The organism is Agromyces sp. NPDC055520, from assembly GCF_053619715.1.
Genome location: NZ_JBSHJY010000010.1, coordinates 1 through 55,463, shown reverse-complemented (window position 1 = coordinate 55,463; position 55,463 = coordinate 1). Strand labels below are relative to the sequence as shown.

At 70.9% G+C, this 55,463-nt stretch carries 55 protein-coding genes; 15 read left to right on the top strand and 40 right to left on the bottom strand.

Going from position 1 to position 55,463, the window contains the following annotated elements:
• Window positions 1-247 precede the first annotated feature (247 nt).
• Complete coding sequence (lexA, locus tag ACWGST_RS06835) at window positions 248-916, top strand: transcriptional repressor LexA (RefSeq protein ID WP_452045941.1); 669 nt, start codon at window positions 248-250, stop codon at window positions 914-916.
• A gap of 108 nt (window positions 917-1,024) precedes the next feature.
• Here lexA and ACWGST_RS06830 read toward each other — a convergent pair whose 3' ends face one another.
• The 4 genes from ACWGST_RS06830 to hflX all read right to left on the bottom strand — a co-directional run bounded on the left by ACWGST_RS06830 (window position 1,025) and on the right by hflX (window position 7,063).
• Window positions 1,025-1,792: an alpha/beta fold hydrolase gene (locus ACWGST_RS06830; RefSeq protein ID WP_452045906.1), complete on the bottom strand. Its 768-nt coding sequence runs from the start codon at window positions 1,790-1,792 to the stop codon at window positions 1,025-1,027.
• 127 nt (window positions 1,793-1,919) lie between these two features.
• Complete coding sequence (metE, locus tag ACWGST_RS06825; protein WP_452045905.1) at window positions 1,920-4,271, bottom strand: 5-methyltetrahydropteroyltriglutamate--homocysteine S-methyltransferase; 2,352 nt, start codon at window positions 4,269-4,271, stop codon at window positions 1,920-1,922.
• Window positions 4,268-5,263, bottom strand: a complete 996-nt coding sequence (locus ACWGST_RS06820; RefSeq protein WP_452045904.1) for a methylenetetrahydrofolate reductase — start codon at window positions 5,261-5,263, stop codon at window positions 4,268-4,270. Before ACWGST_RS06820 ends, metE begins: the two co-directional genes overlap by 4 nt.
• A 270-nt stretch (window positions 5,264-5,533) precedes the next feature.
• Complete coding sequence (gene hflX / locus ACWGST_RS06815) at window positions 5,534-7,063, bottom strand: GTPase HflX (protein WP_452045903.1); 1,530 nt, start codon at window positions 7,061-7,063, stop codon at window positions 5,534-5,536.
• Window positions 7,064-7,105: 42 nt separating this feature from the next.
• On the opposite strand from hflX, the gene ACWGST_RS06810 reads away from it, so the two are divergent.
• Complete coding sequence (locus ACWGST_RS06810) at window positions 7,106-7,720, top strand: class I SAM-dependent methyltransferase (protein WP_452045902.1); 615 nt, start codon at window positions 7,106-7,108, stop codon at window positions 7,718-7,720.
• Window positions 7,721-7,796: 76 nt separating this feature from the next.
• Here the strand turns inward: ACWGST_RS06810 and dapF are convergent, their stop codons facing one another.
• From dapF to ACWGST_RS06760, 10 genes are all read right to left on the bottom strand, one after another.
• Window positions 7,797-8,678 carry a diaminopimelate epimerase gene (gene dapF, locus ACWGST_RS06805; protein ID WP_452045901.1) on the bottom strand — a complete coding sequence of 294 codons (882 nt, stop codon included), beginning with the start codon at window positions 8,676-8,678 and terminating at the stop codon, window positions 7,797-7,799.
• 61 nt (window positions 8,679-8,739) lie between these two features.
• Entirely contained in the window at window positions 8,740-9,660 is a 921-nt protein-coding gene (miaA, locus tag ACWGST_RS06800) for a tRNA (adenosine(37)-N6)-dimethylallyltransferase MiaA (protein WP_452045900.1), read from the bottom strand.
• A gap of 1 nt (window position 9,661) precedes the next feature.
• A complete protein-coding gene (gene miaB / locus ACWGST_RS06795; RefSeq protein ID WP_452045940.1) occupies window positions 9,662-11,236 on the bottom strand; it encodes a tRNA (N6-isopentenyl adenosine(37)-C2)-methylthiotransferase MiaB in 1,575 nt (524 codons plus the stop codon).
• A 42-nt stretch (window positions 11,237-11,278) separates the two neighbouring features.
• Window positions 11,279-11,905, bottom strand: coding sequence for a regulatory protein RecX (locus tag ACWGST_RS06790; RefSeq protein WP_452045899.1), 627 nt, complete (start codon window positions 11,903-11,905; stop codon window positions 11,279-11,281).
• A 34-nt stretch (window positions 11,906-11,939) separates the two neighbouring features.
• Window positions 11,940-13,013, bottom strand: a complete 1,074-nt coding sequence (recA, locus tag ACWGST_RS06785; RefSeq protein ID WP_452045898.1) for a recombinase RecA — start codon at window positions 13,011-13,013, stop codon at window positions 11,940-11,942.
• A 333-nt stretch (window positions 13,014-13,346) separates the two neighbouring features.
• Window positions 13,347-13,592 (bottom strand): DUF3046 domain-containing protein, encoded by a 246-nt coding sequence (locus tag ACWGST_RS06780; RefSeq protein WP_452045897.1) that lies wholly within the window; start codon window positions 13,590-13,592, stop codon window positions 13,347-13,349.
• Between the two features lie 69 nt (window positions 13,593-13,661).
• The gene (locus tag ACWGST_RS06775; RefSeq protein ID WP_056013571.1) at window positions 13,662-13,970 is read right to left on the bottom strand and encodes a helix-turn-helix domain-containing protein; all 309 of its coding nucleotides are present in this window, start codon (window positions 13,968-13,970) and stop codon (window positions 13,662-13,664) included.
• A gap of 177 nt (window positions 13,971-14,147) precedes the next feature.
• A complete protein-coding gene (locus ACWGST_RS06770; protein WP_452045896.1) occupies window positions 14,148-15,731 on the bottom strand; it encodes a tripartite tricarboxylate transporter permease in 1,584 nt (527 codons plus the stop codon).
• On the bottom strand, window positions 15,724-16,281 hold the full coding sequence (locus ACWGST_RS06765; protein ID WP_452045895.1) for a tripartite tricarboxylate transporter TctB family protein: 558 nt from the start codon (window positions 16,279-16,281) through the stop codon (window positions 15,724-15,726). Before ACWGST_RS06765 ends, ACWGST_RS06770 begins: the two co-directional genes overlap by 8 nt.
• On the bottom strand, window positions 16,278-17,354 hold the full coding sequence (locus ACWGST_RS06760; RefSeq protein ID WP_452045894.1) for a Bug family tripartite tricarboxylate transporter substrate binding protein: 1,077 nt from the start codon (window positions 17,352-17,354) through the stop codon (window positions 16,278-16,280). The genes ACWGST_RS06765 and ACWGST_RS06760 overlap by 4 nt, the downstream gene beginning before the upstream one ends.
• Window positions 17,355-17,563: 209 nt before the next feature.
• On the opposite strand from ACWGST_RS06760, the gene ACWGST_RS06755 reads away from it, so the two are divergent.
• On the top strand, window positions 17,564-19,189 hold the full coding sequence (locus ACWGST_RS06755) for an ATP-binding protein (RefSeq protein WP_452045893.1): 1,626 nt from the start codon (window positions 17,564-17,566) through the stop codon (window positions 19,187-19,189).
• Window positions 19,186-19,869, top strand: coding sequence for a response regulator (locus tag ACWGST_RS06750; RefSeq protein WP_452045892.1), 684 nt, complete (start codon window positions 19,186-19,188; stop codon window positions 19,867-19,869). The genes ACWGST_RS06755 and ACWGST_RS06750 overlap by 4 nt, the downstream gene beginning before the upstream one ends.
• A gap of 8 nt (window positions 19,870-19,877) precedes the next feature.
• Here ACWGST_RS06750 and ACWGST_RS06745 read toward each other — a convergent pair whose 3' ends face one another.
• The 11 genes from ACWGST_RS06745 to ACWGST_RS06695 all read right to left on the bottom strand — a co-directional run bounded on the left by ACWGST_RS06745 (window position 19,878) and on the right by ACWGST_RS06695 (window position 32,651).
• Entirely contained in the window at window positions 19,878-20,396 is a 519-nt protein-coding gene (locus ACWGST_RS06745; RefSeq protein ID WP_452045891.1) for a CinA family protein, read from the bottom strand.
• A gap of 13 nt (window positions 20,397-20,409) precedes the next feature.
• Entirely contained in the window at window positions 20,410-21,012 is a 603-nt protein-coding gene (gene pgsA, locus ACWGST_RS06740) for a CDP-diacylglycerol--glycerol-3-phosphate 3-phosphatidyltransferase (protein WP_452045890.1), read from the bottom strand.
• A 66-nt stretch (window positions 21,013-21,078) separates the two neighbouring features.
• Entirely contained in the window at window positions 21,079-24,036 is a 2,958-nt protein-coding gene (locus tag ACWGST_RS06735) for a DNA translocase FtsK (RefSeq protein ID WP_452045889.1), read from the bottom strand.
• A 53-nt stretch (window positions 24,037-24,089) separates the two neighbouring features.
• The gene (locus ACWGST_RS06730; protein ID WP_452045888.1) at window positions 24,090-25,334 is read right to left on the bottom strand and encodes an ABC transporter permease; all 1,245 of its coding nucleotides are present in this window, start codon (window positions 25,332-25,334) and stop codon (window positions 24,090-24,092) included.
• The gene (locus ACWGST_RS06725; RefSeq protein WP_452045887.1) at window positions 25,331-26,062 is read right to left on the bottom strand and encodes an ABC transporter ATP-binding protein; all 732 of its coding nucleotides are present in this window, start codon (window positions 26,060-26,062) and stop codon (window positions 25,331-25,333) included. The genes ACWGST_RS06730 and ACWGST_RS06725 overlap by 4 nt, the downstream gene beginning before the upstream one ends.
• Window positions 26,059-27,174, bottom strand: coding sequence for an efflux RND transporter periplasmic adaptor subunit (locus ACWGST_RS06720; protein WP_452045886.1), 1,116 nt, complete (start codon window positions 27,172-27,174; stop codon window positions 26,059-26,061). Before ACWGST_RS06720 ends, ACWGST_RS06725 begins: the two co-directional genes overlap by 4 nt.
• Before the next feature lie 82 nt (window positions 27,175-27,256).
• Entirely contained in the window at window positions 27,257-28,933 is a 1,677-nt protein-coding gene (locus ACWGST_RS06715) for a ribonuclease J (protein WP_452045885.1), read from the bottom strand.
• Window positions 28,934-29,040: 107 nt separating this feature from the next.
• Window positions 29,041-30,015 (bottom strand): 4-hydroxy-tetrahydrodipicolinate synthase, encoded by a 975-nt coding sequence (gene dapA / locus ACWGST_RS06710; protein ID WP_452045884.1) that lies wholly within the window; start codon window positions 30,013-30,015, stop codon window positions 29,041-29,043.
• Between the two features lie 91 nt (window positions 30,016-30,106).
• The gene (locus ACWGST_RS06705) at window positions 30,107-30,973 is read right to left on the bottom strand and encodes a DUF559 domain-containing protein (protein ID WP_452045883.1); all 867 of its coding nucleotides are present in this window, start codon (window positions 30,971-30,973) and stop codon (window positions 30,107-30,109) included.
• Between the two features lie 326 nt (window positions 30,974-31,299).
• Window positions 31,300-31,845 carry a dihydrofolate reductase gene (locus ACWGST_RS06700; RefSeq protein WP_452045882.1) on the bottom strand — a complete coding sequence of 182 codons (546 nt, stop codon included), beginning with the start codon at window positions 31,843-31,845 and terminating at the stop codon, window positions 31,300-31,302.
• Window positions 31,842-32,651, bottom strand: coding sequence for a thymidylate synthase (locus tag ACWGST_RS06695; RefSeq protein WP_452045881.1), 810 nt, complete (start codon window positions 32,649-32,651; stop codon window positions 31,842-31,844). Before ACWGST_RS06695 ends, ACWGST_RS06700 begins: the two co-directional genes overlap by 4 nt.
• 118 nt (window positions 32,652-32,769) lie before the next feature.
• On the opposite strand from ACWGST_RS06695, the gene ACWGST_RS06690 reads away from it, so the two are divergent.
• From ACWGST_RS06690 to ACWGST_RS06675, 4 genes are all read left to right on the top strand, one after another.
• Complete coding sequence (locus ACWGST_RS06690) at window positions 32,770-33,210, top strand: TlpA family protein disulfide reductase (protein ID WP_452045880.1); 441 nt, start codon at window positions 32,770-32,772, stop codon at window positions 33,208-33,210.
• Entirely contained in the window at window positions 33,194-33,691 is a 498-nt protein-coding gene (locus ACWGST_RS06685; protein ID WP_452045879.1) for a DUF4395 domain-containing protein, read from the top strand. Before ACWGST_RS06690 ends, ACWGST_RS06685 begins: the two co-directional genes overlap by 17 nt.
• Window positions 33,692-33,779: 88 nt before the next feature.
• Complete coding sequence (locus tag ACWGST_RS06680; protein ID WP_452045878.1) at window positions 33,780-34,205, top strand: OsmC family peroxiredoxin; 426 nt, start codon at window positions 33,780-33,782, stop codon at window positions 34,203-34,205.
• 3 nt (window positions 34,206-34,208) lie between these two features.
• On the top strand, window positions 34,209-35,114 hold the full coding sequence (locus ACWGST_RS06675) for a TIGR01777 family oxidoreductase (protein WP_452045877.1): 906 nt from the start codon (window positions 34,209-34,211) through the stop codon (window positions 35,112-35,114).
• Between the two features lie 23 nt (window positions 35,115-35,137).
• Here the strand turns inward: ACWGST_RS06675 and ACWGST_RS06670 are convergent, their stop codons facing one another.
• On the bottom strand, window positions 35,138-35,578 hold the full coding sequence (locus ACWGST_RS06670; RefSeq protein ID WP_452045876.1) for a hypothetical protein: 441 nt from the start codon (window positions 35,576-35,578) through the stop codon (window positions 35,138-35,140).
• Window positions 35,579-35,597: 19 nt separating this feature from the next.
• Window positions 35,598-36,350, bottom strand: a complete 753-nt coding sequence (gene dapB, locus ACWGST_RS06665; protein ID WP_452045875.1) for a 4-hydroxy-tetrahydrodipicolinate reductase — start codon at window positions 36,348-36,350, stop codon at window positions 35,598-35,600.
• A gap of 118 nt (window positions 36,351-36,468) precedes the next feature.
• On the opposite strand from dapB, the gene ACWGST_RS06660 reads away from it, so the two are divergent.
• The gene (locus tag ACWGST_RS06660; protein WP_452045874.1) at window positions 36,469-36,951 is read left to right on the top strand and encodes a GNAT family N-acetyltransferase; all 483 of its coding nucleotides are present in this window, start codon (window positions 36,469-36,471) and stop codon (window positions 36,949-36,951) included.
• Window positions 36,952-37,024: 73 nt separating this feature from the next.
• On the opposite strand, the gene ACWGST_RS06655 is transcribed toward ACWGST_RS06660, so the two are convergent.
• From ACWGST_RS06655 to ACWGST_RS06620, 8 genes are all read right to left on the bottom strand, one after another.
• Window positions 37,025-37,627, bottom strand: coding sequence for a histidine phosphatase family protein (locus ACWGST_RS06655; protein WP_452045873.1), 603 nt, complete (start codon window positions 37,625-37,627; stop codon window positions 37,025-37,027).
• 51 nt (window positions 37,628-37,678) lie between these two features.
• Window positions 37,679-39,094, bottom strand: a complete 1,416-nt coding sequence (locus ACWGST_RS06650; RefSeq protein WP_452045872.1) for a M16 family metallopeptidase — start codon at window positions 39,092-39,094, stop codon at window positions 37,679-37,681.
• An 82-nt stretch (window positions 39,095-39,176) separates the two neighbouring features.
• Window positions 39,177-40,307, bottom strand: a complete 1,131-nt coding sequence (locus tag ACWGST_RS06645) for an aldo/keto reductase (RefSeq protein ID WP_452045871.1) — start codon at window positions 40,305-40,307, stop codon at window positions 39,177-39,179.
• Window positions 40,308-40,409: 102 nt separating this feature from the next.
• Window positions 40,410-41,225, bottom strand: coding sequence for an HpcH/HpaI aldolase/citrate lyase family protein (locus ACWGST_RS06640; RefSeq protein ID WP_452045870.1), 816 nt, complete (start codon window positions 41,223-41,225; stop codon window positions 40,410-40,412).
• The gene (locus ACWGST_RS06635; RefSeq protein ID WP_452045869.1) at window positions 41,222-41,809 is read right to left on the bottom strand and encodes a MaoC family dehydratase; all 588 of its coding nucleotides are present in this window, start codon (window positions 41,807-41,809) and stop codon (window positions 41,222-41,224) included. The genes ACWGST_RS06640 and ACWGST_RS06635 overlap by 4 nt, the downstream gene beginning before the upstream one ends.
• 14 nt (window positions 41,810-41,823) lie before the next feature.
• Window positions 41,824-42,987 carry an acyl-CoA dehydrogenase family protein gene (locus ACWGST_RS06630; RefSeq protein WP_452045868.1) on the bottom strand — a complete coding sequence of 388 codons (1,164 nt, stop codon included), beginning with the start codon at window positions 42,985-42,987 and terminating at the stop codon, window positions 41,824-41,826.
• 11 nt (window positions 42,988-42,998) lie between these two features.
• Window positions 42,999-45,029, bottom strand: a complete 2,031-nt coding sequence (locus tag ACWGST_RS06625) for an acetyl/propionyl/methylcrotonyl-CoA carboxylase subunit alpha (RefSeq protein ID WP_452045939.1) — start codon at window positions 45,027-45,029, stop codon at window positions 42,999-43,001.
• A 143-nt stretch (window positions 45,030-45,172) separates the two neighbouring features.
• Entirely contained in the window at window positions 45,173-45,811 is a 639-nt protein-coding gene (locus tag ACWGST_RS06620; RefSeq protein ID WP_452045867.1) for a TetR/AcrR family transcriptional regulator, read from the bottom strand.
• Between the two features lie 114 nt (window positions 45,812-45,925).
• On the opposite strand from ACWGST_RS06620, the gene ACWGST_RS06615 reads away from it, so the two are divergent.
• The gene (locus tag ACWGST_RS06615; RefSeq protein ID WP_452045866.1) at window positions 45,926-46,651 is read left to right on the top strand and encodes an MBL fold metallo-hydrolase; all 726 of its coding nucleotides are present in this window, start codon (window positions 45,926-45,928) and stop codon (window positions 46,649-46,651) included.
• Window positions 46,652-46,713: 62 nt separating this feature from the next.
• Here ACWGST_RS06615 and ACWGST_RS06610 read toward each other — a convergent pair whose 3' ends face one another.
• Complete coding sequence (locus ACWGST_RS06610) at window positions 46,714-48,321, bottom strand: carboxyl transferase domain-containing protein (protein WP_452045938.1); 1,608 nt, start codon at window positions 48,319-48,321, stop codon at window positions 46,714-46,716.
• 104 nt (window positions 48,322-48,425) lie between these two features.
• On the opposite strand from ACWGST_RS06610, the gene ACWGST_RS06605 reads away from it, so the two are divergent.
• Both ACWGST_RS06605 and ACWGST_RS06600 read left to right on the top strand, forming a co-directional pair.
• The gene (locus ACWGST_RS06605; protein ID WP_452045865.1) at window positions 48,426-49,106 is read left to right on the top strand and encodes a TetR/AcrR family transcriptional regulator; all 681 of its coding nucleotides are present in this window, start codon (window positions 48,426-48,428) and stop codon (window positions 49,104-49,106) included.
• Window positions 49,085-49,567: a GNAT family N-acetyltransferase gene (locus ACWGST_RS06600; RefSeq protein WP_452045864.1), complete on the top strand. Its 483-nt coding sequence runs from the start codon at window positions 49,085-49,087 to the stop codon at window positions 49,565-49,567. Before ACWGST_RS06605 ends, ACWGST_RS06600 begins: the two co-directional genes overlap by 22 nt.
• 90 nt (window positions 49,568-49,657) lie before the next feature.
• Here the strand turns inward: ACWGST_RS06600 and ACWGST_RS06595 are convergent, their stop codons facing one another.
• The 4 genes from ACWGST_RS06595 to pdhA all read right to left on the bottom strand — a co-directional run bounded on the left by ACWGST_RS06595 (window position 49,658) and on the right by pdhA (window position 53,736).
• Window positions 49,658-50,017 carry a 4a-hydroxytetrahydrobiopterin dehydratase gene (locus ACWGST_RS06595; RefSeq protein WP_452045863.1) on the bottom strand — a complete coding sequence of 120 codons (360 nt, stop codon included), beginning with the start codon at window positions 50,015-50,017 and terminating at the stop codon, window positions 49,658-49,660.
• Between the two features lie 133 nt (window positions 50,018-50,150).
• The gene (locus ACWGST_RS06590) at window positions 50,151-51,590 is read right to left on the bottom strand and encodes a dihydrolipoamide acetyltransferase family protein (protein ID WP_452045862.1); all 1,440 of its coding nucleotides are present in this window, start codon (window positions 51,588-51,590) and stop codon (window positions 50,151-50,153) included.
• 2 nt (window positions 51,591-51,592) lie between these two features.
• Window positions 51,593-52,603 carry an alpha-ketoacid dehydrogenase subunit beta gene (locus ACWGST_RS06585; protein ID WP_452045861.1) on the bottom strand — a complete coding sequence of 337 codons (1,011 nt, stop codon included), beginning with the start codon at window positions 52,601-52,603 and terminating at the stop codon, window positions 51,593-51,595.
• Window positions 52,600-53,736: a pyruvate dehydrogenase (acetyl-transferring) E1 component subunit alpha gene (gene pdhA / locus ACWGST_RS06580; RefSeq protein ID WP_452045860.1), complete on the bottom strand. Its 1,137-nt coding sequence runs from the start codon at window positions 53,734-53,736 to the stop codon at window positions 52,600-52,602. The genes ACWGST_RS06585 and pdhA overlap by 4 nt, the downstream gene beginning before the upstream one ends.
• 166 nt (window positions 53,737-53,902) lie before the next feature.
• Here pdhA and ACWGST_RS06575 point away from each other — a divergent pair, with 166 nt between their 5' ends.
• The 3 genes from ACWGST_RS06575 to ACWGST_RS06565 all read left to right on the top strand — a co-directional run bounded on the left by ACWGST_RS06575 (window position 53,903) and on the right by ACWGST_RS06565 (window position 55,363).
• Entirely contained in the window at window positions 53,903-54,361 is a 459-nt protein-coding gene (locus tag ACWGST_RS06575; RefSeq protein ID WP_452045859.1) for an Lrp/AsnC family transcriptional regulator, read from the top strand.
• Window positions 54,362-54,461: 100 nt separating this feature from the next.
• Window positions 54,462-55,154 (top strand): ArsR/SmtB family transcription factor, encoded by a 693-nt coding sequence (locus ACWGST_RS06570; protein ID WP_452045858.1) that lies wholly within the window; start codon window positions 54,462-54,464, stop codon window positions 55,152-55,154.
• Window positions 55,154-55,363: a hypothetical protein gene (locus tag ACWGST_RS06565; RefSeq protein ID WP_452045857.1), complete on the top strand. Its 210-nt coding sequence runs from the start codon at window positions 55,154-55,156 to the stop codon at window positions 55,361-55,363. Before ACWGST_RS06570 ends, ACWGST_RS06565 begins: the two co-directional genes overlap by 1 nt.
• Window positions 55,364-55,463 lie beyond the last annotated feature (100 nt).

Genomic DNA, 55,463 nt, shown 5'->3' with positions numbered 1-55,463 from the left:
GCCCTCGGCCGGGAGGGCCGGATGCGAATCTCTGTTCCGAACATACCTTCGATTTTCGAACATTGCAAGCATGAAACTCCGAAGAACCGGGAGAGCGGATCTCCGACACACTCGAACAGATGTTTGCCGCACGCTCGTGAGACGGATACAGTTTCGAATGTCTGCAAGACAGTCGACCAGACACCACCGACATCCGGCCGCACGGCCGCTACGAGGGGCGGAGACCTTGAGCACCGACACCGACGACGTGCAGGCGACGGGCAGGCCTCGCCGCCGCAAGAGTCTGAGCGCCAAGCAGATCGCCATCCTCGAGATGATCCAGCGCTCGGTCTCGAGCCGCGGTTATCCGCCGAGCATGCGCGAGATCGGCGACGCGGTGGGGCTCTCCTCGCTCTCGAGCGTGACCCACCAGCTCAACCAGCTCGAGCTCGCCGGCTACCTGCGGCGCGATCCCAACCGCCCGCGCGCACTCGAGGTGCTCATCGAGTTGCCGGGCGTGACCGACCGCGTCGCCACCTCGAGCGACCCGACACCGATCGGCGATGCGGCGATGGTGCCGCTCGTCGGGCGCATCGCCGCCGGCGTGCCGATCACGGCCGAGCAGCAGATCGACGAGGTCTTCCCGCTCCCCCGGCAACTCGTCGGTAAGGGCGAGCTCTTCATGCTGAAGGTCTTCGGCGAGTCCATGATCGACGCCGCCATCTGCGACGGCGACTGGGTCGTCGTGCGCTCGCAGCGCACCGCCGAGAACGGCGAGATCGTCGCCGCGATGCTCGACGGCGAGGCAACGGTCAAGGTGTTCCGCCAACGCGACGGCCACACGTGGCTGCTGCCGCGCAACAGCGCCTTCGAACCGATCGTCGGCGACGAGGCCGAGGTGCTCGGCAAGGTCGTGGCCGTGCTGCGCGCGGTCTGACGGTCCGCACCGAACGCGCCGGCATCGAAAGGGCCGGCATCGAAACGGCCGGCACCGAAAGGGCGGACACCGAACGTGCCCGGCACGCGAGCGAGCGGATGTCTCCCGTTACGCGGCCACCCGAGCACCGGCGGGTGACACCTCCGGCGCCGTCGGCGCGAAGTCGCGAAGCCACCCGAACACGGCGTCCATGAAGCCGGCGTGATCGTCGCGGAACACCGTGTGCCCGGTGCCCTGCACCGTCTCGACGGTCATGCCCTGACGTCGCAGCTGACGTGCGACCTTCGCCGTGATGAGCAGGCTCTTCTCGGCGAGCACGACGAGCGTCGGCGCCACCAGCCGGGCCGGCGGCACGAGCGGCCGGGTGTCGGCGAAGCCGAGGATCGTGCGCTTGTCCCAGTCGCGAAGCGTCGCGAGTTCGATGTCGACGTCGACGGCGCTCCACTTCGGGTTCATGCGCACGAGCGCCGAGCGTCGGGGCCGCGGGGCGACGGCGAAGAAGGCCTTGAACGCCCAGCCCTTGACGCCCTTCGGGAACGAGAAGGCGGGGTCGATGTAGATCGCGGCACGCGGCGCGAGCCGATCGGCGACGATGCTCGCGACGAGTCCGCCGAGCGAGTGCCCCATGACGATGTCGGGCGAGCCGTCGAGCAGCGGTTCGAGCGTCTCGACGACGTCGCTCGCCCAGGCGGCGGGAGAGTATCGCAGCGCTCGCGGGCTGCGGCCGTGGCCGGCGAGGTCGACCGCGAGCACGCGGAACCCCTGTGCGGCGAGTTCAGCCGTGACGCGATGCCATGCGCGCGAGTCCGACATGATGCCGTGGATGAGGATCGCGGTGCGCGCACCCCCGCCGGATTCGTGGACCGCGAGTTGCATGGCTCGACGGTACCCGCCGCGCCTGTGCGTCACCCCCGCATGAGCCGAGTGGATGCCGCGAACCACGACATCCACTCGGGAGACCGAGCGGATGCCGCGAGCCGCGACATCCACTCGGTCGTCGCCGCTACCCGGCGAGAACCGGCGCCGTCAGCGACGCCCGCACCGCCGCCGTCGCCTCGACCAGGTGCCGCAGCGACTCGACGGTCTCGTCGTAGCCGCGGGTCTTCAGGCCGCAGTCGGGGTTGACCCAGAGCCGCGTCGCCGGAATCGCCCCGGCCGCGCGCTCGAGCAGCGCCTGCACCTCCGCGACGCCCGGCACGCGCGGCGAGTGGATGTCGTAGACGCCCGGACCGATGCCGTGGTCGAACCCGCTCGTCTCGAGGTCGTCGACGACCTCCATGCGGCTGCGGGCCGCCTCGATCGAGGTGACGTCGGCGTCGAGGTTCTTGATCGCGTCGATGACGACGCCGAACTCCGAGTAGCAGAGGTGCGTGTGCACCTGCGTGCCGGGCACGGCGCCGCCCGTCGCGAGGCGGAACGAGCCGACCGACCAGTCGAGGTACGCGGGCTGGTCGGCGAGCTTCAGCGGGAGCAGCTCCCGCAGGGCCGGCTCGTCGACCTGGATGATGCGGATGCCGGCGGTCTCGAGGTCGGCGATCTCGTCGCGGAGGGCGAGGGCCACCTGTCGCGCCGTGTCGCCGAGCGGCTGGTCGTCGCGCACGAACGACCAGGCGAGGATCGTGACCGGTCCGGTGAGCATGCCCTTCATGTGCTGCCCGGTGAGCGACTGCGCGTAGCTCGACCACTCGACGGTCATCGGGGCCGGCCGTGAGACGTCGCCCCAGAGGATCGACGGCCGCGTGCAGCGCGAGCCGTACGACTGCACCCAGCCGTGCTTGGTGACCGCGAAACCGTCGAGCAGCTCGGCGAAGTACTGCACCATGTCGTTGCGCTCGGGTTCGCCGTGCACGAGCACGTCGAGCCCCAGCTCCTCCTGCAACCGCACGACGCGCTCGATCTCGGCGCGCATGAGCGCAGCGTAATCGTCGGCGGGCAGCTCGCCCTTGACGAGACGGGCGCGTGCGCGACGGATCTCGGCCGTCTGCGGGAACGAGCCGATCGTCGTCGTCGGCATCTCGGGCAGGCCGAGCGATTGCTGCGCCGCGACCCGCTCGTCGTACCCCGCACGCGCGAAGTCGCGGTCGGCGAGGCCGGCGAGGCGGCCGCGCACCGAGGGCACGCGCACGCCGGGTGCGCCGGCACGATCGGCGAGGGCAGCGGATGCCGCGGCGAGCTCGCCCTCGATCCCGTCGCGCCCCTCGGCGAGTCCGCGACCGAGCACGGCGACCTGGCCCACCTTCTGGTCGGCGAACGCGAGCCACGAGGCGAGCCGTGCGTCGAGCTCGTCTTCGTCGGCGACGTCGTGCGGCACGTGCTGGAGCGACGTCGAGGTCGACACCGAGACGGTCGGCGAGAGGCGTTGCACGGCCGCGACGCGATCGAACGCGGCGGCGAGGTCGCCGCGCCAGATGTTGTGACCGTCGATCACGCCGGCGACGAGGGTCTTCGCGGCGAGCGACTCGGCCGCCACAGGGTCGAGCCCGTCGGGCAGCGAACCGCGCACGAGGTCGAGGCCGATCGCCTCGACCGGGGTCGCAGCGAGGGCGGGCAGGGCAGCGTCGAGCGAGCCGTAGGGCGCGGCGACGAAGATCGCCGGGCGGGCCTCGAGTGCGCCGAGCGCGTCGTAGGCGATGCCGACCGACTCGATCACCCGGGCCCGGTCGGCGTCGATGCTCTCGCTCACGAGTGCGGGCTCGTCGAGCTGCACCCACTCCGCACCGGCGGCGGCGAGCTGCTCGAGCAGCGCCGCGTAGACGGGCACCAGATCGGCGAGCCGGTCGATCGGCGCGAAGCCCGTCGGAGCACCGTCGGCCGCCTTCGCGAGCAGGAGGAAGGTCACGGGTCCGACGATCGCGGGCCGGGTCGTGAACCCCGCCGCCTTCGCCTCGGCGAACTCGGCGAGGATGCGCTCGGCGTGCAGCGAGAACTCGGTGTCGGGGCCGATCTCGGGCACGAGGTAGTGGTAGTTCGAGTCGAACCACTTCGTCATCTCGAGCGGGGCGTCGTCGCCGACGCCGCGGGCGATCGTGAAGTAGGCGGCGAGGTCGAACCGACCCTGCTCATCGGCGAGACCGGCGAAGCGCTCGGGCACTGCACCCACCGCGACGGCGGCGTCGAGCACCTGGTCGTAGAACGAGAAGGTCTCGGGGATCGCCGAGCCGGTGCGGGCCAGCCCGAGCGACGCGAGGCGCTCGCGAGTCGCCGCGCGAAGTTCGGCGGCCTGCCGTTCGAGTTCTGCGGCCGAGATCGATCCGGCCCAGAACGCCTCGACGGCCCGCTTGAGCTCACGGCGGCGACCGATGCGCGGATAGCCCAGGATCGTCGCGTTGGGGAAGACGGGTGCGGGGGTGGTCATCGTGCGGTGTTCCTCTCGTCGGCGAACCGCTCGGTTCGCTCGGTGCGCAGGTCGAGCCGGTCGACGACGTCGAGCACGGCTTCATGTCGGTTGAAGGTGTAGAGATGCAGGCCCGGTGCGCCGCCCGCGATCACCTCGGCGGCGAGCCGGGTGGCGAAGTCGATGCCGAGTTCGGTCTGGGCCGCGGCATCCGGTTCGATCTCGAGGTCGATCGCGAGCGAGGCCGGCGGTTCGACGCCGGTCAGCTCCGTCAGCCTCGCGAGGCGGGCGGGGGTCGTGACCGGCATGATGCCGGGAAGGATCGGGATCGTGACGCCGCCCGTGCGGGCGCGTTCGACGAAGCCGAGGTAGTCGTCGGCCCGCCAGAAGAGCTGCGTGATCGCGAGGTTGGCTCCGGCGATCTCCTTCGCGAGGAGCGTGTCGACGTCGTGATCGAGGTTCCGCGACCGCGGATGCCCCGTCGGGAAGGCGGCGACGGCAACCCGCTCGGGTCGGGGCCGCGCCGTGATGCGCGAAGCACCGGGATTGCCGGGCACCCCGACCTGCTCGAAGGGCTCGCGCTCCTCCTGCACCCGGTGGATGAGCTGCACGAGCTCGGCGGCGCTGCCGAGGTCGCCGATGCCCGCGTCGGGGTCGGCATCGACGGGCGGGTCGCCGCGCAGGGCCAGGAAGCTCGTGATGCCCGCATCGAGGAACTCGCGCACGAGCCGGTTGGCCTCGGCATAGGAGGAGCCCACGCACGTGAGGTGCGCCATCGGCTCGACGTGCGTGTGCTCGAGCATGTACCGGAGCACCGTCAGCGAGCGGGCGCGCGAGCTGCCGCCGGCGCCGAACGTCACCGAGATGAACGCGGGGTCGACCTCGGCGAGCCGGTCGATCGTGCGGCCGAGGGCGAGCGCCGCGGCGTCGGTGCGCGGCGGGTACAGCTCGAACGAGAGTGGCAGTCGGGGCGTACAGTCGGCGCCCGATGCGTCGCTTGCGGTCGATGCCATGGTGCTCCTGCAGGGCGAGCGGCAACGGGAAGAACACGGCAGGCCGCGTTCCCCCGGCCGAAACGGCGGGTGGATGTCGCGGGCGGGTGCCGGGCTCGGCGGTCGCTCCGAGTGACCCGCTTCGGCCGGTCACTGATCGATCAGGAGCGACGATACGCCGCCTCGCAGGGCGCCGCCACGACTGTGACGCACGGTGACGCGGACGTCGCCGAAGTAGCGGTCGCCTCGCCGAGGCATCCGCAGTTCGGCACGGCGAGCGGACGGCTCGGCTCAGGCCTTCGCGGTGCTCACGGCGAACTCCTCGAGCTGGCCGGCCAGTTCGGGCGACGCGAGTGCACGCACCCGGGTGCCGTCTTCGTGGTACTCGATCGAGAGCACGCGGCCCGTCTCGTGCAGGTTCGACACGATGTCGCCGCGGTCGTAGGGCACGAGCAGGTCGATCTCGACGGCGGGGTCGGGCATCATGCGCGCGATCGCCTCGAGCACCTCGGGGATGCCCTCGCCCGTGCGGGCGGAGGCGAAGATCGCACCCGGTTCGAGGCCGCGCAGCACGAGGCGGTCTTCGGCCGTCACGAGGTCGGCCTTGTTGAAGACGATGAGCTCGGGGATGTCGCGGGCGCCGACCTCGCCGATGACATCGCGCACGGTGGCGATCTGCCCGGCGGGGTCGGGGTGGGCTGCGTCGACGACGTGCACGATGAGGTCGGAGTCGCCGACCTCTTCGAGCGTCGAGCGGAACGCCTCGACGAGCTGGTGCGGAAGGTTGCGCACGAAGCCGACGGTGTCGGCGATCGTGTAGACCCGGCCGTCGGCCGTGGTGTTGCGCCGCACGGTCGCGTCGAGCGTGGCGAACAGGGCGTTCTCGACGAGCACCCCGGCACCGGTGATGCGGTTCAGGATGCTCGACTTGCCCGCGTTCGTGTACCCCGCGATCGCGACAGACGGCACGGCGTTGCGCTTGCGGTTGGCGCGCTTGGCTTCACGTGCCGGCTTCATGCCTGCGATCTGCTTGCGCAGCTTCGCCATGCGTGAATGGATGCGGCGGCGGTCGAGCTCGATTTTCGTCTCACCGGGCCCGCGGGAGCCCATGCCCGCACCGGCGCCGCCGACCTGGCCACCGGCCTGACGAGACATCGACTCGCCCCAGCCGCGGAGTCGCGGCAGGAGGTATTCGAGTTGCGCGAGTTCGACCTGCGCCTTGCCCTCGCGGCTCTTCGCGTGCTGGCTGAAGATGTCGAGGATGACGGCGGTGCGATCGATGACCTTGACCTTGATCGCGTCTTCGAGCGCGCGCCGCTGGCTCGGTGCGAGTTCGGTGTCGGCGACGACGGTGTCGGCGCCGAGCGAGGCGACGATGTGCCGGAGCTCCTCGACCTTGCCGCGACCGAGGTACGTGCTCGGGTCGGGGTGCGGGCGCCGCTGCAGCACGCCGTCGAGCACGCGCGCGCCCGCCGTCTCGGCGAGGGCCGCGAGCTCGCGCATCGAGTTCTCGGCGTCGACCTGCGCACCCTGCGAGTACACGCCGATGAGCACGACGTTCTCGAGGCGCAGCTGCCGGTACTCGACCTCGGTGACGTCTTCGAGCTCGGTCGAGAGTCCGCCGACCCGGCGGAGCCCGGCCCGCGCCTCACGGTCGTACTGCTCGCCGTCGGAGTCGGAGTCGAACAGGTCGACCGAGTCGGGCGACCTGAGCGCCTCAGCCGAGTCGGCGCCGAAGCGCGTCACGCCGGCCTTGGTCTCTGCGCCCTTGAGCACTCGCTCGACGGCGTCGTCTGCGGAGTTGCGTTCGGCGTCATTCATCGCGTTAACCCTAGTTCCCATCGCTGCGATAGGTTCCCCTGTATGGCCTCCGACCACTACTTCTCCTCTCGTCCGGGCGGCGAGGCCACTCTCCGCACCATTTCCGTGACCCTCGCCGGGCGCGAGCTGTCGCTCTCGACCTCGGGCGGGGTCTTCAGCCCCGAACATCTCGACACGGGCACCCGCATCCTGCTCGACCGTGCCCCCGCGCCGCCGGCGAGCGGTGAACTGCTCGACCTCGGCTGCGGCTGGGGCCCGATCGCGATCTCAATGGCGCTTCGGGCACCGGACGCCACGGTGTGGGCCGTCGATGTCAACGAACGCGCCCTCGATCTGGTGCGCCGAAACTGCGCCCGCCTCGGACTGACGAACGTCAAGGCGGTGCTGCCGGACGACGTGCCGGGCGACGTGCGGTTCGCCGGCATCTGGTCGAACCCGCCCATCAGGGTGGGCAAAGCCGAACTGCACGCACTGCTCGAGCGCTGGCTGCCCCGGCTCGACGACGACGCGAGCGCGTGGCTCGTCGTCGCGAAGCACCTCGGCGCCGAGTCGCTGCAGCGCTGGATCGGCGACGGGCTCGGCTTCGACGTCGATCGTGCGGCGCAAGACAAGGGGTTCCGAGTGCTCGAGGTGAGCGCAGCGGCATCCGCTCGCTGACGAGCCCGCCCGGTCGCTGCTCCCGTCGAAGCGAGCCTGTCGAAGCGCCCTTCGACGAGCTCAGGGAGCGGATGCGTCAGGCGAGGCTGAGCACACCGTCGAAGACGAGCTCGGCCGGCCCGGAGAGCGAGACGTGCTCGCCGTCGGCGGCCTGGAACATGCGCACGCCGAGCACGCCGCCCGGCACCTGCACACGCCAGCGGTCGGGGGCGGCTTCGCCGGCCCAATACCGCACGGCCAGTGCCGAAGCGACCGCCCCCGTGCCGCACGAGAGCGTCTCGCCCGAGCCGCGCTCGTGCACCCGCATGCGGATGCGACCGACGCCGTCTTCGACGAGCGGCTCGGCGGGCACGACGAACTCGACGTTGGCGCCGGCCTCGGGCGTGGGCTCGATGACGGGCTGATAGGCGAGGTCGAGTGCGTCGAGTTCGTCGTCGTCGGCCAGGGCGACGACGATGTGCGGGTTGCCGACGTCGATGCCGAGGCCGGGCCGGGCGACGGGCAGGCTCTTGCCGCGCACGAGCGGCTCGCCGCCGTCGAGACGCCAGAGGCCGAGATCGGCCTCGAACCCGGTGGCGGTGCGGCGCACGGTGCGCACGCCCGCACGAGTGCCGATCGCGATCGTGTCGCCCATGGCGAGATCGGCGAGGCCCTGGTCGATCAGGTAGCTCGTGAACACGCGGATGCCGTTGCCGCACATCTCCGATACGGTGCCGTCGGCGTTCCAGTAGTCCATGAACCACGACGCCTGCGGGTTCTCGGCGAGGGCAGCGGCGCCCGCGTCGAGGTTGGCCGAACGCACGGCCCGGATCACGCCGTCGGCGCCGACACCGAACCGGCGGTCGCACACCGCGGCGATCTGGGTCGGGGTCAGCTCCGACTCCCCCTCGGGATCGCTGAAGAGCACGAAGTCGTTGCCGGTGCCCTGGCCCTTGGTGAACCGCAGATCGAATGCCATCGAATCAGTCTATGGCTGCGAGCCGGCGCCCTCGGCGAGCCGTAGGTCGAACGGCATTCGATCAGTCTGCTGCTGCGATCCGGGCGAGTTCCGTGCCGCGTGCCACGGCGTCGTCGGCGTCGATCGTGACCGCCTCGCGGTAGCGCTTGAACCAGCCGACCTGCCGCCGGGCGTACGTGCGAGTGAGCTGCTGCGTCTCGGCGATCGCCTCGGCCCGCGAGAGCCGGCCGGTGATCTCGCCGAGCGCCTGTGCGTAGCCGATCGCCTTGCTCGCGGTCACGCCGCGCTCGATGCCCGCCGGGATGAGCCCCCGCACCTCGTCGACGAGGCCGCCGCGCCACATGCCCTCGACGCGCTCGTCGAGACGCTCGACGAGTGTCGCCCGGTCGCTGCGCAGATGCACGATGCGGTGCGGTCGCCACGGCACGGGTTCGTCGGGCAGGCGGGCTGCCTTCGGCTCGCCGGTCACCTCGATCACCTCGAGCGCGCGCACGAGCCTGCGTCCGTTCAGCGCGTCGACGCTCGCGGCCGTCTCGGGGTCGATCTCTCGCAGCCGCGCATGGAGCATGCCAGGGCCCTGAGCGGCGAGTTCTGCTTCGAGCCGCGCGCGCACCGCGGCATCCGTGCCGGGAAATCTGAAGTCGTGGATGACCGACGAGACGTAGAGCCCCGAGCCGCCGACGAGCAGCGCGACGCCGTCGCGGGCGAGCACGTCGTCGACGGCGGCACGCGCGGCAGACTGATACGCGGCGACGGATGCCTCGTCGACGACGTCGAGCACGTCGAGCACGTGGTGCGGCACCCCCCGCCGCTCTGCGAGCGGGAGCTTGGCGGTGCCGACGTCCATGCCGCGGTAGAGCTGCATCGCGTCGGCGTTGACGACCTCGACGGCGCGGCCGACCCGGCCGAACGCCTCTGCGAGATCGAGCGCGAACGCGGACTTGCCGGTGCCGGTCGCACCGACGATCGCGATGAGCGTCACGTCAGCGTTGGCCGTCGGCGGGGTCGTAGATCGGCATGGTGCCGATGCCGGGGGCGGCGAGCGCGGTTTCGCTCGGTCGCAGGGTCGGCAGGCCGAGCGAGACCCGACCGGCGACGGATGCCCCGGGGTCGGCCGGTACGCCGCAGCTCTCGGCCTGCGCGCGATCCCACGCGTCGCCCGCGCGCGTACGGCGCACGCGCAGCGGCGCACCGTCGGGCGCATCGGCGATGAGGTGGAAGGGTGCGGCCTGCGTGATCGTGACGGACACGACATCGCCCGGGCGAGGCTGCTCCGAGCCGGCCGGAACCTCGAAGTGCACGAGACGGCTGTCTTCTGCGCGGCCGCTCAAGCGGTGTGTCTCGGCGTCTTTCTTGCCCTCGCCGGTGGCGACGAGCACCTCGACCGGCTGGCCGACGAGACGCTGGTTCTCTTCCAGCGCGATGCGGTCTTGCAGGGCGAGCAGTCGCTCGTAGCGCTCTTGCACGACCTCTTTCGGCACCTGGTCGGGCATCGTCGCCGCGGGCGTGCCGGGGCGGATCGAGTACTGGAAGGTGAACGCCGAGGCGAACCGCGCCGCCTCGACGACGCGCAGGGTCTCTTGGAAGTCGTCTTCGGTCTCACCCGGGAATCCCACGATGATGTCGGTCGAGATCGCGGCGTTCGGGATGCGCGCGCGCACCCGGTCGAGGATGCCGAGGAACTTCTCGGAACGGTACGAGCGACGCATCGCCTTGAGGATGCGGTCGGAACCCGACTGCAACGGCATGTGCAACTGCGGCATGACGTTGGGGGTCTCGGCCATCGCCTCGATGACGTCGTCGGTGAACGCCGCGGGGTGCGGGCTCGTGAAGCGGATGCGCTCGAGGCCCTCGATGGCGCCGGCCGCGCGCAACAGCTTGCCGAAGGCCTGGCGGTCGCCGAACTCGACGCCGTAGGAGTTCACGTTCTGGCCGAGCAGCGTGATCTCGATCACGCCGTCGTCGGCGAGGGTCTGCATCTCGGCGAGGATGTCGCCCGGGCGGCGGTCTTTCTCTTTGCCACGGAGCGCCGGCACGATGCAGAAGGTGCAGGTGTTGTTGCAGCCGACCGAGATCGACACCCAGCCGCTGTAGCTCGAGTCGCGCTTGGTGGGCAGAGTCGACGGGAACACCTCGAGCGAGTCGAGGATCTCGAGCTGCGCCTCGTCGTTGTGGCGGGCACGCTCGAGCAGGCTCGGCAGGGCGCCCATGTTGTGCGTGCCGAACACGACATCGACCCACGGCGCCTTCTCGAGGATGACGTTCTTGTCTTTCTGGGCGAGGCAGCCGCCGACGGCGATCTGCATGCCCTCGTGACGGCGCTTGACCGAAGCGAGGTGGCCGAGATTGCCGTAGAGCTTGTTGTCGGCGTTCTCGCGCACGGCGCAGGTGTTGATGACGACGATGTCGGCCTCGGCGCCGTTGGCCGGAACATAACCGGCGGCTTCGAGCGAGCCCGAGAGCCGCTCGGAGTCGTGCACGTTCATCTGACAACCGAACGTGCGGACTTCGTAGGTGCGCGGCGACGCTGCCGCTTCGGCGACCTGGTCGCGGGGCATCTCGATGGAGACGTCGTGAATGGTGCTCATGATCGCACCAGTTTACGAGCCTTCCCCGGCGAGTGCCTCCGTCACCGCCTCGCGCACGATGTCGCCCGGATAGCCGCGACGCTGCAGGAACGCCGACAACCGGCGTTCGGCGGTCTGTCGGTCGAGGCCGTGCAACTGACGCGCACGACGTACGGCCACGGTGCGTGCATTGTCGAGCTCGGTCTCGGGGTCGAGGTCTTCGACGGCCGCACGCGCGAGCGCGCTGTCGACGCCGCGCCGCCCGAGTTCTTGCATGATCGCCCCGCTGCCTTTGCCCCGCCGCACGCCGTGGCTGTGCACGAGCTGCTCGGCGAGCTTCGCGTCGTCGAGGTAGCCGAGTCGCTCGTAGCGCTCGATCCACTCCTCGACCTCGATGTCGTCGAGTCCGTGCTCGACGAGCACCGCCCGCACCTCTGAGATCGAGAGCGCCGAGCGCCGCAGCCTCGAGATGACGAGCCGGTCGATGCGCTCATCGCGCTCGGCCCCGGACTCTTCGGGCTCCGATGGCTCCGACGACGCCGACGACGCCGACGACGCCGATCGCGCCGATGACACTGCCGGCGCGGGTCGCACAGCCCCCGACCTCGCCCACGGCAGGTACGTGACCGGGGCGAGTCGTTCTGATGATGCGTCGCTCATGTCTGACTCACCCCGGTCATGTCGTGGTTCGGACTCAGGCGCCCTTGCGGCCGAGCTTCGGTGCGATGGGCTCGACGTTCGACGGAGCAGCCGCACCGGCAGCAGCGGCCGGCTGACCGACGCCCAGCTTCACGAGGATCTTCTGCTCGATGTCGGCCGCGATGTCGGGGTTCTGCAGCAGGAAGTTGCGGGCGTTCTCTTTGCCCTGCCCCAGTTGGTCGCCGTCGTACGTGTACCACGCACCCGACTTCTTGACGATCGCCTGATCGACGCCGAAGTCGATGAGGCTGCCCTCACGCGAGATGCCAGTGCCGTACAGGATGTCGAACTCGGCCTGCTTGAAGGGCGGGGCCATCTTGTTCTTCACGACCTTCACCCGGGTGCGGTTGCCCACCGCCTCGGTGCCGTCTTTCATCGTCTCGATGCGACGGATGTCGAGTCGCACCGAGGCGTAGAACTTCAGCGCCTTGCCACCGGCGGTGGTCTCGGGGCTGCCGAAGAACACGCCGATCTTCTCGCGCAGCTGGTTGATGAAGATCATCGTGGTGTTGGTCTGGCTGAGACCGCCCGTGAGCTTGCGGAGCGCCTGCGACATGAGTCGGGCCTGGAGGCCGACGTGGGAGTCGCCCATCTCGCCCTCGATCTCGGCACGAGGCACGAGCGCCGCGACCGAGTCGATGACGACGAGGTCGATGGAGCCGGAACGCACGAGCATGTCGGCGATCTCGAGCGCCTGCTCGCCCGTGTCGGGCTGCGAGACGAGCAACGCGTCGATGTCGACGCCGAGCTTCTTCGCGTACTCGGGGTCGAGCGCGTGCTCGGCGTCGATGAATGCGGCGATGCCGCCGTTGCGCTGCGCGTTGGCGATGGCGTGCAGGGTCAGCGTGGTCTTGCCCGAGGACTCGGGGCCGTAGATCTCGATGATGCGGCCGCGCGGGAGACCCCCGATGCCGAGCGCGATGTCGAGGGCGATCGAACCGGTGGGGATGACCTCGACGGGGGCGCGATCTTCGCTGCCGAGGCGCATGACCGAGCCCTTGCCGAACTGGCGGTCGATCTGCGCGAGTGCGGTTTCGAGGGACTTCTCGCGGTCTGCTGATGATGCCATGGGTGGGGCTCCTTCGTGCTCGATTGCGGCTGCCTCTAGGCTGTCGTTCCACGTTGCGGGCCCCGGCTGGAGTGGACCGGCCGGTGCTGACCCGCGGCGTCTCGCGACAAGGCGGTTGCGGTGTGTTCCGACGCATCGACCGTATGGCCGGCCACCGACATCCGACGCCGATCTCGGCGAGGATGTGGACGGTTGCGCCGTTCCTCCTGCTGTGGAGGAGCCTAGCGCAGTCTCCGAATGCATGTTCGAAGAAACCCCCGCGTGTCGAACACGTCTTCGGGTCGAGTCGCGAGCATCACGACAGGCGCGGGCGTCAGGGCGGACGCGCGAGCTTCAGGAGAGACGCGGTGTGCGCGTCTCCCCCGGCACCGGCCGGCCGGCGCCGTGTCGGCGCTCCTCCGGGACATCCGTCGCCTCGCAGAGTGCGAGCCAGACCTCGCGCGGCCGCACGCCGGCGGCGAGCGCCTCGCGGGCCGTGCGCCCGCCGAGCGAGGAGAGCACGAGATCGCCGACGACGACGCTGCCGTACCCGGCGCCGAACTCGTCGGCGACCGCGGCCTGGAACTCGCTCAGCTTCACGGGAATCCTCTCGACGCACGATCGGCCGGTCTCACGACCGGCCGATCTGCAGTGCGAATGTACGTGGGGTCAGCGGACCATCAGGTCTGCGTCGAACTCGGCCACGAGCTCGTCGGGCAGGCTGTCGGGCACCACCGAGAGGCCTTCGAGCACCGCGATGCGGTCGCCGACCTCGTGCATGATCACCGAGATGGGCGTGTCGAGCGCGTCGGCGACGGAGGCGAGGATCTCGGAGGACGCCTCTTTCTGGCCCCGCTCCACCTCGCTCAGGTAGCCGAGCGCAACGCTGGCCTTGGACGCGACCTGACGAAGGGTGCGACCCTTCTGCAGGCGGAAGTCCCTCAGCACATCGCCGATCTCCTGTCGAACCAGGACCATCGGGAACCTCCTTCTCTCTGCCGTCGGCTCCCCCGGAGCCGAGAACGGAAGCGTCAGTTTAGCCGACTCTTCGCTGTATCAATCTAGCGTTGCACACTGGAGCTTTCGTGTGAACCTGCCACATGTAACAGGGTGTTCACGAAGACTATTCCGCGCTCCCGCCTCATTTCCGAGAATTCAGGATGCCCCGGACCCGCGCTCCTCCGACGCGCCGCTGTGCACCGCGGCGATGGCCGCCGTCGGCACGAGTGTGGGCGTCGCCTCAAGCTTCGCCTTGCGGCGCTTGAGCCAGATGCCGAGCGCGATGATGACGGCGAGGGTCGTGTAGGCGATGATCGCGAACGGGCTGTGCACGAGGTAGGCGAGATCGCCCTGGCTGATCGCCATCGACTTGCGCAGCTGCTCCTCGGCCATCGGGCCCAGGATGCCGCCGACCACCATCGGCGCGACCGGGTACCCGTAGCGACGCATGAAGAAGCCGACGAGCCCGACGACGAGCAGGGTCACCGTGTCGAAGACGTTGAAGTGCAGCGCGTACGCGCCGAGCCCTGCGAACGCGAGGATGCCGGCATAGAGGTAGGGCCGCGGGATGCGCAGCACCTTCACCCACATGCCCACGAGCGGCAGGTTCAGCACGAGCAGCATCACGTTGCCGATGTAGAGGCTCGCGATGAGCGCCCAGACGAGACCCGACTGGTTCTCGAACAGCATCGGCCCCGGCCGGATGCCGTACGACTGGAACGCGGAGACGATGATCGCCGCCGTGGCCGTCGTCGGCAGGCCGAGCGTGAGCAGCGGCACGAGCACGCCGGCCGCCGCCGCGTTGTTGGCCGCCTCGGGCCCCGCCACCCCCTCGATCGCGCCCCGGCCGAACTCGGCCCGGGCATCGCCTTTGGCAAGTCGGCGTTCGGCGGCGTACGAGAGGAAGGTCGCGACATCCGCCCCGCCCGCCGGGATCGTGCCGATCGGAAACCCGATCACGGTGCCGCGCAGCCAGGGTCGCCACGAGCGCGACCAGTCGCGACGGGTCATCCAGCTGCGCCAGCCCTTGGTGATCGGGATGACGTGCACCGAGCCGTGCCGCAGCCGCGACGCCACATAGAGCGTCTCGCCGAGGGCGAAGAGGCCGACCGCGATGATGACGACGTCGATGCCGTCGGCGAGGCTCGGCACGCCGAAGGTGTACCGCTGCTGCCCCGAGAGCACCTCGGTGCCGACGAGTCCGAGCAGCAGGCCGAGGCCGAGCGAGACGAGACCGCGCGGCACGCTCGACCCGAGCAGGGCGCCGACCGTCAGGAACGCGACGACGATGAGCGCGAAGTAGTCGGCGGGGCCGAGCTGCACGGCGAGCTTCGAGATGCCGGGCGCGAGGAAGGTGAGGGCGAGCGTGGCCACCGTGCCGGCCACGAACGAGCCGATCGCCGCCGTGGCGAGGGCCGCGGCCCCGCGCCCCGCCTTGGCCATGCGGTTGCCCTCGAGCGCCGTCACGATCGACGCGGACTCCCCCGGCGTGTTCAACAGGATCGACGTCGTCGACCCGCCGTACATGCCGCCGTAGTAGATGCCGGCGAACACGATGAGCGCGCCCGTCGGGTCGAGCGAGTAGGTGAGCGGCAGCAGCAGGGCCACCGTCATGGCGGGCCCGATGCCCGGCAGCACGCCGACGGCCGTGCCGATGAACACGCCGAAGAGCGCGTAGAGCAGGTATTGGGGCTGCAGCGCAGTGGCGAAGCCCTCGAGCAGTGCGGTGAGGCTATCCATTGAAGATCGGGATCCAGTCGAGAAGCGGGCCGGCTGGGAGCGAGAGTCCGAGCCATGCGCCGAAGACGAGTTGGGTGACGATGCCGAGGCCGAAGCCGATGGCGACGGCCATCCACCAGCGCTTGGCGCCGAGCGACCAGGCCGCGCCCCCGAAGAGCACAGTGACCGCCAACGGCCACCCCGCGAACTCGATCAGCACGACCTGCGAGAGGAAGCACGCCACGAGCTTGCCGACGGTCAGCCAGTCGGTCGGCGCATCGGGGTCGACGTCTTCGCCGTCGTCGGGCACTCCGCGGCGCCCTCGCGCCACCTGCACCATCACGGCGACGGATGCCGCGACGAGCAGCACCCCGACGGCGTACGGGAACACCCGTGGCCCGAGCACGCTCGCCGATCCCGGCGGAACGCGGATGAACCCGGCGCCGATGATCGCGTACACACCGAGGGCGGCGCACACCGCGGCGAAGGCGTACTCGCCGATCGGCGTGCGCACGGGGGCGGCTCCCCCCGGCGCCGGAGCGCCGAGGGGAGCCGGGGAGAGCTCGGTCACGGGGCGACCAGGCCGATCGTCGTGAGGGTCTTCGTCACCTCGACGATGTCGGCATCGAGGAACGCCTGCAACTCGTCGCCGACGAGGAACGCATCGGCCCAGCCCTTCTCTTCGAGCGTCGCACTCCAGCCCTCGGAGTCGTGCATCTCGGTGACGAGCGTCGTGAGCGCCTCGATGTCGGCGTCGGAGATGCCGCCGGGGGCGAGCAGCCCCCGCCAGTTCGTCAGTTCGACGTCGTACCCCTCTTCGACGAGGGTCGGGGTGTCGGGCAGGAGGTCGACGGGCTCGGGCGACGAGACGGCGAGGGCGCGCAGCTCGCCGGCCTCGATCTGCTCGACGAACTCGCCGACGCCCGAGATACCCGCCTGCACGGTGTTGCCGAGCAGCATCGTGACGGCTTCGCCGCCGCCCGAGTTCGGGATGTAGTTGAGCGTCGACGGGATGTCGGCGGGATCGACGCCCGCCTCGGTGAGCAGCATGCCCGCGAGGATGTGGTCGGCGCCGCCCGCCGAACCGCCCGTGACCGAGATCGCGGCTCCCTGTTCGACGATCGCGTCGACGAGGTCTTCAGTGGTCTTGTACGGCGACGAGGCGGGCACCACGAGCACGAGCGCCTCTTCGGTGAGCTTCGCGATCGGGGTCATGTCCTCGATGCGCACGTCGGAGGCGTTCGTCTCGACGGCGCCGACCATGACGAGGCCCGTGACCATGAGGGTCGCCGGGTCCTTCTCGTTCGCGAGCGAGGCGAGACCGACGGTGCCGCCCGCGCCGCCGATGTTCTGCACGGGCGCCTGCGAGACGAGGCCCTCGTCGGTCAGTACCTGCGACATGGCACGGGCGGTCTGATCCCAGCCGCCGCCGGGGTCGGCGGGGGCGATCAGATTCACGGCGTCGAGGGATGCCGCCGCGGCATCCGCTTCATCGCCGTCGCCGCCCGCTGGGGCCGCACAGGCCGCGAGGCCGAGCAGGGCGGCGGTGCCGACGCCGGCGAGCGCGATGCGCAGCGGAGTGCGCAGCGGTGTGCGCGAGGTTCGGGTGGTTGCGGCCTGGTGCGGCCGGCTGTGAGATCGCAAAGCTCCTCCTTGAGTGCCCGCGAATCCGCGGGCTGACGATCGATGTGCCGCCGACGCTATGGCGGGCGGTTCGTGCGGCGGAAGACTGCGGTCGTAAGGGTCGTAGTGGTCGTTTCGGTCGATTCGGTCGTATTGGTCACGGCGCCGGGGTCTTCCACCCGGCCGGCGTGCGGCACACTTGTCGAGTGGGCCGGTCGATGACGCTTGGCATGCAGCTCCTGCTGCTGCAGCTCGTCATCGTGCTCACGACCGTGGTCGGCACGGGCGCAGCAGCCATCTGGCTGCAGGAGCAGCAACTACGCGACGCCTACGAAGACCGCATGATCGCGGTCGCGCAGTCGGTCGCCGGGCTGCCCGTCATCACCGAGGCGTTCGACGACCTCGACCCGTCGGCGACGATCCAGCCCGTCGCCGAAGTGGTTCGGCGTGCATCGAACGTCACGTACATCGTCGTGGCGAACGACCTCGGGATCCGCTACTCGCACCCGAACCCCGACCGCATCGGCGAGAGGGTCTCGACCGACCCGGCGATCCCCCTCTCTGGCCAGGTGTACGTGGGCACGCAGACCGGCACGCTCGGCGAGTCGTGGCGGGTGAAGGTGCCAATCTTCGCGGCCGACGGCGAGGTCATGGGGCAGGTCTCGGTCGGCATCCTCGAGTCCGAGCTGCGCGCCGACTTCGCCGGCGGGCTCACGGTGCTGCTCGCGGCCCTCGTCGCGGCCGCCGTGATCGGCGTCATCGGTTCGGCGTGGATCGGCCGCGTCATCCGTCGCCGCATCTACGGGCTCGAACCCGACGAGATCCGCGCCCTGCTCGAGACCCGCGAGGCGATGCTGCACGGCATCCGCGAAGGGCTCGTCGCCGTCGACGACGGCGGACGCATCGTGCTCATGAACGACGCCGCGGCCCGCCTGCTCGACGTCGTCGAGCCGAGCGCGGTGCTCGGCCTGCAGGTCGGCGAGGTGCTCGATCGCGAACTCGCGAGCTTCATCGCCTCGGGCGAAGACCGTGAGACGCCCGTGCTGTCGGGCGAACGCGTGCTGCTCGTGCACGGCGACCGCGTGCGCGTCGACGGCCGCGAGGTCGGATCGATCGCGATCCTGCGCGACCGCACCGAACTCGAGACCACGCTGCGCGAACTCGAGGGCGCCCAGAGCCTCGCCGAGGGTCTGCGCGCCCAATCGCACGAGTTCGCCAACAAGCTGCACGTCGTGAGCGGCCTGCTCGAACTCGGCCACGTCGACGCGGCGATCACCTTCATCGAACGCGTCGGCAGTGGCGGCGCGCTCTCGCCGCTCGACGAGCACGACGGCATCGGCGACGTCGAGACGGCCGCCCTCGTGCTCGCCAAACGATCGCGCGCGCAAGAGCTCGGCATCGCACTGGTGCTCGACCCGGCCTCGCACCTCGACACCGTCGACGACGACGCGCCGCGCACCGAACTCGTCACCGTGGTCGGCAACCTGCTCGACAATGCGATCGAGGCGTGCGTGCTCGGCGGGCGCATCACGCTCTCGATCCGCGACGACCTCGAAGCGGGGGCCGTCGTCGTCGGCGTCGACGACGACGGGCCGGGCATCGCGCCCGAACGCCGGGGCGCGATCTTCGAGCCCGATGTCAGCGACAAGTCGGCGACGCCCGGCAAGGCGCGGCGCGGCATCGGACTCACGATCGTGACGCGCATCGCCGCGCGGCTCGGCGGCTCGGTGGCGGTCGCCGCCTCGCCGACGGGCGGCGCGCGGTTCACCGCACGCCTGCCGTGGCCGGCGCTCGAGCGCACCGCCGGCTCGCCGAGCACCGCCGGCACGCCGAGCACCGCCGGGGCCGGACGATGAGCGACATCCGTGTCGTGATCGTCGACGACGACTTCGCCGTCGCGCAGGTCAACCGGGCCTTCGTCGACACCCGGCCGGGTTTCACCGTCGTCGCCGAGGCGCACACGGGCGCGGAGGCGCTGTCGGCGATCGAGCTGCACCGGCCCCAGCTCGTGCTGCTCGACGTCTACCTGCCCGACCTCGGCGGCATCGACGTGCTGCGCCGGCTGCGCGCCGCCGACGACGATGTCGAGGTGATCGCCGTCACCGCTGCCCGCGATCTCGACACGGTGCGCCGCGCTCGGCAGCTCGGCGTGCGTCACTACCTCGTCAAGCCCTTCTCGGGCGCCACGCTCGGCGAACGGCTCGACGAAGTGCGACGCGGCATCGTCGCGAATCTCGCGATGCCTGGCGCCGCCCTCGACCAGCGCGCGGTCGACGAAGTGCTCGGTGCCGCGCCCGCACGTCGGGCACCCCTGCCGAAGGGACTGTCGGCGGTCAGTCTCGAGCGCGTCGCGGCACAACTCGCCAGCCGCGAGACGGATGCCTCGGCGGCCGAGATCGCCGAATCGCTCGGCATGGCGCGGGTCAGCGCCCGCCGCTACCTCGAGCACCTCGTCGCGAGCGGTGCAGCCGAGGTCTCACCCCGCTACGGCACGGCCGGACGCCCCGAGCACCGATACCGCCTGCCGCGCGCCTGACGCGCCGCTCAGCCGCGCAGATCGGCGACGCCGGAGAGCGCCGCCCCGAGCGCCGCCTCGATCGCCGCCTGCACCGTCGCGACGCGGATCTCCGCACGCGTGCCGTGGAGCGAGAGCTCGATCGCGGCGACCTCGCCCGCGAAGGCGATGCCCACGAACACGGTGCCCGGCGGCTTGCCGTCTTGATCGCTCGGCCCTGCGACACCCGTCGTGGCGATGCCGAGATCGGCGGGCCGGCCGTCGACCGCGAACACCTCGCGCACGCGATCGGCCATCTGCCGGGCCACCTCGGGATCCACCGCACCCTCTGCGGCGAGCAGCGCCGCATCGACCCCCAGCACCGATCGCTTCACCGCTGTGTCGTACGCGACCACGCCCCCGCGCACGACGACCGATGCACCCGGCACGCTCGTGAGTTCGGCGACCACGAGACCACCGGTGAGCGACTCCGCGACGGCGACGCTCAGGCCGCGCCCGGTCAGCTCCGCGATGAGTCGGGCCGCCGAGCCGCCCGTGTCACGAGGCATCCGCTCGACCGTCTCAGCTCGCGTCGCGCCGCGCGCGCGCGAGGCGCACGGCGTCGCGAACATAGAGCAGGCCCGACCAGAGCGTCAGCACGACCGCCGCGGTCATGAGCACTCCGTTGACCCAGAAGATCCAGTCGCCGACGATCGTCCAGAGCGGCACGAGCGCGAACGAGATCGCGACCGACTGCACGAGCGTCTTGAGCTTGCCACCGGATGACGCGGGCACGACGTTTCCCCTGCGAAGCTCGACGAGGCGCCACACCGTGATGCCGACCTCGCGCACGACGATGATCGCGGTGACCCACCACGGCAGCTCGCCGAGGATCGAGAGGCAGACGAGCGCCCCGCTCGTCAGCAGCTTGTCGGCGATCGGATCGAGGATCTTGCCGAGGTCGGTCACGAGGCCGCGCGACCGCGCGATGTGTCCGTCGATGCCGTCGGTCGCGATCGCGACGATGAACAGCGCCGCCGCCCACCACCGGAGCGCACCGTCGGCGCCGTCATCGGCCAGCAGCATCCAGAAGAAGACGGGCGCCGCGAGGATGCGGACGACGGTGATCGCGTTCGGAAGGTTCCAGTTCGCCGATCGCGCGGGAGTGCCGGCGGAGGAGGTCATACGGTCAGACTACCGGCCGGGCGCGTCCGCGGGTGGGCTCACGATCGCGTCGATCCGGCCGCGGGCTCAGTCGCGCCCGGTGAGGCCCCAGGCGTCTTCGTCGTCGTCGCCCTCGACCTCAGGGCGACCCTCGCTCATGCGCGCGACGGGGTCGTCGTAGCGGGCGTCGGGCGCGTCGTAGGCCTCGGTGGGCGCGATCCCGCCGCCGAGCGGGCCGGTCTGCGCCGATCCCGGCGCCGATCCCGGCACCGATCCGGGTGCTGCAGTCGGCCGGGCGGCCGGAGCGGCCTGTGCCGCCGCGGGCTCCTCGCCGCGGAGGCGGGCGAGCACCCCGGGCAGCTGCTCGACCGTGACGAGCACGTCGCGCGCCTTCGACCCCTCGGACGGGCCGACGATCTCTCGCGACTCGAGCAGGTCCATGAGGCGGCCGGCCTTCGCGAAGCCGACGCGCAGCTTGCGCTGCAGCATCGAGGTCGAACCGAACTGCGTCGACACCACGAGCTCGGCGGCCGCGAGCAGCAGTTCGAGGTCGTCGCCGATGTCGGCATCGATCTCTTTGCGCGGCGCGGACTCCGCGACATCCTGCCGGTACTCGGGGCGGGCCTGCCTCGTGACGTGCTTGACGACCCGCTCGATCTCGTCTTCGCTCACCCAGGCGCCCTGTACGCGCAGCGGCTTCGACGCGCCCATCGGCAGGAAGAGCGCATCGCCCTGGCCGATGAGCTTGTCGGCGCCCGGCTGGTCGAGGATGACGCGCGAGTCGGTGACGCTCGTGACGGCGAATGCGAGCCGCGACGGCACGTTGGCCTTGATGAGGCCCGTCACGACGTCGACCGAGGGTCGCTGCGTCGCGAGCACGAGGTGGATTCCCGACGCACGGGCGAGCTGCGTGATGCGCACGATGGAGTCCTCGACGTCGCGCGGGGCGACCATCATGAGGTCGGCGAGCTCGTCGACCACGACGAGCAGGTACGGGTAGGGCTTGAGCTTGCGCTCAGAACCGGCAGGCAGCACGATCTCACCGCCCACGACGGCCTTGTTGAAGTCGTCGATGTGACGGAAGCCGAACGACGCGAGGTCGTCGTAGCGCATGTCCATCTCTTTCACGACCCACGAGAGCGCCTCTGCCGCCTTCTTGGGGTTCGTGATGATGGGCGTGATGAGGTGCGGCACGCCCGCGTAGGGCGCGAGCTCGACGCGCTTCGGGTCGATGAGCACCATGCGCACGTCGGAGGGCTTCGCGCGCATCAGGAGGCTCGTGATCATGGAGTTCACGAAGCTCGACTTGCCCGAGCCCGTCGAGCCGGCCACGAGCAGGTGGGGCATCTTCGCGAGGTTGGCGATGACATAGCCGCCGCCGACGTCTTTGCCGACGCCGATCGTCATCGAGTGCGAGGCGTTCGCGGCGTTGCCCGAGCGCAGCACGTCGCCGAGGGTCACGATCTCACGGTCGGCGTTCGGGATCTCGATGCCGATCGCGCTCTTGCCCGGGATCGGCGAGAGGATGCGCACCTCGTTCGAGGCGACGGCGTAGGCGAGGTTCTTCGAGAGGGCCGTGACCCGCTCGACCTTGACGCCCGGGCCGAGCTCGATCTCGTACTGCGTGACGGTCGGCCCGCGCGAGAATCCGGTGACCTTCGCGTCGACCGAGAACTGGTCGAGCACGCCGGTGATCTGCCGCACGACGTCGTCGTTGGCCTGCGAACGCTTCTTGGCGGGGGCGCCGGCCTCGAGGGTCGAGGCGGCGGGCAGGTGGTAGGGGCGCTCGGGGGCGGATGCCGCGTCGGCATCGAACTCGGAGGCCTCGGGGGCGCCGGGGCCCGTCGCACCGGCCGCGCCTGCACCGCCCGCGTCGCCCGCGACGTCGAACACCGCGAGCACGTTCGTGGCCCCGGCGTCGTCACCGCGAAGGCCCGTGCCGCCGCGCGGCACGTCGCCCGTGAATTGCTGCAACGCCGATTCGGCGCGCTCGAGGTCGCCGAGCACCTCGGTGCCGTACGTGCTCGGGCCGCCCACGCCCTCGAGCGCCGACTCGAAGCTGCCAGCGGCAGAGCCCGCCCCGAACACCTCGGTGAGACCTTCGGCGCCGGACGGGTCGAACGCGGGGTCCTCTTCACGATTCGAGTCGTTGCGACGCCACCACGGCAGCAGGCCGGAGCGCGGCTCGTCGTCGTCACCGTCGCCGAGCGCGTCGATGCCGTCGAGTTCGAGCTGCTCGGCCTTCTTGCGCTCGCGCCTCGAGGGCTTCGGGCCGACCTCGGTGACGGGCTCGTCGTGCGTCGCACCGAAGAGCCATTCGTAGAGCTCGCGGAACCGCGCGGGAATGCGGTTCGGCGGCGTCTTCGTGATGATGAGCAGCGAGAGCAGCAGCAGCACGATCACGACGATCGTCGCGCCGGCCTGCGTGATGAGGGCCATGAGCGGCGCGGCGACGAGCCAGCCGAGGATGCCGCCGGCACGAGCCAGCACCGCCATGCCGTCGCGCGGCTCGGGCTGCCCGCCGAAGATGTCGCAGAGGGCCGACACCGTCAGGAGCAGGAGCCCCAGGCCGATGCCGATCCGGGTGTTGTCGTGCACCGAGCTCGGGTGCCGGAACAGCCAGACGGCGAAGATCAGCATGACGACCGGGAGGGCGAACGCGACGCGGCCGAAGAGGCCGCCGAAGGTCCACGAGTCGAGGGTATGGGCGATCGGCTCGTTGATGAGGAACCACTCGATCACCGCTCCGATGATCGCGAGCACGACGATGAAGAACGGCAGGCCGTCGCGACGCTCCTCTCTCGAGAGCGTCTCGGGGCCGAGCGCGCGGGCCGCCCCGCCGGTCAGGTGCGCGAGCCCCATCCACATGCGAACGAGCAGGTTCGGTCGCTCGGGGGTGGCCGGCGTCTTCTTGGCGGCCGCCCCGCGAGGGGTCGTCGCCGGAAGCTTCTTCGTGGGCGCGGTCTTCGCAGCGGAGGTGCGGGAACTCGAAGCACGCGAGGACGCGCCCGAGGCACGACCGTTCGACCTGGTGCTCGTAGCCATGTGCCTAGGCTACGGCTCCGCGCCCGCACCGGGCTGCAGCTCGGCGCGAGTGTTCAGAAGCGGATCGCATCGATCACCTTCACGCGCACCGCGCCGAGCGCGGGCAGCAGGCCCGCGAGCGCGCCGACCGCGACGGCCGCGCCGATGCCGATCAGGGCCGCCTCGATCGGGAATCCCGGCATGTCCTCGACCTCGGCGCCGCCGAGGGCCATGCCCATGAGCGGACTCCGCACGAGCGCGATGGCGATCGCCACGCCGACGACGCCGGCCACGAACGTGCCGACGACCGTCTCCATGAGCACCGAGAAGAACACCCGCCCGGCCGTCGCGCCGAACGAGCGCCGGATGCCGATCTCGCGGATGCGCCCGCGCACGGTCACGAGCGCGATCGTGAGCAGCCCGAGCGCACCGAGCAGCAGGATGACGACGGCGATGCCGATGACCATGAGCTTGATCGGCAGATACGGGTCGCCCTCCATCTGGCCGTAGTCGGTGCGCCAGCCGTCGACCGTCGCGCCCTCGCCGAGCTCGGATCGGAACGCCCGTTTCATCGACTCGGTGAGCTCGTCTGCCGATCCGTCGGGGATCCACATCTCGTAGCTCGTCGACGGTGCGCCCATCATCGGATCGACCGTCGCGATCGCCTGCAGCGGCAGATAGGAATCGGTGAGGATGAACGCCGTCGGCTCGGTGTCCCACTCGCTCTGCGCGGGGGTGACGCCCGTGATGACGCCCGTCGTCGTGCCACGGCCGACGAGCTCGACGGTCGGATGCGTCGCGAGCTCGGGGCTGCCGAGCCGCTGCCAGAACGCCTCGTTGACGATGAGGGCGGGCGCGAGGCGATCGGTGTCGCGCTCGGTGAACCAGGCGCCCTCGGCGAGCCGCACCCGGTGCATCACCCCGTAGTCGGGGTCGACGACCTGCAACGAGACCGGTACGGCGCCGTCGGCGAACTGCACGGTCAGGCCGCCGTAGCCGACGCGACTCGCGTAGTCGATGCCATGCCGTTCGAGCGCTGCCTGCCAGGCCGTCTCGGCCGTCGCGGGGTCGATCGGGCCGTTCGACGAGTTCGCGCTCAGCTGCACCGTCGCCGGGCGCCCGCCGCCGCGCTCCTGCATCTCACGACCGGCCTGCTCGGCGATGGCCGCGGCACCCACGACGGTCGTGAGCGCGCAGACGGCGACCGCGACGCCGATGAGCGAGAGCAGCACGCGCCCGCGGTGGATGCGCAGCTCTTCGAGCGCCTCGACGACGGTGCTCACGGCGCCCGTCGCCGTGCGGGCGAACCAGCCGGTCATGCGGCCGCCTCGGCGTCGGCTTCGACGGCGGGGCGTGCTGCCGCGGCATCCGCTGCCTCGAGCCTGCCGCCCCGCAGCAGGAAGTGGCGGTTCGATCGCGCCGCGATCGCGGGGTCGTGCGTGATCGTCACGAGCGCGGCGCCCGTCTCGGCGGCGACCGCCTCGATGAGCGTCATGACCTCGGCGCCGGTCTCGAGGTCGAGAGCGCCGGTCGGTTCGTCGGCGAGGATGAGTCGGGGTCTGCGCACGAGCGCACGCGCGATCGCCACGCGCTGCTGCTCGCCGCCTGACAGGCGCTCGGGCTTCGTCGTGAGCCGCTCGCCGAGCCCGACGCGTTCGAGCATGTCGCGGGCGATCTGCTCGCGCCGCCAGAACTCACGGCCGCCGGAGTAGAGCAGCGGGGTCTGCACGTTCTCGAGCGCCGTGCGCCCCGGCAGCAGGTTGAACTGCTGGAAGACGAAGCCGACCTCGCTGCCGCGCAGGCGGTCGCGCGCACCGCTGCCGATGCGGCGCACATCGTGGCCGAGGAAGACGAGCTCGCCCTCGGTCGGCGCGTCGAGCAGGCCGAGCAGGTTCAAGAGCGTCGACTTGCCGGAGCCCGAGCGGCCGACGATCGACACCCGGTCGCCCTCGTCGACCATGAGCTCGACGCCCGAGAGGATCGTGAGCGGGCGCCCGTCGGGCAACTCCACCGTGCGGCCGACGCCGCGCGCCTCGACGAGGTTCATTGCGTCAGGGTTCCGCACATCATCATGCCGTCGGGCGATTGCACGCAGCCCTCTCGACCGGTCTCGCCCGGCGCGCCGGGCACGAACTGCAGCACCTGGTCGCCCTCTGCGACGCCCTCGACGACCTCGACCTGGGTACCGTCGCTGAGCCCGAGTCTCACGGGCTGTTCGACACGCTCGCCGTCGGCCGTGACGAGCCAGACGACGCCCGTCTCGGCGCCGCCCCCGACCGACGTGATCGGCACCACGAGCACGTCGGCGGCACTGCCCGCCGAGATCTTCACCTGGGCCGAGAGACCGGGGAACACGCGCACGTCGCCGGGCACCGCGCAGCGCACGGTGGTGCCGCCGGATGCCTCGGCGCCCCCGCCGCCCGCAGCGCCCGTCGCTCCCGCGCCGGCCCCGCCGGTGCCACCGCTGGCACCCGAGAGCGGCGTCGAGATCACGAGACCGCCGCACGTGAACGGAGCCGGCCCGCCCGCGATCGTCACGAGCGCCTCGGTCGGCGCGCTCGTCAGCCGGTACTGCTGCTCGGGGCTGAGCGTCGCCGTGACGTTGAAACTCGGCGGCGCCACCTGCCCCGTGACCTCCCCCGTCGCGACGGGCTGGCCCTCGATGACGTCGAGCGACGCGAGCACGCCCGCCGACGGCGCGAGCACCTTCTCGAAGTGGAACGACGCCTTCGGCATCGTCATCGACGGCAGGCCGTCGGGCCCGAGCGTCTCGGTCGGCTCCACCTCGTCTTGCACCTTGATGTCGTAGAGCTTCTGCCCCGCCGCGACCTGCTGCCCCGCGGTGACGAACACCTCGTCGACCGCGCCCGTTCCCGTCGCCTTGACGGGGGCCGAGGCATCCGCGTTCACGGTGCCCGTCAGCACCACCTCGTTGGCGATCGTGCCGCGCGCGACCGCGACCTGCGGCTCGACGACGCTGCCCGTCGGCACGGCCGTCTCTGCGTCGGCCTCGGCGCGATCGGGGAAGAACGCGAGCTTCGCCAGCGCGATCGCGATCACCGCCACGAGTACGATTCGAATCGTCGGGAAGATCCACTTGCGCCAGACGCCCACGGCACTCCTTCGTCGGGTCGCCCGGCCGTAGGGGCCGCCGGGCATCTCCACCACTGTAGAGACTCCGCGACGGCCGTGGGATCCTTCTCAGGGGGGAATCGGGGCGATCCCCTACGCCTCGATGCCGCTACGCCTCGATGACGAGCGGCACGAGCATCGGCCGGCGGCGCAGGCGCCGGTTCACCCAGCCGCCCATCACCCGCCGCACGATCTGCGAGAGCGCGTGCGAGTCGCGCACGCCGTTCTGCGCCGCCTCGGCGAGGGCGTCGATGATCTTGGGCTTGACGTCGTCGAACACCGAGTCGTCTTCGGCGAAGCCGCGCGCGTGGATCTCGGGCCCGGTGATGACACGGCCCGTCGAGGCGTCGACCACGACGATGACCGAGATGAAGCCCTCTTCCGCGAGGATGCGGCGGTCTTTCAGGTCGGCGTCGGTGATCTCGCCGACCGTCGAACCGTCGACGTAGACGAACCCGAGGTCGAGCTGGCCGACGACCTTGAGCACGCCGTCGCGCAGGTCGTAGACCGAGCCGTTCTCGCCGATGAAGGTGTTCTTCTCAGGGATGCCGGTGTCTTGCGCGAGTTTCGCGTTCGCGAACAGGTGCCGGTATTCGCCGTGGATCGGAAGCACGTTCTTCGGCTTCAGGATGTTGTAGCAGTAGAGCAGCTCGCCGGCGGCCGCGTGGCCCGAGACGTGCACCTTCGCGTTCGCCTTGTGCACCACGTTGGCACCGAGCTTCGTGAGGCCGTCGATGACGCGGTAGACCGCGTTCTCGTTGCCCGGGATCAGGCTCGATGCGAGGATCACCGTGTCGCCCTCGCCGATCTCGATCTGGTGATCGCGATTGGCCATCCGCGAGAGCACGGCCATCGGCTCGCCCTGCGAACCGGTCGACATGTAGACGATCTCGTCGTCGGGGATCTTGCCGGCCTTCTTGTAGTCGATCAGCACGCCCTCGGGCACGTTGAGGTAGCCGAGGTCGGCGGCGATCGTCATGTTGCGCACCATGCTGCGGCCGAGCAGGGCCACCCGGCGGTGGTTCGCCCATGCGGCATCGAGCACCTGCTGCACGCGGTGCACGTGGCTCGAGAAGCTCGCGACGATCACGCGGCGCGGTGCGCGGTTGATGACCTCGTCGAGCACGGGGCCGATCGAGCGCTCGAGGGGCGTGAAGCCCGGGACATCCGCGTTCGTGGAGTCGACCATGAACACGTCGACGCCCTCTTCGCCGAGGCGCGCGAACTCGCGCAGGTCGGTGAGCCGACCGTCGAGCGGCAGTTGGTCCATCTTGAAGTCGCCGGTCGCGAGCACGGTGCCCGCCTCGGTCTTGATCGCCACGGCGAGCGCGTCGGGGATCGAGTGGTTCACGGCGATGAACTCGAGGTCGAAGGGGCCGATCTTCTCGCGCCCGCCCTCTTTCACCGTGAGGGTGTAGGGCTTGATGCGGTGCTCTTTGAGCTTCGCCTCGATGAGTGCGAGCGTCAGCTGCGAGCCGATCAGGGGGATGTCGCCCCGGAGCTTCAGCAGGTAGGGCACGGCGCCGATGTGGTCTTCGTGGCCGTGCGTGAGCACGACGCCGACGATGTCGTCGAGGCGCGACTTCAAGAAGCCGAAATCGGGCAGGATCAGGTCGACACCCGGCTGGTGCTCTTCGGGGAAGAGCACGCCGCAGTCGACGATGAGGATCTTGCCGTCGATCTCGTAGCTGGTCATGTTGCGGCCGACCTCCCCCAGGCCGCCGATGGGGATGATGCGGAGCGTTCCGGCCTCGAGCGGGGCAGGATCGATGACGACGTCGGGCATGAGCCCTCCTTCTGTTGCGGTGTTCAGTTCGGTGCCGGCCCTGTGACCGGCGGATGTCTCGGGGCGGATGTCTCGGCGGGCGATGGCGCGCCGCGGCATCCACTGGTTCAGCGGGTGGTGCCGGCGACCTTCGGCAGTGCGCCGCCGGCTGCGGCGTTGCGGTCGGGGCGGAAGTTGTGGAAGTCGACGCCCGGCACGCCCTGCACGTGGTCGATCTCGTCTTCGATGAGGGCGGCCTCCCACTCTTCGGGGCCGACGAGGGGCAGGCGCACGCGCGGGCTCGAGATGCGGCCGAGGCCGTGCAGGATGTACTTCGCCGCGACCGTGCCGGGCACGTGGGTCATGATGGCGCGCACGAGCGGTTCGAGCTGCCGGTGCGCGGCCGTCGCGGTGGCGAGGTCGCCGCGGTTCACTGCGTCGACGATCGTGCGGTACGGCGCGGGCGCGATGTTCGCGGTGACGCCGATGAGGCCCGTTGCCCCGATCGAGAGGTGCGGCAGGATGTTGGCGTCGTCACCCGAGAAGTACATGAGGTCGGTCTGGTTCAGCACCCGGCTCACCTCGGAGAAGTCGCCCTTGGCGTCCTTGACGGCGAGGATGTTGGGGTGCTTGGCGAGACGCAGGATCGTCTCGTACTTGATGGGCACGCCCGTGCGGCCCGGGATGTCGTAGAGGATCACCGGCAGGTCGGTGGCGTCGGCCACGAGCCGGAAGTGCGTGAGGATGCCGGCCTGCGTCGGCTTGTTGTAGTACGGCGTGACGATCATGATGCCGTCGGCACCGACGCGCTCGGAGTGCTTGTAGAGCTCGATCGCGTGGGCGGTCTCGTTCGACCCGCCGCCCGTGATGATCTTGGCGCGACCCGCTGCGACATCTTTGCCGACCTCGACCAGGCGGATCTTCTCGGGGTCGGTGAGCGTCGACGTCTCGCCCGTCGTGCCGGTGACCACGATGCCGTCGGCGCCGCCCTGGATGAGCTGATCGATGTGCTTCTCGACCCCGGGCCAATCGACTTCGCCGTCAGCCGTCATCGGCGTGACGAGCGCGACGAGCACTTGTCCGAAGGGATTGTCTGAAGTCACGCCCTCCAGCGTATCGGGTCGACCCCAGCCCGTTGCACGAGTTGATGAGTTGCACGAGGGTATGCGTGGCACGCCGTCGATCCTCGGCGGGTCAGGGGAATCGTCGTGCAACTCGTGATCGCAGATGCAGACCGCGATCGATCTTCGCGAGGATCGCGGCCTCCACGATCGGCCAGTCGTGCACGACGAGCGCGTAGTCGAACCGCAGGGTGTCGAAGCCGTGCGCCGCTGCGACCGTGTCTCGAACGAGGTCCTTGTGCCGTTTCGAAACCGCTGCCGCCCGCTCCGCACCGTTCATCGCATCCTGATCGAAACCATCGACGTGATTGCGCTTGCCGTCGACCTCGAGGATGAGCCGATCGCCCAGGACGAAGTCCACCCGTCCGACCCCCGGGATCGCGACTTGCGAGGCGAGTTCGATCCCGTGGGCGTGGAGTCGCAGCCGCAGGAGGGACTCGAGCCCGCTGTCGGCATTCCATCGTGCGAAGTCGACGAGCCAGCGATGCACGGCCGGGATCCGGCTCCGGATCCGAGCGAGTGAGGTGCGGGTCAGGAATCGCTTGCGCATCGCCGACTCGAGGGCCACGAAGAACTCCTCCGCACCGCGGCATCCGAGCAGTTGCACGAGCGCGTCATCGAGACTCGTCATTCCGCCGTTCGCCGTCGAAGCGGCCCAATGCGTGATGCAGACGCATCCGTCGTGTCGACGCCGCCGACCCGTGGGCGACATCGCGACGTGCGCGACATCGGGTTCGCTCAGCGTCCAGAGGCCGGCTGCGCGAACTCGGCTCAGACAGCCGAGCAGTCCGCCGTGACGGATCGCGGACTGCACGTCACGCGGAAGATCGGGCACGGCGTAGACACCCTCACGCAACCGAACGACCTCGCCTCGTCGAATCGCCAGGCGGAGCGAGTACGCGTCGACATCGAGTGCGGCGAGCTCCGACGTGCGAGCCACCCCGCCCAGATCGAAGCAGTGCCGGCGAATCGTTGCAGCAGGAACAGGCATGCGATGAGCGTGACGCCACGGACGCGAGCAGCGTGTCGAGAATGCGGGAATGGTGGAGAACACGACGAATCGGCAGGTGTGGAGGAGGGGTGGGGCTGCACGAAATGCGCGAGTTGCATGACGATTCGTTCGCCACGCGGCGTGCACCGGGCGTGTCGGCGGAATCATCGTGCAGCTCGAGAATGCGCGGGGATGCGGGGATGCGGGGAGGCGGGAGGCGCGGGGGTGCGGAGGCGCGGAGGCGCGGGCGGGAACGCCCGCGCAAGGGGGCGGGGTCAGTCGCGGGTGTAGGTGAGGAAGCGGTAGCCGACGCCCGTGCTGGAGAGGTGCGGGCCGTCGGTGTCGACGAGCCGCCAGCTGAGGTCGACCGAGGGTGCGTACGCGTCGCCGGGAACCGCCACGTCGAGCTCGGTCACCTCGAGCCGGTCGGCCCGGTCGATGAGCCGGTCGAAGAGTTGGGCGCCGCCGATGACCCAGATCCATTCGGGGTCGGATGCCGCGGCCACCGCCAGCCCGTCGTCGATCGAGCCCGCTCGAATCGCACCGGAAGCCGACCACTCCTCGTTACGGGTCACGACGATGTTGGTGCGACCCGGCAAGGGGCGGAACCGCTCGGGCAGGGAGTCCCAGGTCTTCCGCCCCATCACGACGGGCGCACCGAGCGTCACCGCCTTGAAGTGCGCGAGGTCTTCGGGCACGTGCCAGGGCATCACTCCCCCAGCGCCGATCACGCCGCTGTGCGCTTCGGCCCAGATCAGGCCGATGCGGGTGCGCGGCGCAGGGCCCGCGGCATCCACTGGGCTCGATGCCTCGGCGCTCATACCGCGACGGCCGCGCGGATCGGCGGGTGGTGCTGGTAGCCCTCGACGATGAAGTCGTCGTACTCGTAGTCGAAGACCGAGTCGGGCGTGCGGGCGAGCCGCAGCGTCGGCGGTGCGAACGGCGCCCGCGACAGCTGCTCGGTCACCTGCTCGACGTGGTTGTCGTAGATGTGGCAGTCGCCGCCGGTCCAGACGAAGTCGCCGACCTCGAGGCCGGTCTGCGCCGCGATCATGTGGGTCAGCAGCGCGTACGAAGCGATGTTGAACGGCACGCCGAGGAAGAGGTCGGCGCTGCGCTGGTAGAGCTGGCACGAGAGCTTGCCGTCGGCCACGTAGAACTGGAAGAGCGCATGACACGGGGCGAGCGCCATCGACGGGATGTCGGCGGGGTTCCACGCCGAGACGATGAGCCGACGCGAGTCGGGGTTCGTGCGAATCTGCTCGACGACCTCGGAGATCTGGTCGATCGTCTCGCCCGAGGGCGTCGGCCACGAGCGCCACTGCACACCGTAGACGGGACCGAGCTCGCCCGCGGCGTCGGCCCATTCATCCCAGATGGTCACGCCGTGCTCGCGCAGCCAGCCGACGTTCGACGAACCCCGAAGGAACCACAGCAGCTCGTAGGCGATCGACTTGAAGTGCACGCGCTTCGTCGTCACGAGCGGGAACCCCTCGGAGAGGTCGAATCGCAATTGGCGGCCGAACACGCTGCGCGTGCCGGTGCCCGTGCGATCGGTCTTGACGGCGCCGTGTTCGAGCACGTCGCGCAGCAGGTCTTCGTACGGAGTCGGGATCGTCTCGGCCATCCCCACAAGGCTAACCCTCACCGGCGTCAGTCGGGCGAAGGCGAGCGGATGCCGTGTCCGCACGTCATGCTCGGTCACACTCGGCTCGGCGCGGCGCAGGCTGCGTACGCTCGACCGCATGAACTGGCTGCCCGCCCTCGCGACCGCCGTGGCGCTCGTCGCTGCGGCGACCGCTCTCGGACTCGTCTGGCGATCGCGGCAGGGCGTCGCCCGCAGCGGCTCCGGCGACGTGGTGCGGCCGGCCGAGCTCGGCGTCGCCGCGTTCGGCGAACGGGCCACGCTCGTGCAGTTCTCGACCGAGTTCTGCGCCCGCTGCCCCGCCGCTGGGCGGCTGCTCACGCAGCTCGCCGGCGAGCACGACGGCGCCGCGCACGTCGAGGTCGATCTCACGCATCGGCCCGACCTCGCCGGCCGCTTCCGCGTCACCGAGACGCCGACGACCCTGCTGCTCGACGCCGACGGCGCAGTGCGCGCCCGCATCGCCGGACTCCCCCGCGCCGCCGCCGTGCGCGAACGACTCGACGACCTCATGAGGAGCTCCCATGTCATCTCCGGTTGAATCCACGGTGCCGGCACCGGCAGCCACGCCGGGAGCGCCGGCGGGCATCGACCCGCGCGGCCCGCGCTTCGGCGCCGCCATCACGGCGACCCTGCTGCTCGTCACGGTCGTGCTCGCGATCGCAGGGGCGGATGCCGCGGCGTTCTGGCTGCTCACCGCAATCACGCTGCTCTTCGCCTGGGGCGCGTTCGCGGGGGTGCACCGGCACCCGTACGGCGTGATCTTCGCGAAGTTCGTGCGCCCCGGGCTCGCACCGCCGGCCGAGCTCGAAGACCCGCGCCCGCCGACGTTCGCCCAGGGCGTGGGGTTCGCGGTCGGCCTCGCCGGGGTGCTGCTCTCGCTGCTCGGCGTCGCGTACGCAGTGCCGATCGCCGCCGCGATCGCGTTCGTCGCGGCGTTCCTGAATGCCGCGTTCGACTTCTGCCTCGGCTGCCGGATGTACCTGCTGCTCGCGCGGGCACGGATCGTTCCGCGAACCTGAGCCGGGACTGCGCTGGGACTCCGCGAGGGCTGAGCCCCGAGCGGCGCTCGCCGATAGGCTGGGGGTTCGGCTCGACGAGGAGGATGCCATGGCACTCACAAGTGAATCGACCACCGTCTGGAAGGGCACGCTGTTCGAGGGATCGGGCGACGTCGCCCTCGACTCCTCGGGTCTCGCGACCTTCCCCGTCAACTGGAAGGCTCGCGCCGAAGGCGCCGCCGGCACGACCAACCCCGAAGAGCTGCTCGCCGCGGCGCACTCCTCGTGCTTCTCGATGGCGCTCTCGCTCGGCCTCGCGCAGGCCGGCACGCCCGCCGAGAGCATCCAGACCACGGCGGCGGTCACGTTCGAGGCCGGCAAGGGGGTGCTGGGCAGCCACCTGCTCGTGAGCGCCCGCGTGCCGGGGCTCAGCGAAGAGCAGTTCGAGGTGCTCGCCGAAGACGCGAAGAAGAACTGCCCGATCTCGCAGGCGCTCGCCGGCATCCCGATCACGATCGAAGCCGAACTCGCCTGATCGATGCGGGTACTCGTCGCCGGTGCATCCGGATTCATCGGAACCGCGCTGGTCACGGCACTCACCGGCGACGGGCACGACGTCGTGCGCCTCGTGCGTCGCCGCGCCCAAGGCGACGACGAGGCGGCCTGGTCGCCGGCGGCGGGCATCATCGACTTCACCGTCATGGATCGCGTCGACGCCGTCGTGAACCTCTCGGGCGCCCCGCTCACCCGTCTGCCGTGGTCGAAGTCGTATCGCGGCGAGATCCTCGAGTCGCGCATCACCGCGACGCGCACCCTGGCCGATGCGATGCGCAAGGCCCGCCGCCCGCCGGCCGTGTTCCTCAGCGCCTCGGCGGTCGGGTACTACGGCGACCGGCCGGGCGAACTGCTCACCGAGTACTCGAGCGCGGGCACGGGCTTTCTCGCCGAGGTCGTCACCCGGTGGGAGGCCGCGGCGCGGCTCGCGCCCGAAGAGACCCGCAGCGTGATGCTCCGCAGCGGCATGATCGTCGGGCGCGGCGGTGCTCTGCAGCGCGTCGGCAACTTCACTCGTCTCGGCGCCTCGGCCCGCCTCGGCACGGGCGGCCAGCACTGGCCGTGGATCGCCCTCGACGACGAGGTCGCAGCGATCATGCACCTGCTCGCCTCGTCGATGTCGGGGCCGGTGAACCTCGCGGGCCCGACGCCGGCGACGGCCGATCGCGTGATGAGTTCGATGGCAGAGCGGATGAATCGGCCGCACGCCCTCGGGGTGCCCGAGAGCATGCTCGAGCTCGTGCTCGGGCGCGCTGCCGACGCGCTGCTGCTCTCGAGTCAGAAGGTGCGCCCCCAGCGGCTCATCGACGACGGCTTCCGGTTCACGCACCTCACGGTGGAGTCGGCGATCGATGCGATGCTCGCCGCGCCGCGGCCTGCTGCCCGCTGACACGCCGGCTCAGCACACCCCGATCAGTGCTCGGCCCGCGCCAGCCCGATCGCCCGGCGCACCGCCTGCCGCGCGCTGCGCCGGTCGCCGGCCGCGTCGAGCGCGAGACCGAGCCGCAGGGCCGCCTGCCACGAATCGGGCGCGTCGCCTGCGGCGGCGCGGAATCCGTCGACCGCAGCGATCGCAGCAGTGCGCTCGGGGCGCCCGCTCGGCATGAGCGGCAGGCCGAGGTCGAGTCCGCCCTCGGCGTCCAGCCGCTTCACGAGTTGGTGCGAGCGGATGCCGAAGTCGAGCTCACGCCACAGCGCCCACAGCGCGATGATGGGCAGCACGAGCAGCGCCACGCCCATGGCGATCGCGACGGGTTCGCCGGTGGCCATGAACTGCACGGCGCGCCAGCCGACGAGTGCGAGGTAGAGCACGAGCAGCGCGGCCATGATGAGCGCGCCGATCCTGGTGGTCATCGGCGCGTGCCTCGATCGATCATCGGCTCGTACCGGGCAGTCCGAGGTCGAGCAGCGTGTCGAGGCCGACGCTGACGCCCGATGCCGCGGGGGCGCTGCGCAGCGCGAGCAGGATGCCCGTCTCATACGAGCTCTGCGACATCGTGGCGTGCGTGATCGTGAGGGTCTCGCCGTCGCCGCCGAGCACGACGCGCTGCTCGGCGACGATGCCGGCCAGGCGCAGACTGTGCACCGGCACCCCGCTCACGAGCTGCCCCCGTGCGCGCTGGTCGGCGTGCGGTGCGGCGACGGGGCCGCGCGCCGAGCGCGCCTCGCCGATGAGTTCGGCAGTGCGCACGGCGGTGCCCGAGGGCGAGTCGACCTTGCCCGCGTGGTGGGCCTCGACGATCTCGATCGAGTCGAAGTACGGCGCGGCGAGTGCGGCGAAGGCCGTGCCGAGCACGCTGCCGATCGAGAAGTTGGGAATGAAGAGCACGGCCCCGGCGTCGGCGTGGCCGCGCACGAAGGCCGTGATGTCGGCGATACGGTCGGCCGACCAGCCCGAGGTGCCGACGACGATGGGGATGCCGGCGCCGGCGGCGAACTCGACGATCTCGGCGCTCGCGCCGGGGTGCGTGACATCGAGCGCCACGTCGGCGCCGAGCATGACGTCGAGACTCGAACGCGAGTCGAGTGCGGCGTGCAGTTCGAGGTCGTCGGCCTCCTCGATCAGTCGAAGCGCCAGCTGCCCCATCATGCCGGTGGCTCCCGCCACGGCGACCCGTATCGTCACGGGTTTCACCCTAGCAAGCGGCAGGCCCGCCCCGATCGTGCCCGGGTTCGAGCGCGCGCTGCGGCACGCGGCATCCACCCGCTGCCCGTCCATCCGCCCGGCCAAATAGTGTGGACGCATGCTGCGCTTCCGAGACGCCAACGTGACCGACGCCGACGCGCACGCGCTGCTCGGCGAGTACTTCGCCGAGCGCGCGGCGGGATTTCCGGCCGCGCAGGGCGAGTACCGCCCGACCTGGCCCGACGCGGCACAGTTCACGCCGCCGGCCGGCGTGTTCCTGATCGCCGTCGACGACGAGGGCGAAGCGATCGGTTGCGGCGGGGTGCGACGCATCCAGCGCCGGCCCGAGACCCTCGAGGTGCGCTTCGAGATCAAGCACCTGTGGCTCTCGCCCGCCGTTCGCGGCGGCGGCGAAGGGCGCAGGCTGCTCGCCGAACTCGAGCGGCGGGCCGTCGAGTACGGCGCGCAAGAGCTCGTGCTCGACACGAACGCGAGCCTCGAGGCCGCCGGCGGCCTCTACCGGTCGAGCGGCTACGTCGACATCGAGCCGTACAACGCCAACCCCAACGCGACGAACTGGTACGGCAAGCGCGTCGGCTGACGCTCGGCGCGATGCGGCGCTGCGCAAGACATCGGGCGGCGCAGCGCGACCGAGCGCGAGCCGACGCGACCGCTCAGATCGCGTACGACTCCGGCAGGCCGGTGCGCAGTTCGGGCGGCAGGTGCGCGATGTCGTTGTGCACGACGAGGCTCCACGGGCGCCCCGGCTTCTGCGTCAGCACCGTGAACGCGCAGTTCGCCACGTTGAGCGAGACCCACCGCCAGTCGGGCGCGCCGAGCACTTCGCGCACGAACCACGCGATCACGAAGTTGTGGGTGATGAGCAACTCGTGGCGGTCTTCGCCGTGCGAGCGGAGGAACTCGGCGGCGGCGTCGGCCATCTGCGCACTGCCGGCCTCGATCTCGGCCTCGGTGACCGAACCGAAGAACGCGTCATAGGCCTTCGGCGTCTCGGGCGCAGGGCCCGAGGGGATGCAGTCGAACAACAGGGCCGACGGCTCGGGGCTCACCGCAGGCATCTTCGCCGCGATGATCTCGGCCGTCTCGGCGGCCCGCTGCAGCGGCGAGTGCCACGCGCGGTCGAACGGCACCCCGCCGAGGCGTTCGGCGAGCAGTTCGGCCTGCCGGCGCCCTCGGGGTGACAACGGTCCGTCGGGCAGGCCGTGCTCGGCGTCGAGCTGCTCGCCGTGCCGGACGAGGTAGAGATGGTTGGCCACTGGTATCGGTTCCTCTGATGCAGGGTGGGGTGAGACGAATGGATGCCGCCGTCATGCGACGTCGGCGTTCGGAGCGACCGGGTCGGCGGCGCCCGAGCGCCCGACCGCGTCGGCCGCAGCGGTGAGCGCCGCCTCGTCGATCGCGCCGACGGCGACGAGCGAGAAGGCGCGGGAGGCGAGGTCGGCGGCGAGCTCGCGCACGTCGTCGGCGGTGACGAGTGCGATGCGTCGAAGCGCCTCGTCGAGGTCGGCGAACTCGCCGAGCGTCAATTCGGCGCGCGCGAGCCGCGACATCCTCGTGTCGGAGTCTTCGAGCGCGAGCGCCGAAGCCCCCGCGAGCTGGCCGGCCGCTCGACGCAGCTCGTCGGCCGTGACTCCGTCGACGGCGAGCCGCTCGAGCTCTGCGCGCATGAGCGCGGCGACCGTGCCGGCCTTCGCCGGAGCGCAGCCCGCGTACATGCCGAAGAGACCGGCGTCCGAATACCCGGGCGCGAACGAGTAGACCGAGTAGGCGAGCCCGCGGCGCTCGCGCACCTGCTGGAACAGCCGCGACGACATGCCGGACCCGAAGATCGCGTTCATGACGCTCATCGTCGGGCGCCGCTCATCGGTGGCGACGAGGCCCGGCACCCCGAGCAGCAGGTTCACCTGTTCGGTCGGTCGTGCCACGACGGTGACCTCGGGGCCGGCTTCGAGGGCGGCGGCCGGCACGACCGAACGGCGTTCGACCGGTCGGCCGGCGACCGAGAGATCCCAACCGGCTTTCGTGAGCGCACGGTCGAGTTCGACGAGCAGTTGATCGTGGTCGATCGCGCCGGCGACCGTGACGACGAGGTCTTGGGGGCGATAGTTCGCCCGATAGTGCTCCCACACGGCGTCGCGCGTGGCGCCGCGGATGGTCTCGGCGTTGCCGCCGATCGGCCGGCCCAGCGGGTGGGCGCCGAGCACCGCCTCGAAGAAGCGTTCGTTCGCGACGTCGCCCGGGTCGTCGCCCGCCATCGAGAGCTCTTCGAGGATGACGCCGCGCTCGCTTTCGAACTCGGTCGGGTCGAGGAGGGACGAGGTGAACATGTCGGCGAGCACCTCGACCGCCATCGGCAGGTCGCGGTCTTGCACCTTGGCGTAGTAGCAGGTGTATTCCTTCGCCGTGAGCGCGTTGTGCTCGCCGCCGACGGCGTCGAAGGAGATGGCGATGTCGAGGGCCGTGCGCGTCGCAGTGCCCTTGAAGAGCAGGTGCTCGAGGAAGTGCGTCGACCCGTAGGTCGCGGGGTGTGCGGCATCGGCCCGCTGCTCGTCGCGCGAGCCCACCGCGACCCAGAAACCGATCGTCGCGCTGCGACTGCCCGGCACCTGTTCGCTGAGCACTCGCACCCCCGATGGGAGCACGCTGCGCCGAACTCGCGCGTCGCCTGCGGCGGTGAAGGAGAGCTCGGCCTGGCCGAGTGGGAGGTCGACAGCGCCGTTCATCCCGATCAGCCTATGCCACGTGCGCCTGGGGCGCTCGGGCGGGCGGGCGGGCCTGCGACGTGCTCAGTCGGACTGCGCGCGCTCAGGCCGACGCGCGGTCGAGGTCGACGATCTCGGAGCGTTGCAGTTCGACGGATGCCGCGGCCATGAGCGCCTCGACCTGATCGGGCCTCGACGCGCTGACGACGGGCGCCACGACGGTGGGCTTGGCGAGCAGCCAGGCGAGCGCGATCGTGGCGGGCTGCACGCCGTGGGCGAAGGCGATCTCGTCGACCGCCGCGAGCACGCGGTGACCGCGCCGGCTCAGGTATCGCGCCTGACGCTCGCCCCTGGCGTCGTGACGCACGTCGGCACGGCGTCGCACCTGGCCGCCGAGGAATCCGTTCGCGAGGCCGAAGTACGGCAGCACCGCGAGCCCCTGGGCGTGCGCGACGAGTTCGGGCGCCCCCTCGAAGGGCTGACGTTCGAGCAGGTTGTATCCCGTCGTCAACGTCGTGAATCGGGGCAGGCCGTTGGCGGCGAGCACTCGCGCCTCGATCAGCCGATCGGGCGTGAAGTCCGCCGCGCCGATGGCGCCGACCTTTCCGGCGGCGATGAGCGCATCGACGGCGCCCAGGCTCTCTTCGAGCGGCACCTCGGTGTCGTCGCCGTGGAAGTAGAGCAGGTCGATGCGGGCGACGCCGAGCCGCAGCAACGAGTCGTCGACGGCTTCGACGATCGCGGCCGGCGAGAGCCCCCGGTGGTCGGGATGGTGGCCGACCTTCGTCGCGATCGCCATGCGGTCGCGGGTGCCGCGCGAGGCCATCCACTTGCCGATGATCGTCTCGCTGCGGCCCGCCGCGTAGCTGTCGGCGGTGTCGACGAGCGAGCCGCCCGTGCCAGCGAAGCGGTCGAGCACGTCGAACGCCTGCTCGGTGCTGAGGGTCCAGCCGAAGGTGCTGCCGCCGAGCACGAGCGGATGCGCCTCGATGCCGGTCTCGCCGATCGGCACCCGACGCGCGACGCTGATCGGGCCCGAGAGCGGATTCGAGGCGATGACCTCGACGAGGGGCCCGCCGAGGGTTGCGACGTGGTCGAGCGCGCCGTGGTCGAATGCGCTGCCGTCGAGTGCCTGGTGCGTGTCGTGCTCGTCGCGCTCCCCCGAGCCGGCGAGCGCGAGGACTGCCCCCGCACCGTTCGACTCATGCGCCCGATAGACGTGTCGTCGTGCCACGTTCCCCTCCTCCCCAGGATTGACTCCGACACTACGTCGCGTTCGACGCTCGAAGTGCGCCATCCGGGGTACAGCGGGTGAACTGTTATCGAATCGTTTCGCTCACCCGCCCGCGCGACGCACGATCGAGGCCGCCTGCCGAAGCACCGGCGCGTCGACCATGCCGCCGCGGAAGGCGAACACGCCGCGGTTCCCGTCGGCCGCGTCGAGCACGGCCCGGGCCCAGTCGAGGTGCTCGGCGCTCGGCCGGTACGCGCCGCGCACCACCTCGATCTGACCTGGGTGGATGCACGCCGTCGCGGCGAAGCCGACGGCGACGGCGTCCTCCGCCTCGGCTCGAAGCCCGTCGAGGTCGTCGATCTCGAGGTGCACCGTGTCGATCGCGGCGATGTCGTGCGCCGCCGCCGCGAGGCACACCTGGGACCTGGCGTGCCTCGCGACGTCGCGGTATCGACCGTCGGGGAACCGGCTCGACGAGCCGCCGAGCGAGGCGACGAGGTCTTCGGCGCCCCACATGAGCGCCGAGACGTTCGGCAGTGCCGCGATCTCGTTCGAGGCGAGCACCCCGCGGGCGGTCTCGCAGAGCGCGATGACCTCGAAGTCGGCGAGGTCGACGACGTCGGCCGTGCCCTCGCACTTGGCGAGCATGACGGTGCGGTAGTCGGTCTCGGCGAGCGCCGCGAGGTCGTCGTCGAAGTGGGCGCTCGCGGCCGGGTTGACCCGCACGATCACCCGCTCGGGATCGAGCGTCGTCGCAAGCAGGGCGAGACGCGCGGCATGTTTCGCATCCTCGCCGACGGCGTCTTCGAGGTCGAGGATCACGGCGTCGGCGCGTGCGAGCGCCTTCGCGAAGCGGTCGGGCCGGTCGGCCGGGCAGAAGAGCAGCGCCGGGCCGAAGCGGAACGCGGGGTGCGTCATCCGCTCGCCCTCGCGCCGCCGGCCGCGCCCGTCGCGCCGGCCCTCTGTTGCCGCTCCCCCGCCTCGCGGAGCCACACGAGCATCGTGCGCGATGCGGTCGCGACGACGATGCCATCTTGGTTGCGCGCCGTGTGCGCGAGCGTCACGAGGCCCTGCCCCGGGCGCGACGCCGACTCGCGCTTGGACTCGACGACGCTGTCGCCGTAGAGGGTGTCACCGATGAAAACGGGGGACGGAAAGGCGATCGCGCCGAAGCCGAGGTTCGCGACGAGCGTGCCCTGCGTGAGCTGGCCGACCGACTGGCCGACGAGCGTCGAGAGCGTGAACATCGAGTTGACGAGCCGTTGGCCGAACGGCTGCTCGGCCGACCACGCCGCGTCGAGGTGCAGCGGCTGAGGGTTCATCGTGAGCGTCGTGAAGAGCACGTTGTCGGCCTCGGTGACGGTGCGGCCGGGGCGGTGCAGGTAGCGCACGCCCGCTTCGAACTCCTCGAACCAGAGCCCGCGCTGCACGACGTCTCGCAGCGGCGTCGTGCCCGCGGCATCCGGCATCGACGCGTTCGTCGTGCCCGAATCATCCGTCATCATGCGCCCCTCTCTCAGCCGATGCCCAGCTCGCGTGCGATGACCATGAGCTGCACCTCGTTCGTGCCCTCGCCGATCTCGAGGATCTTCGAGTCACGGTAGTGCCTCGCCACGAGGGATTCGTTCATGAACCCCATGCCGCCGAAGATCTGCGTGGCGTCGCGCGAGTTCAGCATCGCGGCGTCGCTCGAGACGAGCTTCGCCATCGCCGCCTCCTTCTTGAACGGCATGCCGGCGTCGAGGCGGCGGGCCGCGTCGTGCCAGGCGAGGCGCGCGGTGTAGACCCGCGCCTGCATGTTCGCGATGGTGAAGGCGATGTACTGGTGCGAGGCGATCGGCACGCCGAAGACATTGCGCGTCTTCGCGTAGGCGAGCGCCTCGTCGAGGCAGCCCTGCGCCACGCCCGTCGCGAGGGCTGCGATCGCGATGCGGCCCTCGTCGAGCGTGCGCAGGAAGTTGGCGAAGCCGCGGCCGCGCTCGCCGAGCAGGTTCGCCGCGGGCACCCGTACGTCGTCGAAGGTGAGCGGATGCGTGTCGGAGGCACGCCAGCCCGACTTGTCGTAGCCGGGGTCGACCGTGAACCCTGGCGTGCCGTTCGGCACGATGATCGTCGAGAGCTCCTTGGAGACCGAGCCGTCGGGTCGGGTGCGCTCGCCGGTCACCGCGGTGACCGTGACGAACCTCGTGATGGGCGTGCCCGAGTTCGTGATGAACTGCTTCGAGCCGTTGACGACCCACTCGTCGCCGTCGAGCACGGCGGTGGTGCGCGTCGCGCCGGCGTCGGAGCCGGCCTCGGACTCGGTCAGGCCGAACCCGGCGAGCGCGCGCCCCGCGACGAGGTCGGGCAGCAGCTCGGCCTTCTGCGCGTCGGTGCCGTGACGGAACACGGGCATGGCGCCGAGGCCCACCCCGGCCTCGAGGGTGATCGCGATCGACTGGTCGACACGGGCGAGCGCCTCGATGGCGAGACCGAGGGCCAGGTAATCGCCGCCCTGTCCGCCGACCTCTTCGGGGAACGGCAGACCGAAGAGCCCGAGCTCGCCCATCTGCGCCACGACGTCCATCGACAGCGTGTGGGTGCGGTCGGCCTCGTACGACTGCGGCGCGACGACGGTGTCGGCGAACTCGCAGACCATGTCGTACAGCTGCTGTTCTTCGGCGCTCAGCTCGGTGCTCACAGTGATGCTCCTCATTCGTGGTGCGGTGCGGTCGCGAAGGTGCCCTCGTGAGGCGCGCTCGGCGATGCGATGACAGGGGTGACGGATGTCTCGTGCTGCGGTTCGACGCGGGCGACGGGCTGATCGCGGGAGACCTGGTTCCCCACCGCGACCGCGAGCCGCACGACGCCGGCGACGGACGCCGTGACGCGGTGCTCCATCTTCATCGCCTCGATCGCGACGACGGCGTCGCCCGGCTCGACGGTGTCGCCGTCGGCGACGAGCACCGCGGTGACGGTGCCCGGCATGGGCGCGCGCAGTTCGGGGTCGGCGAGTCCGCCGCGTTCGATGATCGCGAGTCGTGCGTCGAGGGCGGCGCGTCGATCGGCGGCGGGAACGCGCCAGATGCCCGACGGCGTGTGCAGCCAGAGCGCGCCGTCGGCGGCGGTCGCGACGGCGGCGAGTGCGGCGGCGTCGGCTGTGACGGCGGCGGCGGTTTCGGGTGCTGTCGGCCGGCTGAGGCGCCAGCCCCGTGCCGTCTGCCACGCCTGGGCGCCTGCGGCACGTGCGGCGTCGATCGCCTCGGCCGTGCGGAACGCCGCGGCCGCGGCGAGCACCGCGGGCGGCGCGGCATCGGCTTCGGGATCGGGCATGCGGTCGATGAGGCCGGTGTCGAGGTCGCCGCGCTGCACGGCGGGGTCGGCGATGAGGCGCCGCAGGAACCCGAGGTTCGTCTCGACGCCGAGCACGACGGTGTCCGCGAGCGCGGCGTCGAGACGGGCGAGCGCCTCGGCGCGGTCGGCGCCGTACGCGATGACCTTCGCGAGCATGGGGTCGTAGTCGGCGGTGATCTGCTGGCCCGAGCGGATGCCGCCGTCGACGCGCACCCCGTCGCCGCTCGCCTCGCGCCACACGAGCAGTTCGCCGATCGACGGCAGGAAGCCGCGCTCGGGGCTCTCGGCGTAGACGCGCGCCTCGATGGCGTGGCCCGTGAGTTGGATATCGGCCTGCTGCAGCGCGAGGGGCTGCCCCGCCGCGACCCGCAGTTGCTGCTCGACGAGGTCGACGCCGGTCACGAGCTCGGTGACGGGGTGCTCGACCTGCAGCCGGGTGTTCATCTCGATGAAGAAGAACTCGTCGGGCGCGGCATCCGACACCAGGAATTCGACCGTGCCCGCCCCGCGGTAGTCGACGCTGCGCGCGGCGTCGCACGCCGCCCGCCCGATGCGGGCGCGGGTCGCATCGTCGAGGAGCGGCGACGGCGCCTCTTCGATGACCTTCTGGTGGCGGCGCTGCAGCGAGCACTCGCGCTCGCCGAGGTGGATGACCGCGCCGAAGTCGTCGGCGAGCACCTGCACCTCGATGTGGCGCGGGCGTTCGATGAGCCGCTCGAGCAGCAGCGTGCCGTCGCCGAACGCGGCGAGCGCGACCCGCCTGGCGGCGGGGATGGCCGCGGCGAGTTCGCTCGCGTTCCGGGCGATCTGCATGCCCTTGCCGCCGCCGCCGGCGCTCGGCTTGACCAGCAGCGGAAAGCCCACCGCCTCGCCGGCCGCGGCGAGCGCGGCGTCGTCGAGCGAGGGATCGGAGACGCCGGGCACCGTCGGCACACCGGATGCCTCGACGTGGCGCTTCGCGCGGATCTTGTCGCCCATGACCTCGAGCGCCTCGACACCGGGGCCGACGAAGACGATACCGGCGTCGCGGCACGCCTCGGCGAAGCCCGCGTGCTCCGAGAGGAACCCGTAGCCCGGGTGGATCGCCTCGGCGCCGCTCTCGCGCGCGGCCGCGATGATGCGCGCGGGGTCGAGGTAGCTCTCGGCGGCCGGGGCCGGCCCGATGCGCACGGCCTCGTCGGCGAGGCGCACGTGCGGTGCGTCGGCGTCGGCGTCGGAGAAGACGGCGATCGAGCGGATGCCGAGACGACGGAGCGTGCGGATGACGCGTACGGCGATCTCGCCCCGGTTCGCAACGAGCACCCGGTCGAACGGGCGGGGCGCGGATGCTGCAGAGGCAGCGGCCGGGCGCGGCGATCGTGCATCGATGTCGGCGTCGACCGTGCCCATCCGCGCCTCCCTGCGCTCGAGGTGCGTGAACTCAGTTAACACGCACTAACCGGATTCGATGTTAGTGCGCGCTAACTGAAATCACAAGGGGGCGCGTGCTCCCCCGCGCCCGACCGGAACGCCCGTTCACCCTGCACGCCCGTTCACCCGGCGCGCGGTGCGAGCGCCGCGGCGATGCGGTCGACGCCGAAGTCGAACGCCCGGTCGACGTCGCCGCCCAGGCGGAACGCCCCCGAGAGCTCCATGCTGATGAAGCCGGTGACCCAGGCCGTGAGCGTACGGGCCGCATCGAGGGCGTGATCGGGGCCCGCGAGCTCGGCGGCGACCTCGAGCAGCGGCGCACTTGCCCTGCGCAGCACCTCGATGTCGAGGCCCGACTCCGATCCCGACGCGAAGACGAGCCGGTACGCCGCCGGCCGTTCATGCGCGAACGCCCGCACGACGCGGGCGAGACGGGCGATCTCGGCGACCGCCGCATCCGACCCCTCGCCGCCCGCGACGCTTGCGATGGGGAGCCGCTCGGTGTCGAGCCGCTCGGCGTCGAGCCGCTCGCTGTCGAGGCGCTCGCTGTCGAGGCGCTGCCCGAGCTCTGCGACCGATGACGCGGCGATCAGCCGCACGAGGTCACTGCGGTCGCGCACGCGCTTGTAGAGCGACGGGGCTCGAACGCCGACCCGGTCGGCGACGGCCTGCATCGTGAGCCCGCCGAGCCCGCCTTCTTCGAGGATCGCGCTCCCCGCGGCCAGGATCGCTTCGAGCGAGGTTCGTTCCGGTGTCGGCATCGGCGGACTCCTTTCGATCATTCGACTCTAGGCTATTGCGCATAGCCATGATGGCTATGTAGCATAGCCATCAGCGCCAGGATCGGCACCACCTTCACCGCAAGCGAGGCAATCATGAAGCTCGGCCCCTCCCTCCACCGCATCGGCTCCGACATCGTCGCGGTCTACCTCGTCGACACCCCCGATGGCGTCACCGTCATCGACGCCGGGCTCGCCGGGCAGTGGAAGGAGCTCACCGCCGAGCTCGCCGCGATGGGCCGCTCGCTCGACGACGTCCGCGGGGTCGTGCTCACGCACGGCGACTCCGACCACATCGGCTTCGCCGAGCGACTGCGGCGCGACCACGGCGTGCCCGTCTTCGTGCACACGGCCGACGCCGCGCGAGCTCGCGGCGAGGAGACGTCGACGCCCGAGTGGGGCCGCATGCGGCTCGGGGCGACTGCGACGTTCCTCTGGTACGCGCTCACTCGCAACGGCCTGCGCACGACCCCGCTGACCGAGGTCGTGCCGGTCAACGATGGCGACGTGCTCGACCTGCCGGGCGCCCCGCGCGTAATCTCGATGCCGGGCCACTCCCCCGGCAGCATCGCGATCCACGTGCCGGTCGCCGACGCCGTCTTCGTCGGCGACGCCCTCACCACCCGCCATGTGCTGACCGGCGCGACCGGTCCGCAGCCCGCGCCGTTCACCGACGACCCCGCCGAGGCGCTCGCATCACTACGCCGACTCGAGGGACTCGGAGTCACCTGGGTGCTGCCGGGCCACGGCATGCCCTGGAACCGAGGGGTCGACGAGGCGATCCGCGAGGTCGAACGTGCGGCCGCGGCATCCGGTTCATAGACACACCCTCGAGTCGCCCGATTCTGTACAAGATGGGCGACTCGAGCGCTGGACGGAGCACGCTACATGCGGAACAGCCCGAACGCCGGCTCGGGCAGCGGCGTGCGGCTCGCGAGCTCGAGCGCGAGGGCGAGCACCGTGCGCGTGTCTTCGGGAGCGATGATGCCGTCGTCCCAGAGCCGTGCGGTCGAGTGGTACGGGCTGCCCTGGTCGTCGTACTGGGCGCGGATCGGGTCCTTGAACGCCTGCTCCGCGGCATCCGACCACTCTTCGCCCCTGACGGCGAGCTGGTCGCGCTTGACGGTCGAGAGCACGGATGCCGCCTGCTCGCCGCCCATCACCGAGATGCGGGCGTTCGGCCACATCCAGAGGAACCTGGGCGAGTACGCCCGCCCGCACATCGAATAGTTGCCGGCGCCGAACGAGCCGCCGATGACGACCGTGAACTTCGGCACCCGCGTCGTCGCGACCGCGGTGACCATCTTCGCGCCGTGCTTGGCGATGCCGCCCGCCTCGGCGTCGCGGCCGACCATGAAGCCCGAGATGTTCTGCAGGAACAGCAGCGGGATGCCGCGCTGGTCGCAGAGTTCGATGAAGTGTGCGCCCTTCATCGCCGACTCGGAGAAGAGCACGCCGTTGTTGGCGACGATACCGACCGGGTGACCGTCGATGTGGGCGAAGCCCGTCACGAGCGTGTCGCCGTACTCGCGCTTGAATTCGGCGAACTCGCTGCCGTCGACGAGGCGCGCGATGACCTCGCGCACGTCGTAGGGCTGTTGCACGTCGACCGGCACCGCTGCGGTGAGCGTCGACGGGTCGACGGCCGGCAGCCGAGGCTCGCGCACGGCCCACGCCCGCGGCAACGGCTCGGGCAGGGTCGCGACCATGTCGCGCACGAGTTCGAGGGCGTGCTCGTCGTCTTCGGCGAGGTGGTCGGTGACGCCCGAGACCTTGGAGTGCAACTCGCCGCCGCCGAGCTCTTCGGGCGTGACGACCTCGCCGATCGCGGCCTTCACGAGCGGCGGGCCGCCGAGGAAGATCGTGCCCTGATCGCGCACGATCACGCTCTCGTCGCTCATCGCGGGCACGTAGGCGCCGCCGGCCGTGCACGAACCGAGCACGGCCGCGAGCTGCGGGATGCGCATCGACGAGAGCTGGGCCTGGTTGAAGAAGATGCGGCCGAAGTGCTCGCGGTCGGGGAACACCTCGTCTTGCAGCGGCAGGAACGCGCCGCCCGAGTCGACGAGGTAGATGCACGGCAGGCGCTGCTCCTTCGCGACCTCTTGCGCGCGCAGGTGCTTCTTCACCGTCATCGGGTAGTAGGTGCCGCCCTTGACGGTCGCGTCGTTGCAGACGACGAGCACGGGGCGCCCGTGCACGAGGCCGACGCCGGTGATGATGCCGGCACCCGGCGAATCGCCGCCGTAGAGTCCTTCGGCGGCGAGCGGCGAGAGCTCGAGGAACGGGCTGCCCTCGTCGAGCAGGCGGTCGACCCGGTCGCGCGGCAGCAGCTTTCCGCGCGCGACGTGACGGTCTCTGGATGCCTCGGGGCCGCCCTGTGCCGCGGCGGCGAGGCGCTCGCGCAGCTCGGCGACGAGCACGGCGTGCGCCTCGGTGTTGGTGCGCGCGGCATCGCCGTTCGAGTCGATGCTCGTCTGCAGGATGGACATGCGTTCCACCAGTCTTCGTCGACGGCGCGCCCACTTGTGGCCGGCGCAGGATTTCGGTTAGTGTGCACTAACTCGATTCCAAATGTTAGCGAGCATTAACCGAGATGGCAACCACTCCGACCGCGGCCGCGACTGCACCTGAAGCGGCGCCTGCCACTGCGCCCGCAGCTGCGGTTCCGACTTCGACTGCGACCGCGACCGCGACCGAGCGCAGCCGGCAGAAGGCCGACCGCCGCGAGGCGATCCTCGCCGCGGCTGCGACGCTCTTCGCGCAGCGCGGCTACGCCGGTGTCACGATCGAAGACCTCGGCGCGGCCGTCGGCGTCAGCGGCCCCGCCGTCTACCGCCACTTCCCGGGCAAGGCCGCAGTGCTCGCCGCGATCCTCCAGGGCGCGAGCCGCACGCTGCTCGCCGGTGCCGAGCAGGTGCTCGCCGCGACATCCGACCCCGCCTCTGCACTTCGCGAACTCATCGCGTTCCATGTCGGCTTCGCACTCGGCGACGCCGACGTGATCCTCGTGCAAGACCGCGAACTCGAGCAGCTCGACCTCGGCGCCCGGCACGAGGTGCGCCTGCTGCAGCGTCAGTACGTCGAACACTGGGTCGACACCCTCCACAGACTTCGGCCCGATCGGGCCGAGACGGAGCTCAGGATCCGGGCACACGCCGCCTTCGGTCTCCTGAACTCCACTCCGCACAGCGCCCGCATCCCTGGGCGCAGACCCGCCGACGGCACCGTCCGCGGCATCCTGGAGGAAATGACATGGGCGAGCCTCATGTCGTGACCCTGCGCGCGACCCGCGCGGGCGATCTCGACGCACTGTTCGGATTCGAGCAGGACCCGACCGCCGTTCGCATGGCCGCGTTCACTCGGGCCGACCCGAGCGATCGCGCGATGTTCGACGCCCACTGGCGACGGCTCTTCGCCGACCCCACGGTCGACGCCCGAACCGTGCGCGCCGACGGCGTGATCGTGGGCAGCGTCGCCCGGTGGTTCGACGACGGAGTGGCCGAGATCACCTACTGGATCGACCCGGCGCGCTGGGGTGAGGGCATCGCCACGCGCGCCGCCCGTCTCTTCGTGGACTCCCTGCCGCAGCGGCCGCTTCGCGCGCGCGTCGCGGCCGACAACGCGGCGTCGATCGCCGTGCTCGAGCGACTCGGGTTCCGTCAGGTCGCCGCCGTTACGAGCTTCGCCAACGCGCGCGGCGCCGAGATCGAGGAACGTCTCTACTCGCTCGACTGACCCCACGCGCCGCCCCGACCCGGGTTTCGCGACGCGACGTGTTCGACGTGGGTGTTGCCCGTTCAGGGGATTCCGGCGACACGCCGCCGGTCACGTCCCGGCGTTCGGCGTGCCGCCGGAATCCCCTGAACGCGCAACGTGGGTGGCGGGGTGCGCGCCCTGCTGCCCGGCGAGGTCGGTGATGCGGGCTGCGAGCGCGAGGTCGCGCGAGGTGACGCCGCCGACGTCGTGCGAGCTCAGCTCGAACCCGATGCGGCCCCAGCCGAGCGTCACGTCGGGGTGGTGGTTCATGTCGTCGGCGACCACCGCGACCGCGTCGAGCAGGCGCACGGCGCTCGCGAAGTCTGCAGTCGAGAAGGCCCCGACGAGTCGATCGCCGTCGTGCCTGAAGGCCGTGCCCGCGAGTTCGTCGGCGGTCTCGCCCGGCGAGAGGATGCTGCGTGCGTTCATGCTGCCATCCTCCCGCCGAGCGGCCGATGCCGCCACCGGCACTCACGCCGACGCGGCGCCTGACGCCGACGCGCGCCCCACGCGTGCGCCTGACGCGTGCGCCTGACGCGTGCGCCTCACATCGAGGCGCGCTTCACATCATGGTGAGCGCTCGCCCGGGCTCCCTCAGGATCGCGCCCACATCGGCGAGGAACCGCGACCCCTGCGCGCCGTCGACGAGCCGGTGGTCGAACGACAGGCTGAGGGTCATGACCTCGCGAAGCGCGACCTCGCCACGGTGCTCCCACGGCTGACGGCGTACGGCGCCCATCGCGAGGATCGCCGCCTCCCCGGGATTCAGGATCGGCGTGCCCGCATCGATGCCGAAGACCCCGATGTTCGTGATCGAGATCGTGCCGCCCGCGAGGTCGGCAGGGCTCGTGCGCCCGGCCCGCGCGGTCTCGGCGAGCGCGGCGATCGCATCGGCGAGTTCGCCGAGCGACATGTGCTCGGCGCCCTTCACGTTCGGCACCACGAGCCCGCGCTCGGTCGCGGCGGCGATGCCGAGGTTCACACCGCCGAATCGTACGATCTCCTGCGCCGCTTCGTCCCACCTCGAGTTGACCTCGGGCGTGCGCCGGGCAGCGAGGCACACGGCCTTCGCGACGACGGTGAGCGGCGTCACCTTGCGCCCCGCGAACTCGCGATCGTCGCGAAGCCCGCGCAGCAGCTCCATCGTGGCCGTCACGTCGACGGTCAGGAACTCGGTCACGTGCGGCGCGGTGAACGCGCTCCGCACCATCGCCGCGGCGGTGTGCTTGCGCACTCCCTTGATCGGGATCCGCGTCTCGGCGGGCGTCTCAGCACGGCTGGGGGCGGTGAGCGACGACACGTCGTCGGGCACCGGCATCGCCTGCGGCATCGCCGTCGACATCAGGTGAGCGGATGCCGCGCGCTCGACGTCGTCGCGAGTGATCAGGCCGCGCTCGCCGCTGCCGTCGATGGCTTCGAGGTCGAGACCGAGGTCGCGTGCGAGCTTGCGCACGGGCGGGGTCGAGCGAGGTCGCTCGGTGCGCGACGGCGCCGCAGGCTCGTCGCGCGACGTCTCGAGAACCGCCGGAACGAGGTCGGCGACGAGCGATGAACGACGTGCACGACGCTTCGGCCCGGTCTCGGCGGCCGCGCCGTAGCCCACGAGGTTCGGCCCGGGCGCCGCCTCGGCCGCGACATCCGTATCGGTGCCCGGCGCCGCCGGAGCCGGCGCAGCCGACGCGGATCCGGCGGCAGACGGCGCAGCCTGCACCGCAGCCGCAGCCGCCGCCGCCGCGATCGACGCGGGCCCCGAGGCATCCGCTTCGCCGGTGTCGCAGGAGAACAACGGTGCGCCGACGTCGATCGTCTCGCCCTCGGCCGCGTGCAGCGCCGTGATGACGCCCGCGTACGGCGAGGGCAACTCGACGACGGCCTTGGCCGTCTCGACGTCGGCGATGATCTGGTTGAGCTCGACGCGATCGCCGACGGCGACGCGCCAGGCGACGAGTTCGGACTCGGTGAGCCCCTCGCCGAGGTCGGGCAGCGGGAAGTCGCGGATCATGCTCACGCCTCCACTCCGCTCAGCGAGTTCGGCCGGCCGAGCACACGGTCGACCCCGTCGAGGATGCGGTCGAGGTCGGGCAGGTGATGCCGCTCGAGCTTCGCGGGCGGGTAGGGGATGTCATGCCCGGTGACGCGAACCGGGGCGGCCTCGAGGAACTCGAAGCAGCGCTCGGTGATCGAGGCGGCGAGCTCGGCGCCGACTCCGCCCTGTTGCCCGGCCTCATGCGTGATGACGAGCCGGCCCGTGCGGCGCACGGAGGCCTCGATGGTGGCGTAGTCGACCGGCGCGAGCGAGCGCAGGTCGATGACCTCGATCGACACTCCTTCTTCGGCGGCCGCGGTCGCGACGTCGCGCGCCGTCTGCACGAGCGCACCGTAGGTGACGAGGGTCACGTCGGTGCCCGTCGTCACGGTCGTCGCGACGCCCATGGGCCGGGCATCGGCGAGGCTCAGCGTCTCGTCGACCTCGCCCTTGACGTGATAGCGGCGCTTCGGCTCGAAGAACAGCACGGGGTCGTCGCTCGCGATCGCCTGCTGGATCATGACGTACGCGTCGGCGGGGTTCGAGCAGGCGACGACGCGGAGGCCCGCGGTGTGCGCGAAGTACGCCTCGGGCGACTCCGAGTGGTGCTCGGCCGCGCCGATGCCGCCGCCGAACGGCACGCGGATCGTGATCGGCATGCGCACATTGCCGCGCGAACGGTAGTGCAGCTTCGCGACCTGCGCGACGATCTGGTCGAAGCCGGGGTAGATGAACCCGTCGAACTGGATCTCGATCACGGGCCGGAACCCGCGGTACGCGAGCCCGACGGCGGTGCCGACGATTCCCGCTTCCGAGAGCGGGGTGTCGACGACGCGGTTCGCGCCGAACTCGGCCTTCAGCCCGTCGGTGACGCGGAAGACACCGCCGAGGGTGCCGATGTCCTCGCCCATGAGCACGACCTTGTCGTCGCCGGCGAGGGCGCGCCGGAGCCCGGCGTTGAGCGACTTCGCGAGGGTGAGCGTGGTCATCGCGCGCCTCCGTCGTCGAACATGGCGAGGTAGCGCGCGTAGTGCTCGCGCTGGCGGTCGAGGTGGCTGTTGGGCTCGGCGTAGACGTGGTCGAAAACGGTCATCGCCTCGGGGTCGGCGATCGTCGTGAGCGCGGCGCGAAGCTCGGCGGCCGCGCGGTCGGCTTCGGCGCCGACCTCGCGTTCGAGGCCGGCGACGTCGACACCGGATGCCTCGAGCAACGCGAGTACTCGCGCGAGCGGGTCGCGTTCGCGCCACTCGGCGAGTTCGTCGTCGGTGCGGTAGCGCTTCGGGTCGTCGGCCGTCGTGTGCGGCCCCATGCGGTACGTGACCGCCTCGATGAACGTCGGACCCTCGCCGCGACGGGCGCGCTCGAGGGCGATGCGGGTGGCCGCCATCACCGCGAGCACGTCGTTGCCGTCGACGCGCACGCCCGGCATGCCGAAGCCGTCGGCCCGGCGCGCGAGGTGCTGTTTCGACTGCAGGCCCACGGGTTCCGAGATCGCCCACTGGTTGTTCTGGCAGAAGAAGACGACCGGGGCGTCGAAGCTCGCGGCGAAGACGAGCGCTTCGTTGACGTCGCCCTCGCTCGTCGCGCCGTCGCCGAAGTAGGCGATGGCCGCAGCATCCGACCCCTCCCAGGCGAGCCCCATGGCGTAACCGGTGGCGTGCAGCGCCTGTGCACCGATGATGATCTGCGGCACGGCCATGCCGTGCTCGAACGGGTTCCAGCCCGAGGCCGCGCTGCCGCGCCAGACCGAGAGCAGTTCGGCGGGCTCGACGCCGCGAACCCAGGCCAGTGCGTGCTCGCGGTAGCTCGAGAAGATGAAGTCGTCGTCGCGAAGCGCGCGCGCCGAGCCGATCTGCGCGGCCTCCTGGCCGGCGAGCGGCGGCCAGAGGCCGAGTTCGCCCTGGCGCTGCAGGGCCGTGGCCTCTGCATCGATGCGACGCACGATCGTCATGTCGCGGTACAGGCGGCCGAGCGCACCGAGGTCGATGTCGGCGATCCAGGGGTCGAACTCGGCGTTGGCACGGCGCTCGCCCGTTGGGGTCACGAGTTGTATGAATTCGTCGGGCGTCGTCACTTCGCGCGGGGTGAGAAGTGCGGTGGCGTCTCGGTCGGATGGTGTCATCGTCGATCCTCGCTGTCGGCGGGCTCGCTTCGTGGGCTGCCCGCGCCCGGCGTCACTGCCGGATACCCTGAGCGTACGTCGATCTCGCACACAGCTCAACCATGCTGAATCACGTTGAGCATGTTGCATGGTTGCGACCACCGTGCCCGTGCTATCGTCTGGCGTTATGACCGGCTACGACGCTGTCGACAAGGCGCTCCTCACGGCGCTCGCCCCCGACCCGAGGGCGACCGTGGTGGCGCTGGCAGATCGCCTCGGCCTCTCGCGCAACACGGTGCAGGCGCGCATGTCCCGCCTCGAGGCGTCAGGTGCGTTCCTCTCGTTCGAGCGCAGCATGGACCCTGCGCCGCTCGGCTACCCGATCGAGGCCTTCATCTCGGTGCATGTGCGCCAGAAGCTGCTCGGCGAGGTCGTCGACGAGATCGCGCGCATCCCCGAGGTGATCCAGGCGCACGGGCTCTCGGGCGCGTTCGACCTGCTCGTCCGGGTCGTCTGCCGCGACGCCCACGACCTCTTCCGCATCGACGGCGAGATCCTCGCGATCGAGGGCGTCGAGCGCACCGAGACCTCGCTCGCGATGGGCGAGCTCATCCCCTACCGGCTCGCGCCGCTGCTCGCGCGCTGAGGCACGGTCACCGCCAGCTGAACAGCCGGCCCGGGACATGCAAACAAACCCTTGCAAACAAACCCTTGCAAAGATTCTTTTGCAGCGGTATCTTTGCAACATGGCAACCTCGAACCCCGACCTCACGGCTGAGCCGAGCAGCAGCCGCCACCCCGGCATCGACCACGTGCTGCCCGCCGCGAGCCTCAAGTCCCTCGCGCATCCACTGCGGGTGCGCATCTACGACGAACTGTCGGCGTACGGCCCCCTCACCGCGAGCGGGCTCGGCGAGCGGCTCGGCGAGTCGAGCGGCTCGACGAGCTACCACTTGCGGCAGCTCGAGCGCGCCGGTCTCGTGCGCGAAGACACGACGAAGGGCAAGGGCCGCGAGCGCTGGTGGGAGCGCACGCCCGGCTCCATCGCGATCCCCGATGCCCGATCGCTGCCGCCGGGCAGCGCCGACCGGCTCGCGGTGAAACTCGTCGAAGACGAGTGGTTCCGCGGCCGCGAGCAGAACTTCCGCGAGTTCGTCGCCGAGGGCGAGCACGTCTTCGGCGCCGAGTGGCTCGACATCGCGACCTCCGACACGATCAACCTGCGTCTCACGCCCGAACAGTTGCACGGGCTCGTCGTCGACATCGACCTGGTGCTGAAGAAGTACATCGACGCGTACAAGCGCACGCCGACGCCGGGTTCGCGGCCGGTGCAGATCCACGTCAACGCCTTTCCGCTCGTGCGCGGCGAGCCGACCGGCGACACCGCCCGAACGAACGACACCTCTCGAACGAACGACACCTCTCCGAAGGAGGAATGATGACCACGCTCCTCTCCCCCGACGCCCGCCTCCTCTCAGGCTGGGCGGTGCGCAGCGGCCTCGGCCTCGCGAGCTGGGGCCTGCAACGCGAAGCGCGACGCAACGACCGCGACCGGCTGCAGCGCCGCATCGAGGCCCGCGCCACTGCCGAAGCGGCGCTCGCCGAGCGCGACGCACTGCACCGAAGCGCCGGCTTCCTCCCGCTCTGAGCAGCGCGGGCGGCAGCGGCCGGCGCGTCACGACGCCCGCCACCAACGACGGATGCCCCGTGGCCGATCGATCGGCCACGGGGCATCCGCTGTGCTACGA

Excerpts from the sequence above, each read along its gene's own strand:
- ACWGST_RS06830 (WP_452045906.1), bottom strand. The coding sequence starts at position 1,792 with ATGCAACTCGCGGTCCACGAATCCGGCGGGGGTGCGCGCACCGCGATC.
- metE (WP_452045905.1), bottom strand. The coding sequence starts at position 4,271 with ATGACCACCCCCGCACCCGTCTTCCCCAACGCGACGATCCTGGGCTAT.
- ACWGST_RS06820 (WP_452045904.1), bottom strand. The coding sequence starts at position 5,263 with ATGGCATCGACCGCAAGCGACGCATCGGGCGCCGACTGTACGCCCCGA.
- hflX (WP_452045903.1), bottom strand. The coding sequence starts at position 7,063 with ATGAATGACGCCGAACGCAACTCCGCAGACGACGCCGTCGAGCGAGTG.
- ACWGST_RS06810 (WP_452045902.1), top strand. The coding sequence starts at position 7,106 with ATGGCCTCCGACCACTACTTCTCCTCTCGTCCGGGCGGCGAGGCCACT.
- dapF (WP_452045901.1), bottom strand. The coding sequence starts at position 8,678 with ATGGCATTCGATCTGCGGTTCACCAAGGGCCAGGGCACCGGCAACGAC.
- miaB (WP_452045940.1), bottom strand. The coding sequence starts at position 11,236 with ATGCCCCGCGACCAGGTCGCCGAAGCGGCAGCGTCGCCGCGCACCTAC.
- ACWGST_RS06790 (WP_452045899.1), bottom strand. The coding sequence starts at position 11,905 with ATGAGCGACGCATCATCAGAACGACTCGCCCCGGTCACGTACCTGCCG.
- recA (WP_452045898.1), bottom strand. The coding sequence starts at position 13,013 with ATGGCATCATCAGCAGACCGCGAGAAGTCCCTCGAAACCGCACTCGCG.
- ACWGST_RS06775 (WP_056013571.1), bottom strand. The coding sequence starts at position 13,970 with ATGGTCCTGGTTCGACAGGAGATCGGCGATGTGCTGAGGGACTTCCGC.
- ACWGST_RS06770 (WP_452045896.1), bottom strand. The coding sequence starts at position 15,731 with ATGGATAGCCTCACCGCACTGCTCGAGGGCTTCGCCACTGCGCTGCAG.
- ACWGST_RS06755 (WP_452045893.1), top strand. The coding sequence starts at position 17,564 with ATGCAGCTCCTGCTGCTGCAGCTCGTCATCGTGCTCACGACCGTGGTC.
- ACWGST_RS06750 (WP_452045892.1), top strand. The coding sequence starts at position 19,186 with ATGAGCGACATCCGTGTCGTGATCGTCGACGACGACTTCGCCGTCGCG.
- ACWGST_RS06745 (WP_452045891.1), bottom strand. The coding sequence starts at position 20,396 with ATGCCTCGTGACACGGGCGGCTCGGCGGCCCGACTCATCGCGGAGCTG.
- pgsA (WP_452045890.1), bottom strand. The coding sequence starts at position 21,012 with ATGACCTCCTCCGCCGGCACTCCCGCGCGATCGGCGAACTGGAACCTT.
- ACWGST_RS06735 (WP_452045889.1), bottom strand. The coding sequence starts at position 24,036 with ATGGCTACGAGCACCAGGTCGAACGGTCGTGCCTCGGGCGCGTCCTCG.
- ACWGST_RS06730 (WP_452045888.1), bottom strand. The coding sequence starts at position 25,334 with ATGACCGGCTGGTTCGCCCGCACGGCGACGGGCGCCGTGAGCACCGTC.
- ACWGST_RS06725 (WP_452045887.1), bottom strand. The coding sequence starts at position 26,062 with ATGAACCTCGTCGAGGCGCGCGGCGTCGGCCGCACGGTGGAGTTGCCC.
- ACWGST_RS06720 (WP_452045886.1), bottom strand. The coding sequence starts at position 27,174 with ATGCCCGGCGGCCCCTACGGCCGGGCGACCCGACGAAGGAGTGCCGTG.
- ACWGST_RS06715 (WP_452045885.1), bottom strand. The coding sequence starts at position 28,933 with ATGCCCGACGTCGTCATCGATCCTGCCCCGCTCGAGGCCGGAACGCTC.
- ACWGST_RS06700 (WP_452045882.1), bottom strand. The coding sequence starts at position 31,845 with ATGAGCGCCGAGGCATCGAGCCCAGTGGATGCCGCGGGCCCTGCGCCG.
- ACWGST_RS06695 (WP_452045881.1), bottom strand. The coding sequence starts at position 32,651 with ATGGCCGAGACGATCCCGACTCCGTACGAAGACCTGCTGCGCGACGTG.
- ACWGST_RS06690 (WP_452045880.1), top strand. The coding sequence starts at position 32,770 with ATGAACTGGCTGCCCGCCCTCGCGACCGCCGTGGCGCTCGTCGCTGCG.
- ACWGST_RS06685 (WP_452045879.1), top strand. The coding sequence starts at position 33,194 with ATGTCATCTCCGGTTGAATCCACGGTGCCGGCACCGGCAGCCACGCCG.
- ACWGST_RS06680 (WP_452045878.1), top strand. The coding sequence starts at position 33,780 with ATGGCACTCACAAGTGAATCGACCACCGTCTGGAAGGGCACGCTGTTC.
- ACWGST_RS06675 (WP_452045877.1), top strand. The coding sequence starts at position 34,209 with ATGCGGGTACTCGTCGCCGGTGCATCCGGATTCATCGGAACCGCGCTG.
- ACWGST_RS06670 (WP_452045876.1), bottom strand. The coding sequence starts at position 35,578 with ATGACCACCAGGATCGGCGCGCTCATCATGGCCGCGCTGCTCGTGCTC.
- ACWGST_RS06660 (WP_452045874.1), top strand. The coding sequence starts at position 36,469 with ATGCTGCGCTTCCGAGACGCCAACGTGACCGACGCCGACGCGCACGCG.
- ACWGST_RS06650 (WP_452045872.1), bottom strand. The coding sequence starts at position 39,094 with ATGAACGGCGCTGTCGACCTCCCACTCGGCCAGGCCGAGCTCTCCTTC.
- ACWGST_RS06640 (WP_452045870.1), bottom strand. The coding sequence starts at position 41,225 with ATGACGCACCCCGCGTTCCGCTTCGGCCCGGCGCTGCTCTTCTGCCCG.
- ACWGST_RS06635 (WP_452045869.1), bottom strand. The coding sequence starts at position 41,809 with ATGACGGATGATTCGGGCACGACGAACGCGTCGATGCCGGATGCCGCG.
- ACWGST_RS06625 (WP_452045939.1), bottom strand. The coding sequence starts at position 45,029 with ATGGGCACGGTCGACGCCGACATCGATGCACGATCGCCGCGCCCGGCC.
- ACWGST_RS06620 (WP_452045867.1), bottom strand. The coding sequence starts at position 45,811 with ATGCCGACACCGGAACGAACCTCGCTCGAAGCGATCCTGGCCGCGGGG.
- ACWGST_RS06615 (WP_452045866.1), top strand. The coding sequence starts at position 45,926 with ATGAAGCTCGGCCCCTCCCTCCACCGCATCGGCTCCGACATCGTCGCG.
- ACWGST_RS06610 (WP_452045938.1), bottom strand. The coding sequence starts at position 48,321 with ATGTCCATCCTGCAGACGAGCATCGACTCGAACGGCGATGCCGCGCGC.
- ACWGST_RS06605 (WP_452045865.1), top strand. The coding sequence starts at position 48,426 with ATGGCAACCACTCCGACCGCGGCCGCGACTGCACCTGAAGCGGCGCCT.
- ACWGST_RS06600 (WP_452045864.1), top strand. The coding sequence starts at position 49,085 with ATGGGCGAGCCTCATGTCGTGACCCTGCGCGCGACCCGCGCGGGCGAT.
- ACWGST_RS06595 (WP_452045863.1), bottom strand. The coding sequence starts at position 50,017 with ATGAACGCACGCAGCATCCTCTCGCCGGGCGAGACCGCCGACGAACTC.
- ACWGST_RS06590 (WP_452045862.1), bottom strand. The coding sequence starts at position 51,590 with ATGATCCGCGACTTCCCGCTGCCCGACCTCGGCGAGGGGCTCACCGAG.
- ACWGST_RS06585 (WP_452045861.1), bottom strand. The coding sequence starts at position 52,603 with ATGACCACGCTCACCCTCGCGAAGTCGCTCAACGCCGGGCTCCGGCGC.
- pdhA (WP_452045860.1), bottom strand. The coding sequence starts at position 53,736 with ATGACACCATCCGACCGAGACGCCACCGCACTTCTCACCCCGCGCGAA.
- ACWGST_RS06575 (WP_452045859.1), top strand. The coding sequence starts at position 53,903 with ATGACCGGCTACGACGCTGTCGACAAGGCGCTCCTCACGGCGCTCGCC.
- ACWGST_RS06570 (WP_452045858.1), top strand. The coding sequence starts at position 54,462 with ATGGCAACCTCGAACCCCGACCTCACGGCTGAGCCGAGCAGCAGCCGC.
- ACWGST_RS06565 (WP_452045857.1), top strand. The coding sequence starts at position 55,154 with ATGACCACGCTCCTCTCCCCCGACGCCCGCCTCCTCTCAGGCTGGGCG.